General features: G+C 64.4%; 38 protein-coding genes, 1 tRNA gene and 1 pseudogene. 13 read left to right on the top strand and 27 right to left on the bottom strand.

Going from position 1 to position 40743, the window contains the following annotated elements; translation table 11 throughout:
- Positions 1–225: 225 nt before the first annotated feature.
- The 8 genes and pseudogenes from H0274_RS14990 to H0274_RS15680 form a co-directional block, all read right to left on the bottom strand.
- Positions 226–1641, bottom strand: a complete 1416-nt coding sequence (locus H0274_RS14990; RefSeq protein WP_226796398.1) for an efflux transporter outer membrane subunit — start codon at positions 1639–1641, stop codon at positions 226–228.
- Positions 1642–1645: 4 nt separating this feature from the next.
- Positions 1646–2737 (bottom strand): ABC transporter permease, encoded by a 1092-nt coding sequence (locus tag H0274_RS14995; protein WP_226796399.1) that lies wholly within the window; start codon positions 2735–2737, stop codon positions 1646–1648.
- Positions 2737–3897, bottom strand: a complete 1161-nt coding sequence (locus tag H0274_RS15000; RefSeq protein WP_226796400.1) for an ABC transporter permease — start codon at positions 3895–3897, stop codon at positions 2737–2739. The genes H0274_RS14995 and H0274_RS15000 overlap by 1 nt, the downstream gene beginning before the upstream one ends.
- Positions 3894–5678, bottom strand: coding sequence for an ATP-binding cassette domain-containing protein (locus tag H0274_RS15005; RefSeq protein WP_226796401.1), 1785 nt, complete (start codon positions 5676–5678; stop codon positions 3894–3896). Before H0274_RS15005 ends, H0274_RS15000 begins: the two co-directional genes overlap by 4 nt.
- A 23-nt stretch (positions 5679–5701) precedes the next feature.
- Positions 5702–6691, bottom strand: a complete 990-nt coding sequence (locus H0274_RS15010) for an HlyD family efflux transporter periplasmic adaptor subunit (RefSeq protein ID WP_226796402.1) — start codon at positions 6689–6691, stop codon at positions 5702–5704.
- 218 nt (positions 6692–6909) lie between these two features.
- Positions 6910–6996: transfer RNA gene (locus H0274_RS15015), tRNA-Leu, on the bottom strand.
- Between the two features lie 109 nt (positions 6997–7105).
- The gene (locus tag H0274_RS15020; protein WP_226796455.1) at positions 7106–7633 is read right to left on the bottom strand and encodes a thioredoxin; all 528 of its coding nucleotides are present in this window, start codon (positions 7631–7633) and stop codon (positions 7106–7108) included.
- Between the two features lie 435 nt (positions 7634–8068).
- Positions 8069–8182: pseudogene (locus H0274_RS15680) on the bottom strand (MJ0042-type zinc finger domain-containing protein); the annotation flags it as partial.
- Positions 8183–8285: 103 nt separating this feature from the next.
- Here H0274_RS15680 and ftsE point away from each other — a divergent pair.
- From ftsE to H0274_RS15050, 5 genes are read left to right on the top strand one after another with little or no spacing between them, the layout of a single operon-like run.
- Positions 8286–9026 carry a cell division ATP-binding protein FtsE gene (gene ftsE, locus H0274_RS15030; RefSeq protein ID WP_226796403.1) on the top strand — a complete coding sequence of 247 codons (741 nt, stop codon included), beginning with the start codon at positions 8286–8288 and terminating at the stop codon, positions 9024–9026.
- 11 nt (positions 9027–9037) lie between these two features.
- Positions 9038–9919, top strand: coding sequence for a cell division FtsX domain-containing protein (locus H0274_RS15035; protein WP_264295684.1), 882 nt, complete (start codon positions 9038–9040; stop codon positions 9917–9919).
- 10 nt (positions 9920–9929) lie between these two features.
- Positions 9930–10460: a YdcF family protein gene (locus H0274_RS15040; protein WP_226796405.1), complete on the top strand. Its 531-nt coding sequence runs from the start codon at positions 9930–9932 to the stop codon at positions 10458–10460.
- Between the two features lie 5 nt (positions 10461–10465).
- Positions 10466–11149, top strand: a complete 684-nt coding sequence (locus H0274_RS15045; protein ID WP_226796449.1) for a lysophospholipid acyltransferase family protein — start codon at positions 10466–10468, stop codon at positions 11147–11149.
- On the top strand, positions 11146–12402 hold the full coding sequence (locus tag H0274_RS15050; RefSeq protein ID WP_226796406.1) for an NRAMP family divalent metal transporter: 1257 nt from the start codon (positions 11146–11148) through the stop codon (positions 12400–12402). Before H0274_RS15045 ends, H0274_RS15050 begins: the two co-directional genes overlap by 4 nt.
- Before the next feature lie 16 nt (positions 12403–12418).
- Here H0274_RS15050 and H0274_RS15055 read toward each other — a convergent pair whose 3' ends face one another.
- Together H0274_RS15055 and H0274_RS15060 are read right to left on the bottom strand one after the other, a co-directional pair.
- Positions 12419–13345, bottom strand: a complete 927-nt coding sequence (locus tag H0274_RS15055) for a prephenate/arogenate dehydrogenase family protein (protein WP_226796407.1) — start codon at positions 13343–13345, stop codon at positions 12419–12421.
- Entirely contained in the window at positions 13342–14487 is a 1146-nt protein-coding gene (locus tag H0274_RS15060; RefSeq protein ID WP_226796451.1) for a pyridoxal phosphate-dependent aminotransferase, read from the bottom strand. Before H0274_RS15060 ends, H0274_RS15055 begins: the two co-directional genes overlap by 4 nt.
- A gap of 57 nt (positions 14488–14544) precedes the next feature.
- Here H0274_RS15060 and metX point away from each other — a divergent pair, with 57 nt between their 5' ends.
- Together metX and metW are read left to right on the top strand one after the other, a co-directional pair.
- Positions 14545–15648, top strand: coding sequence for a homoserine O-acetyltransferase MetX (gene metX / locus H0274_RS15065; protein WP_226796408.1), 1104 nt, complete (start codon positions 14545–14547; stop codon positions 15646–15648).
- Entirely contained in the window at positions 15645–16235 is a 591-nt protein-coding gene (gene metW / locus H0274_RS15070; RefSeq protein ID WP_226796409.1) for a methionine biosynthesis protein MetW, read from the top strand. The genes metX and metW overlap by 4 nt, the downstream gene beginning before the upstream one ends.
- 49 nt (positions 16236–16284) lie before the next feature.
- Here the strand turns inward: metW and fdhD are convergent, their stop codons facing one another.
- The 12 genes from fdhD to H0274_RS15130 all read right to left on the bottom strand — a co-directional run bounded on the left by fdhD (position 16285) and on the right by H0274_RS15130 (position 27604).
- Positions 16285–17046 carry a formate dehydrogenase accessory sulfurtransferase FdhD gene (fdhD, locus tag H0274_RS15075; RefSeq protein ID WP_226796410.1) on the bottom strand — a complete coding sequence of 254 codons (762 nt, stop codon included), beginning with the start codon at positions 17044–17046 and terminating at the stop codon, positions 16285–16287.
- Positions 17047–17184: 138 nt separating this feature from the next.
- On the bottom strand, positions 17185–17412 hold the full coding sequence (locus H0274_RS15080; RefSeq protein WP_226796411.1) for a formate dehydrogenase subunit delta: 228 nt from the start codon (positions 17410–17412) through the stop codon (positions 17185–17187).
- Positions 17409–20255 carry a formate dehydrogenase subunit alpha gene (fdhF, locus tag H0274_RS15085; RefSeq protein WP_226796412.1) on the bottom strand — a complete coding sequence of 949 codons (2847 nt, stop codon included), beginning with the start codon at positions 20253–20255 and terminating at the stop codon, positions 17409–17411. Before fdhF ends, H0274_RS15080 begins: the two co-directional genes overlap by 4 nt.
- Complete coding sequence (mobA, locus tag H0274_RS15090) at positions 20245–20775, bottom strand: molybdenum cofactor guanylyltransferase (protein ID WP_319018303.1); 531 nt, start codon at positions 20773–20775, stop codon at positions 20245–20247. The genes fdhF and mobA overlap by 11 nt, the downstream gene beginning before the upstream one ends.
- 153 nt (positions 20776–20928) lie before the next feature.
- The gene (locus H0274_RS15095) at positions 20929–22446 is read right to left on the bottom strand and encodes an NADH-ubiquinone oxidoreductase-F iron-sulfur binding region domain-containing protein (protein ID WP_226796414.1); all 1518 of its coding nucleotides are present in this window, start codon (positions 22444–22446) and stop codon (positions 20929–20931) included.
- Positions 22443–22868, bottom strand: a complete 426-nt coding sequence (locus H0274_RS15100; RefSeq protein ID WP_226796416.1) for an NAD(P)H-dependent oxidoreductase subunit E — start codon at positions 22866–22868, stop codon at positions 22443–22445. Before H0274_RS15100 ends, H0274_RS15095 begins: the two co-directional genes overlap by 4 nt.
- Positions 22865–23704, bottom strand: coding sequence for an S-formylglutathione hydrolase (fghA, locus tag H0274_RS15105; RefSeq protein ID WP_226796420.1), 840 nt, complete (start codon positions 23702–23704; stop codon positions 22865–22867). The genes H0274_RS15100 and fghA overlap by 4 nt, the downstream gene beginning before the upstream one ends.
- The gene (locus H0274_RS15110) at positions 23701–24084 is read right to left on the bottom strand and encodes a VOC family protein (RefSeq protein WP_226796422.1); all 384 of its coding nucleotides are present in this window, start codon (positions 24082–24084) and stop codon (positions 23701–23703) included. Before H0274_RS15110 ends, fghA begins: the two co-directional genes overlap by 4 nt.
- Positions 24085–24117: 33 nt before the next feature.
- A complete protein-coding gene (locus H0274_RS15115) occupies positions 24118–24498 on the bottom strand; it encodes a VOC family protein (RefSeq protein ID WP_226796424.1) in 381 nt (126 codons plus the stop codon).
- Positions 24499–24539: 41 nt separating this feature from the next.
- Positions 24540–25652 (bottom strand): S-(hydroxymethyl)glutathione dehydrogenase/class III alcohol dehydrogenase, encoded by a 1113-nt coding sequence (locus H0274_RS15120; RefSeq protein WP_226796426.1) that lies wholly within the window; start codon positions 25650–25652, stop codon positions 24540–24542.
- A 121-nt stretch (positions 25653–25773) separates the two neighbouring features.
- Positions 25774–27138, bottom strand: a complete 1365-nt coding sequence (locus tag H0274_RS15125) for an MFS transporter (RefSeq protein WP_226796428.1) — start codon at positions 27136–27138, stop codon at positions 25774–25776.
- A 28-nt stretch (positions 27139–27166) separates the two neighbouring features.
- Complete coding sequence (locus tag H0274_RS15130; protein WP_226796430.1) at positions 27167–27604, bottom strand: MarR family winged helix-turn-helix transcriptional regulator; 438 nt, start codon at positions 27602–27604, stop codon at positions 27167–27169.
- Between the two features lie 92 nt (positions 27605–27696).
- On the opposite strand from H0274_RS15130, the gene H0274_RS15135 reads away from it, so the two are divergent.
- The 3 genes from H0274_RS15135 (at position 27697) to H0274_RS15145 (ending at position 31331) form a co-directional block, all read left to right on the top strand.
- The gene (locus tag H0274_RS15135; RefSeq protein WP_226796432.1) at positions 27697–29166 is read left to right on the top strand and encodes a carotenoid oxygenase family protein; all 1470 of its coding nucleotides are present in this window, start codon (positions 27697–27699) and stop codon (positions 29164–29166) included.
- A gap of 26 nt (positions 29167–29192) precedes the next feature.
- On the top strand, positions 29193–30446 hold the full coding sequence (locus H0274_RS15140; RefSeq protein ID WP_226796434.1) for a serine hydrolase domain-containing protein: 1254 nt from the start codon (positions 29193–29195) through the stop codon (positions 30444–30446).
- A gap of 90 nt (positions 30447–30536) precedes the next feature.
- Positions 30537–31331, top strand: a complete 795-nt coding sequence (locus tag H0274_RS15145; RefSeq protein WP_226796435.1) for an HAD-IIA family hydrolase — start codon at positions 30537–30539, stop codon at positions 31329–31331.
- Positions 31332–31346: 15 nt separating this feature from the next.
- Here the strand turns inward: H0274_RS15145 and H0274_RS15150 are convergent, their stop codons facing one another.
- Positions 31347–31820, bottom strand: a complete 474-nt coding sequence (locus tag H0274_RS15150) for a hypothetical protein (protein ID WP_226796437.1) — start codon at positions 31818–31820, stop codon at positions 31347–31349.
- Positions 31817–33478, bottom strand: a complete 1662-nt coding sequence (locus tag H0274_RS15155) for a GMC family oxidoreductase (RefSeq protein ID WP_226796439.1) — start codon at positions 33476–33478, stop codon at positions 31817–31819. The genes H0274_RS15150 and H0274_RS15155 overlap by 4 nt, the downstream gene beginning before the upstream one ends.
- A 110-nt stretch (positions 33479–33588) precedes the next feature.
- On the opposite strand from H0274_RS15155, the gene H0274_RS15160 reads away from it, so the two are divergent.
- Entirely contained in the window at positions 33589–34050 is a 462-nt protein-coding gene (locus H0274_RS15160; protein ID WP_413463489.1) for a DUF3237 domain-containing protein, read from the top strand.
- Positions 34051–34251: 201 nt separating this feature from the next.
- Positions 34252–35523: a hypothetical protein gene (locus H0274_RS15165; protein ID WP_226796441.1), complete on the top strand. Its 1272-nt coding sequence runs from the start codon at positions 34252–34254 to the stop codon at positions 35521–35523.
- Between the two features lie 230 nt (positions 35524–35753).
- Here H0274_RS15165 and H0274_RS15170 read toward each other — a convergent pair whose 3' ends face one another.
- From H0274_RS15170 to H0274_RS15180, 3 genes are all read right to left on the bottom strand, one after another.
- Complete coding sequence (locus tag H0274_RS15170; protein WP_226796442.1) at positions 35754–37937, bottom strand: transglycosylase domain-containing protein; 2184 nt, start codon at positions 37935–37937, stop codon at positions 35754–35756.
- 106 nt (positions 37938–38043) lie between these two features.
- Positions 38044–38442 (bottom strand): peptide-methionine (R)-S-oxide reductase MsrB, encoded by a 399-nt coding sequence (msrB, locus tag H0274_RS15175; RefSeq protein ID WP_226796445.1) that lies wholly within the window; start codon positions 38440–38442, stop codon positions 38044–38046.
- A gap of 256 nt (positions 38443–38698) precedes the next feature.
- Positions 38699–39370 carry a glutathione S-transferase family protein gene (locus tag H0274_RS15180; protein ID WP_226796447.1) on the bottom strand — a complete coding sequence of 224 codons (672 nt, stop codon included), beginning with the start codon at positions 39368–39370 and terminating at the stop codon, positions 38699–38701.
- A gap of 123 nt (positions 39371–39493) precedes the next feature.
- On the opposite strand from H0274_RS15180, the gene ligD reads away from it, so the two are divergent.
- Positions 39494–40372, top strand: coding sequence for a non-homologous end-joining DNA ligase (gene ligD, locus H0274_RS15185; protein ID WP_319018301.1), 879 nt, complete (start codon positions 39494–39496; stop codon positions 40370–40372).
- Positions 40373–40743: the final 371 nt, after the last annotated feature.

Genomic DNA, 40743 nt, shown 5'->3' on the forward strand with positions numbered 1-40743 from the left:
GGGATCGCTGGGCATCCCCTGCTGGATGAAGATGTAGAGGGTTTCACGCGGAGACGCGGAGGCGCGGAGGCGCGGAGAGGGTGCGGCTGGGCCCGTTCCCTCCGCGCCTCCGCGTCTCCGCGTGAGTATTCTGGGTTCGCGCAAAGAGCGCAAAGGCCGCTGAGGGTGTAGCGCCTACCTCTATACCTCGTCATTCCCGCCCTTCGCGCAACCGATAGCCGCCCGTTACTTCCCCTCACCTTCCCCCTGCCAAGCCCCGCCCAGCGCCTTGTAGAGCGCAATCGCCGCGCCTGCCTTGCCGGCACGGGCCTGGGCCTCTTGCCGTTGGGACTGGGCAAGGCGCAGCCGGGCCTGTTCCAGTTGCAGGCGGTTCGTTTCCCCCTTCCCGAACAGCAGGCGGGCAAGGGTGAAAGCCTGATCTTCCCGCTGGAGAGAGGTGGCGGCATTGCTGCCGGACCGGGCGGAGGCGGCGAAGCGGTTGGCGGCGCCTTCGCTTTCGGCCAGGGCCTTGGCGATGGCCGCCTCATAGGCTGCCGCTGCCCCATCCGCCTTGGCATCCGCCGCGCGGATCTGCGCGCGCACGCGGCCGAAATTGAACAGGGGCCAGCGGAAGAAGCCGCCCGCGAGATAGCGCAGGCTCTCCCCGGTCAGCAGATCGTCGGGCGATTGGGCCTGCAACCCGATGCTGCCCTGCAGGGTGAAACGCGGATAGAGATCGGCCTTGGCCACGCCGATCCCGGCGGTCGCGGCGGCCAGTTCCATTTCGGCGCGGCGAATATCGGGCCGGCGCTCCAACAGGTCGGAACGGATGCCGCTGGCGACAGTATCGGGCGCGGTGGGAACGGGGCCGCTGCTGGCCAGCAGGCCGGGAACGAGCTGTTCGGGCGGCGTGCCCACAAGTGCGGCCAGACGATAGGCCGACGCGGCGACATCGGCTTCCGCCTGTGCCAGCGCCGCCGAGGACACTTCGCGCTGAGCCGTGGCCTGTTCCGCCTCCAGCCGCGATCCCTCGCCCGCGCGGGCGCGCATATCGGCCAGCTCGGCCAGTTTGGCGGCGGCATCCTGCTCGGTCCGGGCGGCGGCCAGCTGTTCCTGCGCGAGGCGGAAATCGACATAGGTGCGCGCCACTTCCGCCGTCAGCGAAACCACCGCATCGCGCCGGGCCCATTCGGCGGCCTGTTCCATCGCGCGGGCCCGCTCCACCTCGCGGCTGGCACGGCCCCATGTATCCATTTCCCAGTTGGCATCGAAGCCGCTGTCGATCAGGGGGAATTCCGGATCGAAACCGGGAATCTGGCTCGCCGGGAACTGGCCGTTCTCACTGATGCGGTTCAGCGATGTGTCGCGCGTCATCGTCACCAGCGGCATCCGCCCGCCCTGCGCCGCTTCCCTCATGGCGCGCGCCTCGGCAATGCGGGCCTTGGCCTGGCGGATGTCCGGGCTGGAGGCGAGCGCGCGCTCCACCAGCGCGGTCAGCTGCGCATCGCCGAACTGCCGCCACCAATCGGCGCTGACAGGCGCGGTGGAGGCAGGCTCCAGCCAGTCGGCCGCCATCGCGCTTTGCGGCCGCTGATAATCGGGGCCCACTTTGCAGGCCGCCAGCGCAAGGAGGGGGAGCGGGAGAAGAAGGCGGAAACGCATCGGATTACTCCATTCGCGACCGGAACAGCCAGGCGGCGGCCGTGAGAGTGACAAGCGCGATGATCATCAGCGGCCAGAGCTGTTGCAGCACGTCGGCAGCGGGCATGCCCTTCAGGAACAGGCCCTGCACGATGATCAGGAAATAGCGCGCGGGATTGATGTAGGTAACGGTCTGCAGCCATTCCGGCATATTGGCGATGGGGCTGGCATAGCCGGAAAGCAGCATCAGCGGCGTGGTGGCCACGAAGCTGCCGAGGAAGCTCTGCTGCTGGGTCATCGCCAGAGAGGAGACGAACAGCCCCACCCCGATCAGCGCCATGAGATAGGTCGCCAGCGAGATGAAGAACAGCAGGTATGACCCGGTGAAGGGCACGCCGAACACCAGCTGCGCGACGACGAGGAACAGCGTGCCGTTGCCGAAGCCCACCAGGAAGGGCGGCACCATCTTGCCGATCAGGATTTCATGGACGCGTAAGGGGCTGACCAGCAGCTGATCGAATGTGCCCAGTTCCCGTTCCCGCGCCACGGTCTGACTGGTGATGGCCAGGCCGGCAATAGCCACGATGATCACGATCAGCGCAGGCAGGGTAAACCAGATGAAATCGAGCGAGGGGTTGAACCAGTGGGTCACCTGCGGCCCGCCTTCCATCTGCGGGATCGCCTCCACATCCATCTGGGCGGTGATGCCCGAGACATAGCCCGCCACGATCTGCGCCGCATTGGAACGGCGGCCATCCAGCACCAGCCCGACCCGGCCCGGCCTGCCCTTGTCCAGCGCGCGGTCGAAACCCTCCTCGATCACCAGCGCGGCGATCACTTTCTGGTTGTCGATCGCGTGGCGCAGATCCTGCGAGGAGCGCAGATAGACGATGTTGCGAAAATTGGGGCTGCCCGCGATGCGCTGGACCAGTTCCGCGGCATGGGTGCCGCCCGAACGATCCAGCACCGCGACATCCACATTCTTCACATCCAGCGTGGTGGCGAAAGTGAAGATGAACAATTGCAGCAGCGGCGGCACCACCAGCACGATGCGCGCCTTCGGGTCGCGCAGCATCGACCAGATTTCCTTCACGATGCTGGCCTTGAGGCGTTGCATCAGTCGAGACTCCTGCGCGTTACCCAGAAGGAGAGGAAGAAGAACAGGAAGCCGAAGCCCAGCATGATCGCGATATTGGGCAGGAAATGGCCCCAGATGTCGCCAGTGAGGAACAGCGTCTGCAACGAGGGGATCAGATAGCGCGCGGGCACGGCATAGGTGATCGCCTGAATCCACACCGGCATGGAGGAAATCTCGTAAACGAAGCCGGAGAGCAGGAAGGTGGGCAGGAAGGACGAAAGCAGCGCCATCTGGCTGGCGACGAACTGGTTCTTCGTGGCCGAGGAAATGAACAGCCCCAGCCCCAGTGCGGGCATCAGGAAGGCCGAGGCGATCACGTAAAGCGCCAGCAGCGATCCACGGAAAGGCAGGCCGAAAATCGCGACGCCGATCACCGTGCACAAGCTCATCGAGGCGAGCGCGAGAAGATAATAGGGCAGGATCTTGCTGGCGACGAATTCGGCCATGCTCAGCGGCGTGGCCAGCAGCGCCTCCATCGTGCCGCGTTCCCATTCGCGCGCCACCACCAGCGCGGTCAGCAGCGTGCCGATCATGGTCATCACCACCGCGATCGATCCCGGCACCAGGAAATTGCGGCTCTTGAGCGCGGGGTTGTACCAGAAGCGGGGAGACAGTTCGATCTGCGGCGCCTTGTCCAGCATGCCGGGCATGCCTTCATTCGCGGCCCAGGATTGAAACACGCCTTGCGCATGGCTGGCCACGAAAGTGGCGGTGTTGGGCTGCGATCCGTCGGTCACGATCTGGATTTCGGGTAGGCGGCCGTCATGCAGATCCTTGCCGAAATCCTGCGGGATCACGATGATTGCGCTGATCTGGCTGCTGACCATGAGATGCCGCGCCTCCGCCCGGTTACGCATGGGCAAGGTGTGGAAATAGGGCGAGGCGGCATAGGCGCCGGAAAGGGCGAGCGCGGGCGCGCTGGAATCCTCCACCACCACCGCCACTCTCGTGCCCTGCGTGTCGAGCGACACCGCATAGCCGAACAGGAACAGCAGCAGCAGCGGCATGGCCAGCGCGATGAGGAAAGTGGACGGATCGCGCACGATCTGGGCGAATTCCTTGGCCATCATCGCCCGCAACCGGCGGGAGCTGAAGCGGATCGGGCCGGAGGCGGGGGGAGGTTCAGGGGCTTCGTTCATGCCGCAAGGTTCCCGTTCGTTTCGCGGTCAAGATCGCTGGCCTCGATCAGGGCGATGAAGGCATCCTCCATCGTCGGGTCCGCCGCACCTGTTATCGCGCCGGCCTGCGCCTTCAGCGCATCGGGCGTGCCGGTGGCGATCTGTTCGCCGCGATAGATCAGCGAAACGTCATCGCAATATTCGGCCTCATCCATGAAATGGGTAGTGACCAGCACGGTCACGCCCTTTTCCACCAGCCCGTTGATATGCGTCCAGAACATGCGCCTTGTGACGGGATCGACGCCCGAAGTCGGCTCGTCGAGGAACAGCACCGGCGGCTGGTGCATCACCGCGCAGGCCAGCGCGAGGCGCTGCTTGAAGCCCAGCGGCAGGGCGCCGGAATTCATGTCGAGCTTGTCGCCAAGGTCGAAAATCTCGATCATCGCCTCCTTGGCCCGGCGGGCATCGGCCCGGCCGAGATTATAGGCCCCGGCAAAGAAATCGAGATTCTGCGCCACGCTCAGCTCGCCATAGAGCGAGAATTTCTGCGCCATATAGCCCAGCGATGCGCGCGCTTCCGCCGCCGAACGGCGCAGATCGTTTCCGGCCACCGCGCCATAACCTTCGCTGGGTGTCAGCAAGCCGCACAGCATCTTGAAAGTGGTGGACTTGCCCGCGCCATTGGGGCCCAGCAGCCCGTAGATCTGCCCCTGCGGAATGGCGAAATCCATGTCGCGCGCGGCAGTGAAGGCGCCGAAATTCCTGGTCAGGCCCTTGGCTTCGATCGCGGGGCGTTCATCGCGCGGGATGGTGCGGTAATTCTCCGCAAGGGCGCTGGTGCCCCGCGGGCCGCCGCCGAGAATCTCGATGAAGCCATCCTCGAAACGCGGCACGCCGGGGGCAACCTGTGTGCCATCCCCTGCGGCGAAGGATTCGGCCGTGGGCACATCGCAACCATCGCGCAGCAGCAGGCGGACCGAGCGGCCCTGGATCGTACCGTCCATGATGTCCGGCCGGTCGAGCGTCCGGGTCAGGAAGCGGCGACGGCGCGGCTCGAAACCGCTCACCTGGATGACGCGCTCTTCCGCCCGCCCGGTCAGGTCTCCCGGCGGGCCTTCGAACAGCAGGCTGCCTTCATTGAGCAGATAGACCCGGTCGCATTTCTCCGCCTCGTCGAGATAGGCGGTGGACCATAAAATGCCGATGCCCTGCGCGGTGAGGTGCTGGACCATGGCCCATAATTCGCGGCGCGAAATGGGATCGACGCCCACGCCCGGCTCGTCGAGCAGCATCAGGCGCGGGGTGCGCACCAATGTGCAGGCAAGGCCCAGCTTCTGCTTCATGCCCCCGGAAAGATTGCCCGCCAGCCGGTCCTGAAAACGGGCAAGGTCGGTAAACTCCAGCAGCCGCGCGAAGGTTTCCTCATGCTCTTCCCTAGGCAGGGCGCGCAGCTCTGCATAGAGGTCGAGATTTTCGCGGACCGTCAGATCTTCATAAAGGCCGAAGCGCTGGGGCATGTAGCCCAGCTGGTCGAGCATCATTGCAGGCCGCTGGCCCAGAATGGCGACTTCCCCCTGATCGGGGCGGAGCAGCCCGGCCAGCAGGCGGATCAGCGTGGTCTTGCCTGCCCCGTCCGGCCCGACAAGGCCGGTGATGGTGCCTGCCTCCACCGTCATGGAAACGCCCGCCAGCGCAGGCGCGGCGGCACCCTTGAAGCTTTTGACAAGGCCGGTGGCGCGGGCAATCACCTCGCGCGGCTGGCCAGTATCGGGGCCAGTATCGGGGGGCGCGGCTTGCGGCATGGCGGGGCCCTTTCTGCGGCCGCCTACTTGCCCGGAACCACTATCGTTACCGGCTGGCCCTGCCGCAGCCTGTCATCCGGGTCCGAAACCGTGATGCGCATGCGATAGACAAGATCGGTGCGCAGATCCTCTGTCTGCACGGTCTTGGGCGTGAATTCGGCGCGCGGAGAAATGAAGCCGATCGTGCCGTGATAGGTCTTGTCGTTCCCGTCCGCCTTCACCTGCACCTTCATGCCGGGCGCCACGCGCGACAGATCGGTTTCCGCCACATAGGCACGCACGCGCAGGGGCCGGTCGATCGAAAGGGTCAGCACGGTCTGCCCCGGCTGGACGATGGCACCGGGTTCCTGCGCGCGGGTGACGACAGTGGCGGCAGTGGCGGCGCGCAGGGCCGTGTCGCCCCGGTCCACCATCAGGCTGCCGCGCGCGGCCATCGCGCTCTTGAGCTGGGCCCTGGCCGCGTCGATCTGTTCGCTGCGCGCGCCCTGATCCAGTTTGGAAAGCATCTGCTGGGCTTCGGTGAGCTGGGCCTGCGCCTGATCGCGCTGGGCCACGGTGGCCTGCCACACGTCGCGGCTGATCGCGCCGGGTTCCACCAGCCCCTGGCGCCGGTCCACATCCTGCTGGGCCTTGCGCAGGGCCACCCGCGCGGCTTCCACCCGGGCGCGGGCCTGCCCCACATCCTGCGAGCGGCTTCCGTTCATCAGCTCGGCCAGCTGGGCGCGGGCCTGCGCGATCATCGCATCCGATTCCGCGATGCGGCTGTCGAGCGGGGCGGGATCGATCAGGGCGAGAAGCTGGCCCGGCTCGACCTTGTCCCCTTCATCCACATCCACTGCCGCGATTCGCCCGCCCACGCGGAAGGCCATGTCCACTTCGCGAATATCGACATTGCCGTAGAGCGTCAGCTCTCCGTCATTGCCCCGGCCGATCAGCCCGAAGCCATTGGTGGCAACAGCAGCGATCAGCACGATGGCAGCGCCGGCAAGTGCGAGGATACGCTTCCCGTTCATTCTGTCCCCCCAGTGAGGATGGCGTTTATCGAATTGCGAATCTGGCTATGCAGCAGCGCAAAACCTTCAGGCGCTGCCTGCATTTTCTAATCCCTTCGCAACAACAACTCAATCAGATGCCCCAGCAGATGCCCTGATGGCCACATGCGGAAACCGGGCATGACTCTAACCCCGTCGGCATGATGCCGGGGGCTGGAGCCATCTGATCTCTAGGGAGATGGTGCGGTCGAGAAGACTCGAACTTCCACGGGCTTTCGCCCACAACGACCTCAACGTTGCGCGTCTACCAGTTCCGCCACGACCGCAAAATCGACAAGAGCCGGAAGGGCCCTCGCGGGGTAGGAGCGGGCCCTTAGCAAAGCAGTTTCACCCCTGCAAGCGCGCTGGCGACCTATTTTTCGCGCGGAGCGTAACTTAGCTGGGCTTCCAGCCGATTTCCGCGAATTTGGCGGCCTTGGGCACATCCGTCACCGCTTCATTGATCGTCACGCTCTCCCCCGGGGCCAGCGTGCGCTGGGGCGGTGCGATTTCCCAGCTATAGACGATGCGTTCCCGCCCGTCGCGCAGCACGATCAGAATCGGCGGCAGGTTACGCGTGACCTTGCCGACATTGGTGACCGTGCCGCTGGCGCCGAAATATTCGATGCCATTGGGCAACTGGCGCCGGTCCTGCTTGCTGGCGGGGAAATCCAGCACCAGGTCGCTCTGCCCCACGCCGAAGGTCGGGCGGCTGACCGGAACCCAATCCGGCAGGCCCCAATAGCTGACCGCAAATACCGAACCGAGCGCGAACACTGCGAAAATGGCCGCCGCATAGGTCCACAGCCGCAAGGTGTTGCGGCGGCGGCGGAAGGGCGGCTCGGGATCGAAGCGCGAATAGCGATCCTCGCCATAGACATCCGCCTCGCTGAAGGGCGGCGGGGGGGGCATATGATCGCCCATGATCGCCTGCGGCGGCTCGGGAGCCTCGACCGGAGCGGGAGAGGACGAGGGAGAAGGAGATGGCCGCGGGGATGGCTCGGCCGGGAAAGGGACGCCCAGCCCGACGAAGCCGGGCCGCGCATCGGGTTCCGGCTCATGTTCCGGCGCGGGAGGTGGTGGAGGTGGTGGAGGTGCGGCGCGCGGTGAAGGCGCCGGGCGCGCCGGCTGCTGCGGGGCAGCTTGCCGGAAGGGCGCAGCTTGTCGCAGCGGGGCGGCTTGCCGAAGCGGGGCTTGGGGTTCCACCGAAGGTTCCGCCCGTGTCGCAACCGGTTCCGGGGCGACGGGAGGCGGCGCTGCCTGCACGCGGGAATCTGCCTCAGGCGCTTGCGGCGCAGGAGGATCCTGGAACCAGCTATGGCGACATTTGGCGCACCGCACGGTACGGCCTTCAATGCCGATCGCGCTATCGGGAACCACGTAACGCGTCGCACATGCAGGGCAGGCGATGATCATTGTGGCACCAGCATTAGGCACATGCGCGAATCGCCACAAGAGTCGCTGTTTGTGCATCAAGGCCGCGTGTGCCTTTTTTCCACATCGATCACCGGCTATAGCCACCCCACATGGACGAAATTAACCCTGCCACGCCTTTGGATGCGGATTTGCCCGGGGCATGACGATGCCTGAGGGGGATATCGTCCAGTTCGACAATGTCGGGCTGCGTTATGGCGCCGGCAAGGAAGTGCTGAGCGACATTTCCTTCACGCTTTATCCCGGCAGCTTCTATTTTCTCACCGGGGCAAGCGGCGCGGGCAAGACTTCGCTGCTGAAGCTGCTCTATCTCGCCCAGCGCCCCTCGCGCGGGGCGATCCGCATGTTCGGCACCGATGTCATCACCCTGCCGCGCGCGCGCCTGCCCGCGTTCCGCCGCAGGCTGGGCGTGGTGTTTCAGGACTTCCGGCTGGTGCAGCACCTCTCCGCCTTCGACAATGTCGCCCTGCCGCTGCGCGTTTCCGGCGTGCGGGAGAGCGAGATCATCCGGCCCGTATCGGAAATGCTCGAATGGGTCGGCCTGGCGGACCGCGCCGATGCCCGCCCGGCCACGCTTTCGGGCGGGGAACAGCAGCGCGTGGCCATTGCCCGCGCAGTGATCGCCCGGCCCGACATGCTGGTGGCCGACGAACCGACCGGCAACGTCGATCCGGAACTGGCGCTCAAGCTGCTGCGCCTGTTCGAGGCGCTCAACCGGCTGGGCACTACCGTGGTGGTGGCCACTCACGATCTGCATCTGCTGAAGAATGTGCGCGAATCGCTGATCATGCGGCTCGACAAGGGCAGGCTCAGCGATCCCACAGGCGCGCTGCGTTATCCGCCCCGGCGGCCCTTCTCTCGCATGGAGGAGGAAAGGCAGTGAGCTGGCTGCGGATGGAACGCAAGGCGCAGCTGGTGCCGCAGGCACGGCTGGCGGGGCCGATGCCTTGGGTAATTGCGATCATGGTGGCGCTGACCACCATCGCGGCGGCAGGCGGCCTGGCGCTCAACAATCTGGCGCAGGCGGCGCGGGCCGAGCTTTCGGGCGGGCTGACGGTGCAGATCGTGGAGGCCGAGCCTGCCGAGCGGGAAAGGCAGGCCGAACTGGCCCTGTCGCTGCTTGCCAATGTGACAGGGGTGGAAACGGCCCAGCGCGTGGCGGACAGCGAATTGCGCGAACTGGTGGAGCCCTGGCTGGGAGAGGATATCGGGACGGCGCAGGATGTGGTGCCCGTGCCCGCCCTGATCGACGTGCGCCTTTCCGGCCCGGTCACCCCCGAGAAACTGCGCGACATCCGCGCCCTGCTGAAGGCCCGCGTTCCGGCCGCGCAGGTGGATGCCCAGTCCAGCTGGCTGGCCCCGGTATTCTCGGCCATATCCTCGCTCAAATGGCTCGCGGCCGGGCTGGTGATATTGCTGGGCGCCACCAGCGCAGCGGCGGTGTGGCTGGCCGCCCGCAGCGCGCTGGGAACGAATCGCGCCACAATCGAGATCGTGCACCTGCTGGGCGGCAGCGACGGGCAGATCGCCCGGATCTTCCAGCGCTCCGTGGGGATCGATGCCCTGCTGGGCGGCGTGGCCGGCGCGCTGCTGGGCGCCGGGGCGGTGCTGCTGCTGGGGCGGCAATTCGCGGCTTTGGGCTCGGGCATGGTCGCCGGTGGAGGACTTGGCTGGGCCGACTGGCTGGCGATTGCGGGAATCCCCTTTGCCGGGGTATTGATCGCCATGTTCACCGCGCGGCTTACCGTGCTCGCGGCGCTCAGGAAGATGCTGTGAGGATGGGGACGTGATTCGCCGCGCGCTTGGCGCTTTCTTCGTGATCTGGGCCCTCGGGTTCTTCTGGTTCGCCGTGTTCCTTCCCGGACCGGCGGGGGAGGAGAAGACCGACGCCATTGTCGTGCCTACCGGGGGCGAGGGCCGGATACCGCGCGGGCTGGACCTGTTGCGGCGCGGAAAGGCGCAGCAATTGCTGGTCAGCGGCGTGGACGGCAATGTGAAGCCGCGCGAATTCGCCGCAGAATACAAGGTGGATGGCAAGCTGATGGAATGCTGCATCACGCTGGGCTTCGCGGCGCTGGATACGCGGGGCAATGCTGCTGAAACGGCGACCTGGGTGGGCGAACGCAATGTTTCCTCCCTCCGCCTCGTCACCACGGACTGGCACATGCGCCGCGCCGCGCTGGAGCTTTCATCCGAAATGCCCGGCGATGTGGAGATCGTGGAAGATGCGGTTCCTTCCCGGCCTTCGCTGCGCATCCTGTTCCTTGAATATCACAAGCTGATCGCGGCCTTCCTGGCGCGGCTCCTGCCCTGGTGAGCGCAATGGGCAACGTGGTGCGCAGCCTTGCCTTCTATGCCGTGTTCTATGGCGTCACGGTGCTGTTCCTGCTGGCGGCCATGGCGGCTCTGCCGCTGGGCCCGGAACGCTTCCGCAAGGTGCCCGACGCGTGGAGCGCGTTCCACCGCTGGTGCGTGGAGCATATCCTGTGCATCCGCGTGGTGGAGGAAGGGCAGCGGCCCGAAGGCCCGGCCTTCTATGCCTTCAAGCACGAGAGCTTTTTCGAGGCGATCGACATTGCCCGCTCGCTGCATCGCCCCGCCCCCTTCGCCAAGGAAGAGCTGTTCCGCATTCCGCTGTGGGGCAAGGCCGCGCGCGCCTATGGCGCGGTGCCGGTGGCCCGCGAGCAGGGGGCAAAGGCGCTGCGTTTCATGCTCAGCGAGGCGAAGGCCCTTGCTGCAACCGGCCGCCCGCTGGCGATCTTCCCTGAAGGCACCCGCGTTCCCCATGGCAAACCTGCCCCCCTGCGCGCGGGCTTCGCCGGGCTTTACAAGGTGCTCGGCCTGCCGGTGGTGCCGGTGGCCGTGAACAGCGGGCCGCTCTACCACCGCCTGTGGAAGCGCAAGGGCACCATCGTCCTGCGCTTCGGCGAAGCCATCCCGCCCGATCTTCCCCGCAAGGAACTGGAAGAACGCGTGGGCGCAGCGATCAACGCGCTCAATCCGTGAAGCCGCAGGAAGACGATCCTTCGTTGCTGGAAGTGCTGGGGCCGGGGCTGGTCACCGGCGCGGCCGATGACGATCCCAGCGGCATCGGCACTTACAGCCAGGTCGGCGCGCAATTCGGCTATGGCATGGCCTGGACGATGTTCTTCGGCTTCCCGCTGCTCGCCGCGATCCAGGCGATCTGCGCGCGGATCGGCGCCACGACCGGGCGGGGTATCGCCCAGAATCTGCGCCACAATTATCCTTTGCCGCTGTTGCAGGGCGCCGTGCTGCTGTTGCTGCTGGCCAATGTGATCAATCTGGGGGCGGATCTGGGGGCGATGGGCGCCGCGCTGGCGCTGATCGTGCCCGGGCCGGTGCTGGCCTATACTGCGGCCTTCGGCGTGCTGAGCGTGCTGCTGGAAGTGCTGCTGAGCTACGATCGCTACGCCCGCATACTCAAATGGACCACGCTCTCGCTCTTCGCCTATGTCGGCGTGGTCTTCGTGGTCGATGTCCCGCTGGACCAGGCGATACGCGGCATGCTGATTCCGCAATTCCAGTTCGACAAGGTCCATGCGATGGCCCTCGTCGCAGTATTGGGCACCACTATCAGCCCCTATCTGTTCTTCTGGCAGGCCGGGCAGGAAGTGGAGGAACAGCGCCGCCGCCACATCAAGCCGCTGCATGTCGCGCCCAGCCAGGCGGGGCGGGAGCTTCGCCGCCTGAGCACCGATACGCTGATCGGCATGGGCTTTTCACAGGTCGTGGCGCTGTTCATCATCATCGCCACAGCGGCCACCCTGCATGCCAATGGCGTGCACGATATCGAAAGCGCGGCGCAGGCGGCAGAGGCATTGCGGCCTATCGCGGGCGAGCTGACCTTCGCCCTGTTCGCCATCGGCATCATCGGCACGGGCCTGCTTGCAGTGCCGATCCTTGCCGGCAGCGCCGCCTATGCGCTGAGCGAGGCCTTCGGCTGGGTGGAAGGGCTGGACCGCAAGCCGCGCGAGGCCAAGGCATTCTATGCCACCATCGCCACGGCGACACTGGGCGGCGTGGCGCTGAACCTGCTGTCGATCGATCCGATGCGCGCGCTTTATCTGGCGGCGGTCGTGAACGGATTGCTCGCCCCGCCGCTGATGGCGGTAACGATGCTGATCGCCTGCAATCGCAAGGTGATGGGGCCATTGGCCGTGCGCGGCTGGCTGGCCGTGGCCGGGTGGATTTCCACGGCCGCCATGACACTGGTGGCGGGCGTGTTCCTGTTCACCTGAGAGAGGCCTTCCTGCCTTAACTCTTGTGGTCCGTGCGCCCGAAATCGGGCCGCGCATCGTCCTGCCCCAAGGCAACGATGGAGCGGCGAATGGCGCGAGTGCGGGTGAACAGCTCGAACAGGGCATCGCCGTCGCCCTCGCGGATGGCCTTCTCCATGATCGAAAGGTCACCCGTGAAGCGCCGCAGCATCACCAGCACCGCGTCGCGATTGTTCAGGAACACGTCGCGCCACATGGTCGGGTCCGAAGCGGCGATACGGGTAAAGTCGCGAAAGCCGCCGGCCGAATATTTGATCACTTCGCTGCGCGTAACGTCTTCCAGATCGGAAGCCGTGCCCACGATCGTATAGGCGATCAGATGCGGAATATGGCTCGTCACCGCCAGCACCAGATCGTGGTGCTGCGGGTCCATGGTTTCCACCATGGCGCCCAGTGCTTCCCAGAAGGAAAACAGCCGCGCCACCGATACGGCGTCCGCCCCCTCGGGCGGGGTGATGATGCACCAGCGCTGCTGGAACAAGGTGGCAAAGCCGGCATCCGGGCCGCTCTGCTCCGTACCCGCAACCGGATGGGCGGGAACCACCGGATTGGCCGGAAAGATCTCGCCCAAGGCCATGGCAATAGTCTGCTTGGAAGAGCCGACATCGCTGATCACCGCGCCTTGCGGAATGAACGGCGCCAGATCGCGCGCGACATCGGCAATCGCGCCCACCGGCACGCAGAAGATCACCAGATCTGCATCGCGCACGGCCTCCTCAGCCGTGTCGCACACCACATCGGCCAGCCCGCGTTCCCGCGCGCGTTCGCGCACTGCCGGGTCCGCGTCAAAGCCAGTAGTATGCGTGCCGGGAATATGCTCGCCCACGGCAAGGCCGATGGAGCCGCCGATCAGCCCCAGCCCGATGATCGCGACCGTGCCGAAAGGGGCAGGTGCCGGGCTCATCGCGCGGCTTCCGCCAGTTCGCGCAGGATGGCGGCGATCTCGGTCATCTGCTCGGTCGTGCCGATAGTGATGCGCAGGCCCTGCGGCAGGCCCTGCCCCGGCAGCCAGCGCGTGGCATAGCCGCGCTCGGCCAGCCCATCATGCGCCATCTGGGCAGTCAGCTTGCCTTCGAACAGGGTCAGCACGAAGTTCGCCTTGCTCGGCAGGGGACGCAGCCCGTGATTGCCGAGGGATTCCAGCACGGACACGAAGCGAGCGCGCTCGGCCAGATTGTGCTGGCGCGAATGTTCGACAAAGTCCTGATCCGCCAGCCCGGCGATGGCCGCCGCCTGAGCCACACCGGAAAGGTTGAATGGCCCGCGAATGCGGTTGAGCATGGAAACGATCTCGGCAGAGCCCGTGCCCCATCCGATCCGGTCCCCGGCAAGGCCGTAGATCTTGGAGAAGGTGCGCGTGACCAGCACGTTGGGGGCCGAAGCCGCCAGCGCCAGCCCGCCGTCGTCATCTTCCGGCGTCAGATATTCGGCATAGGCCTGATCAATCACGAACAGCACATCGGCCGGAAGCGCGGCATGCAGCCGGGCAATCTCGCCCTTGGGCAGATAACTGCCGGTGGGATTATTGGGATTGGCGAGGAAGACCACGCGGGTCTTCTCGTTCACCAGCGCCAGCAGCGCATCGACATCGGTGCCGTAATCGAGATCGGGCGCCACCACCGGGGTCGCGCCGCAACGGCGCGCGGCAATATCGTAGACCGAAAAGCCGTAGCGCACATAGAGCACTTCGTCCCCCACCCCGGCATAGGCCTGGGCGGCAAGGTGCAGCAGTTCGTCCGATCCGGTGCCGCAGACGATACGTTCGGCCGGAATGCCGTTCAGGGCACCCAGCGCCTCACGCAAGGCAACCGAGTCCGGATCGGGATAACGGTCCGGCAAGGGGGCATGCCTGCGCGCCTCCAGAGCCGCCGGACTGGTGCCCAGCGGGTTCTCGTTGGCTGACAGCTTGATCAGTTCACGCCCATCCGCGCTGCGCGACTTGCCCGGCACATAGGCATGGATCGCGGCGATCCACGGCTTGGGCATGGGGGCTTTTGCGGGCTGCGCTGGGCTGATCTTCTGTTCGGACATAACCCGCGGGCGCATAGCCATGTTCGCGCGCAATTGACAGCCCGCTTGGCGTCCCCCAAGTCGCTTGGCGCAATGGCGACCATTCTTACCTCCACGAGTGCCAAGCTGACCCTGCCTCACGCCCTGCCGCTGGATAGCGGGCAGGCGCTGGAAGGGGTGGAGATCGCCTATGAAACCTATGGCAATCTGTCGGCGGACAAGGACAATGCGATCCTGATCTGCCACGCGCTGACGGGCGACCAATATGTCGCCAATCCCCACCCAATCACCGGCAAGCCAGGCTGGTGGTCGCGCACGGTGGGGCCGGGCAAGCCGATCGATACGGACCGGTTCCACGTGATCTGCGCCAATGTGATCGGCAGCTGCATGGGCTCCACCGGCCCGGCCAGCCTCGCGCCCGATGGCCAGCCCTTCGGCATGCGCTTTCCCGTCATCACCATTCGCGACATGGTGCGCGCGCAGGTCGCGCTGCTCGATGCGCTGGGGATCGAATGCCTCCATGCCGTGGTCGGCGGATCGATGGGCGGGATGCAGGCGCTCAGCTTCGCGGCCAATTTCGGCGAGCGGACGCAGCGCGTGCTGGCCATCGCCACTACCGCGCGCCATTCGGCCCAGAACATCGCCTTCCACGAGGTTGGGCGCCAGGCGATCATGGCCGATCCCAACTGGCAGGGCGGGGCCTATTACGCCACGGGCCGCGCGCCCGATGCTGGCCTCGCCGTGGCGCGGATGGCGGCGCATATCACCTATCTTTCCGAAGCGGGGCTGACCGACAAGTTCGGCCGCCGCCTGCAGGACCGGGATTCCAAGAGCTTCGGCTTCGATGCGGATTTCCAGGTGGAAAGCTATCTGCGCTATCAGGGGATCAGCTTCACCAACCGGTTCGATTCCAATTCCTATCTCTATATCACCCGCGCGATGGATTATTTCGATCTGGCGGAAGAGCATGGCGGCAGGCTGGCCGATGCCTTTGCCCGAACCAGTGCCCGCTTCTGCCTGATCAGCTTCGATACGGACTGGCTCTATCCTACTGCCGAATCGCGCAACATTGTCCATGCGCTCAATGCCGTGGCCGCGCCGGTCAGCTTCGTAGAGCTTTCCGCGCCTTATGGGCATGACAGCTTCCTGCTGGACGTTCCCGCGCAGGACCGCGTGATCAAGGGCTTCCTCGAATGAGTACCCTGCGTCCCGACCTCGAAGTGATCGCCCGCCACATTCCCGCCGGAGCGCGGGTGCTGGATGTCGGTTGCGGCGATGGATCGCTGATGGCCGCCCTGCGTGACGGACGCGGCGTGGATGCGCGCGGGCTGGAACTGAGCCCGGAAAAGGTCGAGCTATGCGTCAGCAAGGGCCTGTCGGTGATTCAGGGCGATGCCAATCGCGACCTTGCCGAATATCCCGATGGCGCATTCGATTACGCGATCCTCAGCCAGACGTTGCAGACGGCCGAGCGGCCGGATCTGATGCTGGAGCATTTGCTGCGCGTCGGGCGGCAGGCTTTCGTCAGCTTCCCCAACTTCGCCTATTGGCGGATGCGCCTTTCGCTGCTGGTGAAGGGGCGCATGCCGGTGACGCCGCATCTGCCGGTCAGCTGGTATGAGACGGAGAATATCCACCATCTCACCATCGCGGATTTCCGCGCGCTGCTGGCGGAAAAGGGCGTGAAGACCGAAGGCTGCTGGTTCTTCGCGCATGATCGGGAAATCGGCTCCACCGGGGCGAACTGGTGGGCGGAACATGCGGTGTTCCAGCTGAGCCGCTAGGCGCGCCGGGCCTCCGTTCAGGCTGAGCAGGCTTTCCGGAAAACCGGCTTCAGTTGACCAACAGCACCGAATCGTCCCGCGCCAGGCACCACAGGCTCAGCCTCGCCGCCCTTGCGCGGTCCACGGCCATGCCGGTGGGCAGGGAGATGGTGACAAGGCGGGTCGCCCCGGCGCGGACAGCCTTCTCCACGATTTCGTAGGAACAGCGCGCGGTAGAAAGGATGAAGCCTTCCGCCGGGCTTTGCCCCGCCTTGGCCAGCGCGCCGATCAGCTTGTCCATCGCATTATGCCGCCCGACATCCTCGCGCGCGTGGAGGATCGTGCCATCCTCTGTAACGAAGGCAGCGGCATGGGCCGCACCGGTCGCCCGGCCGAGCCTCTGGTAATCTCGCAAATCGCCCAGCGCACGAAAGATCGCCTGCGGATCGAGCGCGGCGTGCTGCGGCACTTCAGGCAGAGGCTTTGCCACGGCATCGAGATTTTCGATCCCGCATAGCCCGCAGGAGCTTTCCGCAACCCGCGCGCGGACGCGTTCGGTGAGTTGTTCGATACCAAGGCCGGTGAGGCTGGCGCGGACGATCCAGCCCTTCTCCACCTCCACCACATCGATGTCGGACAGGTCGGAAGGCTTCCTGGCCAGCCCTTCGGTCAGCGCGAAGCCGAGCGCGAAATCCTCAAGGTCCATGGGGCTGGCCATCATCACGGCATAGGCAAGGCCGTTGAATTCCAGCGCCACCGGCACTTCGGGCACCCATTGGCGCGCCACATCGCGGCGTTCGCCGGACCGACTGATTTCGACAGGGGAGGTCATGCAGGCTTCTTAGCCGTCATTGCGGGCAAAGCGGAAGCGGAAGCTGGCCAAAGGCCAACCAATCCAGAGTGTAAGGGATTGGGCCCCGGATTGCCGCGGGAACTTTGGTCCCTCGCAATGACGACAGGTAGCTTAGCGTCAGGCCGCGCTCTGCTGAGCGTCGGCCTTGAGCTTCTCGATCGCCTCACGCGCGATGGGGGTGAGCACGGAAAGGTCGTCCGCGAAAATCCCCGCCTTCATGCGCGGATCCCAGAACTTCCAGATATGCTCGGCAGTGGCCGCCACCGCTTCCTCATGCCCACGGGCCTGAAGATTGGTGGCGATCTGGTCCGCCATGCGGCGGAGCTTTTCCTGGGTGCTGCTCATTCTGCGGGCTCCACATGAGCGATCCGGCGCGAACGCTCGGCCTGGGCGTTATATTCTTCCTGCCATTCGGAGGGGCCGTTGGACGGCGTTACCTGAACCGCGGTCACCTTGTATTCGGGGCAGTTGGTGGCCCAGTCCGAATAGTCGGTGGTCACGACGTTCGCCTGCGTCGCGGGGTGGTGGAAGGTGGTATAGACAACGCCCGGCGCCACGCGATCGGTCACCACCACGCGCAGGGTGGTTTCGCCGGTGCGGCTGGCAAGGCGAGCCCACGAGCCATCGGCAAGGCCACGATTTTCCGCGTCAGTCGGGTGCATTTCCAGCACGTCCTCATGATGCCACACGACATTGGCGGTGCGGCGGGTCTGCGCGCCGACATTGTACTGGCTGAGGATGCGCCCGGTGGTGAGCAGCAGCGGGAAGCGGGGGCCGGTGCGTTCGTCGGTGGGGACATATTCCGTCACCACGAACTTGCCCTTGCCGCGCACGAAGCCGTCCACATGCATGATCGGCGAACCATCCGGGAACTTCTCGTTCACCGGCCACTGCAGCGAACCTTCGCGTTCCAGACGTTCCCACGAAACACCGGTGAAGGTCGGCGTCAGGCGGGCGATTTCGTCGAGGATTTCGCTCGGGTGGGTATAGTTCCAGTCGCAGCCGATGGCATTGGCCAGCATCTGGGTGATTTCCCAGTCGGCATAGCCATTAGCCGGTTCCATCACCTTGCGCACCGGCTGGATGCGGCGTTCGGCATTGGTGAAGGTGCCGTCCTTCTCAAGGAAGGTCGAACCCGGCAGGAACACGGTAGCGTAATTCGCGGTCTCGTTCAGGAACAGGTCGTGGACGATCACCAGATCCATCGCGGCGAGGCCGGCGGCCACGTGATGCGTGTCCGGATCGGACTGGAGAATGTCCTCGCCCTGGATGTAGATCGCACGGAAGGTGCCATCCACGGCCGCGTCGAGCATGTTGGGGATGCGCAGGCCCGGTTCCGGATCGAGGCTGACGCCCCAGTCCTTCTCGAACATCTGGCGGGTCGCGCTGTCGGACAGGTGGCGATAGCCCGAAAGCTCGTGCGGGAACGAGCCCATGTCGCACGAGCCCTGCACGTTGTTCTGGCCACGCAGCGGGTTCACGCCCACGCCGCGGCGGCCGATATTGCCGGTTACCATGGCGAGGTTGGCAATGGCCATCACGGTGGACGAACCCTGGCTGTGCTCGGTCACGCCCAGGCCGTAATAGATCGCGCCATTGCCGCCGGTGGCGTAAAGGCGCGCGGCCTGACGCACGGTTTCGGCCGGAACCTTGGTCACGGCTTCGAGATATTCGGGGCTGTGCTTTTCGTCCGAAACGAAACGCGCCCAGTCCTGATATTCGTCCCAGTCACAGCGTTCGCGGATGAAGGCTTCGTCAGCGAGGCCTTCGGTCACGATCACATGGGCGATGCTGGTCAGCACGGCCACATTGGTGCCAGGCTGCAGCGGCAGGTGATGTTCCGCGTTGATGTGGGGCGAGCGGACGAGGTCGATCCGGCGCGGATCGATCACGATCAGCTTCGCACCCTGACGCAGGCGGCGCTTCATGCGGCTGGCGAACACGGGGTGCCCGTCGGTCGGGTTGGCACCGATCAGCAGGATCACATCGGCATCCATGACGGAATCGAAATCCTGCGTGCCGGCGCTGGTGCCGAAGGCCTGCGACAGGCCGAAGCCCGTGGGCGAGTGGCATACGCGGGCGCAGGTATCGACGTTGTTCGAACCGAAACCGCCACGGATCAGCTTCTGGACGAGGAAGGTTTCCTCATTGGTGCAGCGGCTGGAAGTGATGCCGCCCAGGGCGCGGGCGCCGTAGGTTTCCTTGATCGATTTGATCTTGGCGGCGGTGTAGCTCAGCGCTTCTTCCCAGCTGACTTCCTGCCAGGGCTGGTCGATCGAATCGCGGATCATCGGCTTCAGGATACGATCCTGGTGGTTGGCGTAACCCCAGGCGAAGCGGCCCTTCACGCAGCTATGGCCGCGATTGGCCTTGCCATCCTTCCACGGCACCATGCGGACGAGCTGTTCGCCCTTCATTTCCGCGCGGAAGGTGCAGCCCACGCCGCAATAGGCGCAGGTGGTGACCACGGCGCGTTCCGGCTTGCCATGTTCCACCACGCTCTTTTCCATCAGCGCGCTGGTGGGGCAGGCCTGCACGCAGGCGCCGCAGCTGACGCATTCGGAAGAAAGGAAATCGTCGCCTGACTGGCCGGCGCTGATCTTGGAAGCAAAGCCGCGACCATCGACGGTCAGCGCGAAAGTGCCCTGTGTTTCACCGCAGGCGCGCACGCAGCGGCTGCACACGATGCACTTGTCGGGCGAGAAATCGAAATAGGGGTTCGACGTATCGACGTCCTGCCCCATGTGGTTTTCGCCCTGATAGCCATAGCGCACGTCGCGCAGGCCGACATTGGCGGCCTGATCCTGCAGCTCGCAATCATTGTTGGCCGAGCAGGTGAGGCAGTCCAGCGGGTGATCGGAGATATAGAGCTCCATCACGCCCTTGCGCAGCTTTTCGAGGCGCGGGGTCTGGGTGTGGACCACCATGCCCGGGCCGACCGGCGTGGTGCAACTGGCAGGCGTGCCGCGCGCGCCTTCGATCTCGACGAGGCACAGACGGCAGGAGCCGAACTGGTTGAGGCTGTCGGTCGCGCAGAGTTTGGGGATAGAGCCGCCGCATTCAGCCGCTGCACGCATCACGGTCGTGCCGGCAGGCACGGTGACTTCGCGGCCGTCGATCGTCAGGGTTACCTGCTGGTCGGACTTGACTTCGGGGGTGCCGAAATCGGCTTGGCGTTCATATCCCATTGCGCTTCTCCGCTGCGGCAAGATCCGCAGGTGTATTGATATTAGCAGGCTTTGCGCCGCTTTTCACGTTGATGGCGCCGATTGCCTCGGCAAATTCCCTCATCGAATGCTTACTATCGCTGGCCAGAATGGTTTCCACCGCAGCGGCCGCACTCGCCGGCCAGTGCCCGATGACCGGCTGATCGCCCAGATAACAGGGCGGAGCGGCGAGCAGATCGGGCAGGTCCGCCGGAAGGTCGAAACTATCCACGCTGCAGGTCATCACGCTGTCGAACCCGTTTTCATTCGCATGACGCAACCCGGCGGCAACGCCGCCCAGCGGGCCCATGCCCGGCGCGGGCCAGTCCGGAATGCAGTGCGTTTCGCCGGTTTCAGGGCCGGTTTCGCGCCCCGCAATCACAACGTCGTCGCACCAGGAGCCGAGCGCATCGATCGAGCGGTTGAGCAGCGAACGCCCGCCCAACATGGCGAGCGCCTTGTCACTGCCGAAGCGGCTCGATTGTCCGCCAGCCAAGACCACTCCGAGGATCACTCCAGCCCAACTCCCGAGCGACCCCGCAGAGCCGCCGATTCCGTGCACTTATCGATCGTAAGTTTTACCTACAAACCGCCTTTGGGGCAAACATGCTTTTCCATATCGTGAAAAACGTTCGTTTTTTCAGATATACGAAACTCACTTGCCCCGGAAATCATCCGGCCAGTGCTTGAGAGCGCTCATCACCGGATAGGGAGTGAAGCCACCCAGAGCGCAGAGCGAGCCGAACTTCATCGTCTCGCACAGATCTTCCAGCAGCTTGATCTCGTCATCCTGGCTGCGGCCCTGCTTGGGCATGTTGTGCATCTGCGGCGCCAGCTCAACACCCGCCAGAACACGCCCGCCCGCACGGATGCGGTCGATCAGTTCCACGCCGCGCGTCGAACCGATGCGGCAGGGGGTGCACTTGCCGCAGCTTTCGACAGCGCAGAATTCCATCGCGAAGCGCGCCATCGCACCCATGTCGGCCGTATCGTCGAACACGGTGATGCCGGCATGGCCGATCAGCGCGTCGAGCCCGGTATAGGCTTCGTAATCGAAGGGAACTTCGAACTGGTCGGGGTGGATATAGGCGCCCAGCGGCCCGCCTACCTGCACCGCCTTGACCGGGCGGCCGGAAGCCGTGCCGCCGCCAATGTCATAGACCAGTTCATTCAGCGTGATGCCGAAAGCGGTCTCGTAAAGCCCGCCATGCTTGATGTTGCCGGCCAGCTGGATGGGCATGGTGCCCTTCGAACGGTCGATGCCGAGGCTCTGATAATGCTCGGCGCCGCCTTCGGCCAGGATGTGGTGCACGGCGCACAGGGTCAGCACATTGTTGACCACGGTGGGCTTGCCGAACAGGCCCTGCAATGCAGGCAGCGGCGGCTTGGCGCGCACTTCGCCGCGCTTGCCTTCAAGGCTGTTGAGCAGCGAGGTTTCCTCGCCGCAGACATAGGCCCCGGCGCCCGCGCGGATTTCGCATTCGAACGGCGCGATGATGTGGGCGCACAGGTTCACGGCCTTGCGCAGCTTGTCGATCGCATCGGGATATTCGCTGCGGACGTAGATATAGCCCTTGGTGGCGCCAACGGCTTCACCGGCAATCGCCATGCCCTCGATCAGGGCGAAGGGATCGCCTTCCATCATCATGCGGTCGGCAAAGGTGCCCGAATCACCTTCGTCCGCGTTGCAGACGATGTATTTCTGGTCAGCCACGGCGCCGGCCACGGTCTTCCACTTGATCGCGGCGGGGAAGCCGGCACCGCCACGGCCACGCAGGCCGGAATGGAGCAGTTCGGCGATGATCTGTTCGGACCCGATCTGGCGGGCGCGCTTCAGACCGACCCAGCCATCGTGCTGTTCGTAATCCTCAAGGCTCAACGGACGCGACTTGCCCGCGCGGGCGAAGGTCAGGCGCTGCTGGCTGGCGATGAAGGGATGTTCGGCGATTACGCCAATAGCCTTGTCGCTCGTTCCGTCGAGGATTGCGGCGACATCGTCCAGCGTCGCGGGGCCAAAGCCCTTGCCGCCCACTTCCACCAGCGGTTCGAGCCACTGCATGCCCCAGCTGGAGGTGCGTTCCACCGTAGCGCCGGCCTTGGCGAAGGCGGCTGCCAGTTCATCGGCGCCGCAGGCGCGCGCGAGAGCGTCATCGGAGATACGGATGATAGTCATGCGTTTTCAATCAGCTTGTTGAGCGCCGCACCGTCGAGCCGGGCATGGAGCTTGTCACCCACACGGGCATTGGGGCCGCTGCTGCACAGGCCCAGGCAATAGACATCGGCCAGCTTCACACGCTCGCCAGCGGCCCTGACCGCGCCTTCCATCAGCGCTTCCACGCCGCGTGCCTTGCAGCTTTCCGCACGGCATATCTGCACCACGGGGCGCGAATCGGCCTTCGTGTGGAAGTCATGGTAGAAACTGACCACGCCATGCACGTCGGCACGGCTAAGATTGAGGGCGAGAGCTATGACGCGCTCGGCCTCCTCATCCACGCAGCCGAATTCTTCCTGCACGTCGTGCAGAATCGGCAGCAAGGGGCCTTCACGGCCCTGATGGTCGGCGATGATTTCGGACAGGCGTTGTTCGCGGCTCATGCTTTCAGTCTTTCAGCGTGCCAGGCGACATGTTCGGCCATGAAGGTCGAGATGAAATAATAGGAGTGGTCATACCCCTCCTGCATGCGGATGGCGGCGCGCATATCGGCGTTTCGGCAGACATGGTCAAGCAAGTGAGTCTTGAGCTGCCCTTCAAGGAAGTTGTCCGCCGTGCCCTGGTCCACCAGCAGGTCGGGCAAACTGGCGCCATCTTCGATCAGGGCAACCGCGTCATATTCCCGCCATTTTGCGCGATCCGCGCCGATATAGCCGGTCAGCGCCTTTTCGCCCCAGGGGCAGTTCAGCGGGCTGACGATCGGCGAAAAGGCACTGGTCGAACGGAAGCGGCCGGGATTGCGCAAGGATATAGTCAATGCCCCGTGGCCGCCCATCGAATGGCCGGTGATTCCCTGCCGCTCCATATCGACCGGGAAATTGGCGGCGACGATTCCCGGCAATTCCTGCTCGATATAGGAGCGCATGCGGAAATTCGCGGCCCAGGGTTCCTGCGTGGCATCCACATAAAAGCCCGCGCCCTTGCCGAAATCATAGCCTTCATCGTCGGGCACATCGTCACCGCGCGGCGAAGTGTCGGGCGCGACGAAGATGATGCCATGTTCGGCGCAGGCTGCGCGGAACTCGCCCTTTTCGGTGACATTGGCATGAGTGCAGGTGAGGCCGGAGAGATACCACAGCACCGGCAGCTTCGCGCCCGGTGCATGGGCGGGCACAAAGACCGAGAAGGTCATCGGCGTGCCGGTGACGGCGGAAGCATGGGTATAGACCCCCTGCGTGCCGCCGTGGCTTTTCCAGCTGCTATCGGCTTCGATGGTCATTTCACGTCCCGATAGAGTGCGCAGAGCTTGTTGCCGTCCGGATCGCGCAGATAAGCGAGATAAAGGCGGCCATTGGCGCTGTCGCGCCAACCCGGCGGTTCTTCGATCGCGGTCCCGCCCGCGGCGACGCCAGCCTCGTGCCAGGCGTCGGCCTGGTCGGGCGAATCCATCGCCAGGCCGATCGTCCCGCCATTGGCATGGGTGGCAGCCTCGCCATCGATCGGGCGGGTCACCAGGAAGATCGAGCCCTTGTGGATATAGACAAGGCGGCCCTTGGGATCGACGAAGGCGGGGTTTCCACCACAGGCCGTGAACAGGGCGTCGTAAAACACCTTTGAGCGGGCAATATCGTTACTGCCCACCGACAAATGGCTGAACATGGCGGAAACCCCTCCCTTGCGCGGAGCCGATGCTTAGCGTTCGCCGGTGTTCGGCGTGTAGGCGCAGATCTTGTGGCCGTCCGGATCGCGCAGATAGGCGCCATACATGTTGCCCGGCGAGGCAGCGCGGAAACCCGGCGCGCCCGCATCGGTGCCGCCTGCTGCGAGGCCGGCCGCATGCCAGGCATCGACCTGATCGTAATCGGCGGCCGTGAAGCCGAAGGTGAAGCCGTTCATGCAGGTGGCGCTTTCGCCGTCAGCGGGAGTCGCCACGATGAAGCTGCCATTGGCGCTGGGATAGACGGTGCCATGCGGCAGCGGGTGGCCTTCATAGCCGAGCACGGCCATCGTCGCGTCATAGAACTTGCGCGAAGCGGCGATGTCATTGGTGCCGACGAAGATGTGATTGAACATGTCTCAGATTTCTCTTTCTTGCCGTTGTCGGTTCAGAAGCCTCAGAAGACCACGACGCTGCGGATCGACTTGCCCGCATGCATCAGGTCAAAGGCGGTGTTGATTTCTTCCAGGCCCATGACATGCGTGATCATGGGATCGATCTCGATCTTGCCCTGCATGTACATGTCCACGATCTTGGGAACGTCGGTGCGGCCCTTGGCCCCGCCGAAGGCCGTGCCGCGCCAGTTGCGGCCGGTCACCAGCTGGAACGGGCGGGTGCTGATTTCCTTGCCCGCTTCGGCCACGCCGATGATGATGGAGGTGCCCCAGCCGCGATGGCAGGCTTCCAGCGCGGTGCGCATCACATCGGTATTGCCGGTGGCATCGAAAGTGTAATCCGCACCGCCGTCGGTCATCTCGACGATCTTGGCGACTACATCCTCGCGGCTCATGCCCTTGCTGTTGAGGAATTCGGTCATGCCGAAACGGCGGCCCCATTCCTCGCGGTCGGGATTGATGTCCACGCCGATGATCTTGTTGGCGCCCGCAAGCCGCGCGCCCTGGATCACGTTGAGGCCGATGCCGCCCAGGCCGAAGATCACGACATTATCGCCCACCTGCACCTTGGCGGTGTTCACCACCGCGCCGACGCCCGTGGTCACGCCGCAGCCGATATAGCAGCTGGTCTGGAACGGTGCGTCCTCGCGGATCCTGGCGACCGCGATTTCGGGCAGGACAGTGAAGTTCGAGAAGGTGGAGCAGCCCATATAATGAAAGATGGGCTCGCCCTTGTAGGAAAAGCGGGTGGTGCCATCGGGCATAAGGCCCTTGCCCTGCGTCGCGCGGATCGCGGTGCACAGGTTGGTCTTGCCCGAAAGGCACGACTTACACTGGCGGCATTCCGGGGTGTAGAGCGGGATCACATGGTCCCCCGGCTTCACCGAGGTGACGCCCGGCCCCACTTCGCGCACCACGCCTGCGCCTTCATGGCCCAGGATCGAGGGGAAGATACCCTCGCTGTCGAAACCATCCAGCGTATAGGCATCTGTATGGCAGATGCCGGTGGCCATGATTTCCACCAGAACTTCGCCGGCCTTGGGGCCTTCGAGATCGACTTCAACGATTTCGAGCGGCTGCTTCGGGGCGAAAGCGACTGCGGCGCGGGTCTTCATGCAAGGATCCTCATCGAATTGTCCGGCAAAATGCTTAGCAGCCTAATGGACTCATCTGCGGCATTTTGCCAGCCTTTGAATGCGGCCGGGCGGATCGCCGCCCGGCCGTATGTGCAAGGCCTCAGGCCGCCTTCTGTGCCGCTGCTGCAGCGCCGACCACTTCATCGCCGTCGCGTTCGGGCAGCATCAGGAACAGCACCAGCGACAAGATCGAACCCATCGCCATGATGGCGGAGACCGTCAGCAACTGGTCATTGCCGAGCGCCGTGAACAGCGCACCGGCGATGATCGGGCTGCCAGCCGCACCCAGGCGGCCGATGCCCAGCACGAAGCCGGTGCCCGTAGCGCGGGCATAGGCCGGGAAGCCGCGGGCGAAGGCTGCGTAATATCCGCTGATCGCCGCATTGGTGAAGAAGCCGGTGATGACCGTCGCCCACTGCCAGGCGCTGAGCGTCTCGCGGCCGAGCCCGAAGGAGCCCACGGCGACGGAACCCAGCAGCAGCATCAGCGCGGTCGGCCACCGGATGCCGAGGCGGGCCATCACGAAGCCGAACAGCAGGCTGCCGAAGAAGCCGCCGACATTGGCGAAGGTCAGCACCGTGGCGGCATCCTGCGGAGCGTAGCCCGGAGGATAGTCGGACACGATCTGCACCGCGAACTTCAGGATGTAATAGAAAGTGATGGTGTGGAACATGTAGCCGAAGGCCAGGAGCAGCGTAACCGGGCGCAACTGCGGGTTGGACAGGATGTCCGTAACCTTGGGCTTGGAGACGTGTTCCGCGGCCGGGGGCAGGGCGTCGATCGGTGCCTTGCCGAAGGCGGCCAGCGTCTTGTTGACACCCTTCAGGTTCTGCTTCGAGGCCTGATAGGCCGCGGTTTCGGGCACTACCAGCATCAGGATGGGGATCAGGGCGGCAGTCACGATGGCGCCGAAATCGAACACGCCGCGCCAGCCATAGGCTTCCAGTAGCCATTCGGAGGCAGCAACACCGCCAACCACGGCGCCGAGCGGATAGCCCGCGACATAGGCCGCGATGGCCGCCTTGCGCCACTTGTTGTTGGCGCTTTCGGCCGTGACCGCATTGGTCGCCGCCAGCATGCCGCCGATGCCGATGCCGGTCAGGAAGCGGAATGCCACCATCGGGGTTACCGCATTGGCATGCCCTGCCAGCCACATGCCGATCGCCATCAGTACGAGGCAGGCCAGCATGGTCAGCTTGCGGCCATATTTGTCAGCCGCGCCGCCCAGCAGCACCGAGCCGAAGCCCATGCCGACCAGTTCGGCCGAAAGAACGACGCCCAGCGCCGCGCGCTCGATGCCCCATTCCTTCGAAATGCCTGGCGCTGCGAAAGCGCTCGACAACACGTCGAACCCGTCAAGCGCGTTGAGCAGGACCATCAGCACTACGACGAACCACTGACGGGCGCCCATCGGCGCATCGTTGATCACGGAAATCGGGTTTGTTCCCCCGGACGGAGCTGCCATTAGTCTTGATCCTCTCTTTTGCGCGGCCTCAATCGTGGATTCGCGCCAGCATTTCCACCAGTTTTTCGACTTCTTCGGTAGTGAAGCGGCTTTTCAGCCATTCTTCATGCTCACCGATGGCCTGTTTGGCCCGGGCAAGCGCCTTGGCGCCCTCTTCCGTGAGATACAAGGCCTGCTTGCGCCCGTCCGTTTCCGAACGTTCGCGGCGCACATAATCGCGCGCCTGCAGGCGATTGATGATGGTCATGGTCGTCGCACGGTCCATCCGCAGGCGCTGGCCAAGATCGATCTGGGATACGCCGGGCAGTTCATCCACCAGCCACAGCACGGAAACCTGCTTCTGCGTCAGCCCCAGATCGACGAAGGTTTCCACGAAATGCCGATAGACGGCCCCATGGGCCAGCCGGATGTGGAAACCCACAATATCGTTAAGCCCGCCGACGGCTGCATCGTTGCTATGTGTCAAAGACGCGGCGCCCACTTGCCCAATCCCCATCGCTTGTCCCTTGCCTAATCGTTAGTGGAGCATACAATTAGGTGCAAGGAGAGGATAGACTCATGGCGCATTTCCCGCAGACCCCCAATTTCACCGGCTTCAACACCCCCAGCCGCATCGAGGCCGATATTTTCGACCTTGCCTACGAGGGGGAGATTCCGAAGGAAATCAACGGGGCCTTCTATCGTGTCCAGCCCGATCCGCAGTTCCCGCCCATGCTGGGGGATGACATCGCCTTCAATGGCGACGGGATGATCACCCGCTTCCATATCCATGACGGGCAGTGCGATTTCCGCCAGCGCTGGGCCAAGACTGACAAGTGGAAGGCCGAACGGGAGGCCAATCGCGGGTTGTTCGGCATGTATCGCAATCCCTTGACCGACGATCCTTCCACCAAGGGCATGTATCGTTCCACCGCCAACACCAATGCCTGGATCTTCGCGGGCAAGCTGTGGGCGATGAAGGAAGACAGCCCCTCGCTGATCATGGACCCGGTTTCCATGGAGACCGACGCGTTCCAGACCTGGGACGGCGCGATGAAGAGCCAGACCTTCACGGCCCATCCCAAGATCGACCCGAAGACGGGCAACATGATCGCCATCGGCTATGCCGCGTCCGGCCTGTGCACCGACGATGTTTCCTACATGGAAATCAGCCCCGACGGGAAGCTGATCCGCGAAAAGTGGTTCAAGGTTCCCTATTACTGCATGATGCATGATTTCGGCGTCACCGAGGATTATCTGGTGCTGCATATCGTGCCGTCCATCGGCAGCTGGGAACGGCTGGAGCAGAAGAAGCCGCATTTCGGCTTCGACACCACCATGCCCGTCTATCTCGGCGTGATCCCCCGGCGCGACGATCTGAAGCAGGAAGACATCCGCTGGTTCAAGCGCGACAATTGCTTTGCCAGCCATGTGCTGAATGCCTGGCAGGAAGGGACCAAGGTCCACTTCGTCGTGCCGGAAGCGAAGAACAACATGTTCCCCTTCTTCCCCGACGTTCACGGCGCGCCCTTCAACGGGGCGGAAGCGATGAGCAAGCTCACCCGCTGGACGGTGGACATGGCCAGCAATGGCGAAGAGTTCGACGAGATCGCCCCGCTGACCGAGACGGCCAGCGAATTCCCCCGCATCGACGACCGCTTCACCGGCGTGAAGAACCGCTATGGCTGGGGCCTGGAAATGGACATGAAGCGCCCCTGCGAGCTGAAGGGCGGCAGCGCCGGCGGCTTCCTGATGAACTGCCTGTTCCTGAAGGATCTGGAAACCGGGGCGGAACAGCATTGGTGGTGCGGGCCGGTCAGTTCGCTGCAGGAACCCTGCTTCATCCCGCGCAGCAAGGATGCGCCGGAAGGCGATGGCTGGATCGTGCAGGTGTGCAACCGTCTGGAAGACCACCGCAGCGACCTGCTGATCTTCGATGCGCTCGACATCGAAAAGGGCCCGGTCGCCACGATCAACATCCCGATCAGGCTGCGCTTCGGCCTGCATGGCAATTTCGCGCGGGCAGAGGACATCGGCCTGGCGGCATAAGAGAACGACAACAGGGGAGAGGACCATTGCTGAAGACTATTCTGGCCGGCACCGCGCTGGCGGTGAGTGCGTTCGCGCTTGGCAGCTGCAACCAGTCAGCAGGTTCTCCCCCGGCGTCGGAGGTGCGGGAAGACAAGTCCTTCCCGCTTACTCCGGCAGTGATCGCCATGCGCTGGCAATTGCTCAATCCGGAGGTGAACAGCTTCATCTTCCGCGAATTGGACAAGATTTTCGAAAGCCGCATCGTGCCGCGCGCCGGTTCCCTGTGGGATCTGCCCAAGGGCAATGCCATGGCCATGCCGGCCGATACGTTCGGCGGCGGGAATTACGATTATAACCAGTTCGCGGAACGCACCTTCACCAATGCCATGCTGGTGATCCGCGACGGGAAGATCGTGTTCGAGGATTATCGCAACCGGATGGAGGAGGAGGAGCCGCATATCGCCTTCTCCATGTCCAAAACGATCACCTCGTTGCTCGTGGGCATCGCGCTGGATCAGGGCAAGATCGCCTCGCTCGATGACCTTGCGACCAAATATGTGCCGGAACTGAAGGGGACCGGCTATGACGGCGTGACGATCCGCCAGATCCTGCAGATGCGATCGGGCGTGGATTATCAGGAACGCTATGATTTCGGCGCCAATCCCAGCTTTGCGGGCAAGCTGCACGAACAGGCGATCGTCCTCAACACAATGCGCTTTGCCGATGGCGCGCTGGAAACGAAACGCGCCAACCAGCCGGGCAGCACCTTCAACTATTCCACGCTGGATACGATGGTGCTGGGCTGGATTCTGGAGAAGGCCACGGGCCAGCCGCTGGAATCCTTCACCCAATCCAATCTGTGGGGCCCGCTTGGGGCAGAGGCGGACGGGTTCTGGATGGCCGATGGCCCGCCGGGCACTGGCCGCGCGCTCAACGGCATGGGCTTCAACGCCCGGCTGCGCGATTTCGGGCGGCTTGGCCAGTTGATGCTGAATAACGGGATGCGCGGCGATACGCAGGTGATCCCGGAAGGCTGGCTGAAAGAGGCCACCTCCATGCTGCCCACCGGCGCCCCGGCCGGGCAGGGTTTCCCCGGCTATGGCTACCAGATCTGGCAGATCGACAATGAGCCGGGCGCCTACGCTGCCGTCGGCCTGGCCGGACAATTCATCTATGTCAGCCCCGCCACCAAGACGGTGATCGTCAAGCTCAGCTATTATCCGCCCGCCCCACCGGCAGATGTGGACGCTGAAGTGATCGCCTATTTCAAGGCCATCGCTCACACTCCAGTGAAGTAATACCGACTTGGCGGATGCAGGATTGGTGCGGGCGCACTATCTCTCTTGTCATAATGCGATAATCGACACTGCGAGGAGTGCCGCCTGCCCATGACTGCCGTGACCACCAGTGAACGCAAGCCGATCGAATGCTGGCTGACCGATATGGACGGGGTGCTGGTGCATGAAGGCAATGCCCTGCCCGGCGCGGCGGAATTCATTGCCCGGCTGGTGGAGAAACAGCGGCGCTTCCTGCTGCTGACCAATAATTCGATCTACACTCCGCGCGATCTGGCCGCCCGGCTGGAAAGCTCCGGCCTGAAAGTTCCGGAAAGCGCGATCTTCACTTCGGCCTTGGCGACGGCGGATTTCCTCTCCTCGCAGCAGCCGCGCGGCACGGCCTTCGTGATCGGGGAAGCCGGGCTCACCACCGCCCTGCACGAGATCGGCTATACGCTGACCGACAATAATCCCGATTACGTGGTGGTGGGCGAATTGCGCAGCTACAGCTTCGAGGCGATCACCAAGGCGATCCGGCTGGTGGGCAAGGGCGCACGCTTCATCGCCACTAATCCCGATGTCACGTCCCCCTCGCCCGAAGGGCCGCTGCCGGCCACCGGGGCAGTGACGGCAATGATCACCAAGGCGACGGGCGCCACGCCCTATTTCGTGGGCAAGCCCAACCCGATGATGTTCCGCAGCGCGCTGAACCGGATCGAAGCCCATTCGGAAACCACCGCCATGGTGGGCGACCGGATGGATACGGATATCGTCGCCGGGATCGAGGCCGGTCTGGAAACGATCCTGGTGCTGACCGGCTCCACAAGGAAGGAACAGGTCGCCCGCTTCCCCTATCGCCCCAACCGGGTGCTGCCTTCCATTGCCGAGGCGATAGAGCTGGTCTGAGCGAGAGCCGGCGGGCTACTCCGCGAAAGCGGAGCCCGTTCGCGGCGGGGCGGGCCGGTCGTTCTTCTGCTCCAGCCCTACCGCCAACAGAATCCGGCCCTCGGTGTTTTCAGCAATCGAGCCGAGCACCACGCGCGACTTGCCCTGCCCCTCGTCGCACATCCATGCGGCGATCAAATCCGCAGGCGGACCCTCCCTGTCATAGGCGCGCCGCAGGTAGCAATTGCCGATCCGTTCGATGAAAATATCGGGAGTGATCTTCTCATTGTCGGTCCAGCGCAGATCCTCCGCCAGCAGGGCCTTCATCGCGGCAAAGTCGTTCCTGTCGGCCGCCTGGAGGAAGTCCCCCAGTGCATGATCCGGCGGCGTGTCCTGTTCGGGCGGCGTGTTCTGTTCGGGCGGGGTTTCCTGCGCGGCGAGCGGAGAAAACGCCAGCAGCGCCGCCCCGAGGGCGACGCTGCCATATGCCGTGATGGAACGAAAGCTCACGCGGCCAATGCCGCCTTGGCATCGGCCAGGATCATCTCGCTGCCCTTTTCGGCAACCATGATGGTGGGCGCATTGGTGTTACCCGAGGTGATGCGCGGGAAGACCGAAGCGTCGATCACGCGCAGCCCTTCCACGCCGCGTACGCGCAGCTGCGGGTCCAGCGGGAAACGCTCGTCCGGCCCCATCGCGACCGTGCCGACCGGGTGATAGACGGTGGCGGCAGCCATCTTGGCATAGCCCAGGATCTGCTCGTCCGTTTCGCCGAAGGGGTCGCCCTTCTGGGCCATATAGGGCTCCAGCGCGGGCTGCTGCCAGATCTTGCGGATGATCTTGAGCTGAGTGACCGCCATTTCCTGATCGAAAGGATCGGAGAAATAGTTCGGCACGATCCGGGGCGTCACAGTGCCGTCCGGCGATTTGGCATGAATCGAACCGCGCGATTCCGGCCGCAGCTGACAGGGGTTGGAGGCAAGCCCCGGTTCCTTTTCCAGCTGCAGGCCCTGCGTGGTGGCCAGCACTTCAAGGTCCATCGATGCGGCCATGACGTGGATCTGCATGTCCGGCGTGGCAAGGTCCGGCCGGGTCTTCAGGAAGCAGCAGCCATGGGCCACCGCCATGGAGAGCAGGCCCTTGCGGGTGAGGCCGTATTTCACCACTTCCTTGACGAGATTGAGCCCGGTCGAGCGGTTGTTGATCGAGTGCCAGTCTTCCTTGAGGCGGGCCTGACAGCCGATCATCACATGGTCCTGCAGGTTCTCGCCGACCATCCTGGATTCGTGGATCACTTCCACGCCCAGTTCCTGCAGCAGCGCGCCCTGCCCGATGCCGGAGATTTCCAGCAGCTTGGGGCTTTCCACCGAACCGGCGGCCAGGATCACTTCGCGCGCGGCATAGACGCGGCGGGTTTCATTGCCCTGGCGGAATTCCACGCCGATGGCCTTCTTGCCGTCGAACAGGATGCGCGTGGTCATCGCGCGGGTTTCCACCTGCAGGTTGGAACGGCCCATGGCGGGGTGGAGGAAGGCCACCGCGGTGGAGCAGCGTGTGCCGTTGCGCTGGGTCACCTGGAAGAAGCTGGCCCCTTCCTGATCGCCGTCATTCAGATCGTGCTTGGCCGGAACGCCCGCTTCCACGCAGGCTTCCACCAGCGCCTTGGAAACGGGGTGTTCCTCCGGGAAGTCCGAGACAGTGAGCGGGCCGCCCTTACCGTGGAATTCATCGGCGCCGCGCTGCTGGTCTTCGCTCTTGATGAAATAGGGCAGGCAATCGTCCCAGCTCCAGCCCTGCGCGCCCATCTGGGCCCAGCCGTCATAATCGGCGGCCTGGCCGCGCACATAGAGCAGGCCGTTGATCGAGGATGAGCCGCCCAGCACCTTGCCCTTGGGCCATTTGTGCGGGCGCCCGCCGGTGCCTTCATCCACTTCGGTTTCATAGAGCCAGTTAACCTTCGGATCGTTCAGCGTCTTGCCGAAGCCGATGGGGATGTGGATCATCATGTTGGACATGAACTGGCTGGGTTCGCGCAACGGGCGATCGTCTCCCCCGGCTTCCAGCAGCACTACCTTGAATTCGCCGCTTTCCGTCAGCCGGTTGGCCAGGACGCAGCCGGCGCTACCGGCCCCTACGATGACATAGTCCGCATGAAGGTCGCCCGCCATTATTATTCTCCTCTCAGATTTCCGTCGCGCCGTAGCGTGATTCGCTTGCGATGGAAGCTAGGATTCTTCAAGCGCGGAGCAACGCAAAAATGCAGTTGGAGGAGATGGCAGTGATCAAGCCCGAGCTTGAGTTTGTCTACGAGGCAAGTGGCGATCTGGAGGCCCCCCGGCAGATCGGCAAGACCTATGACGGCGCGCGCCGGATCATCCCGATTCTGTCGGGTGGTTATGTGAAGGGCCCGCGCATTTCCGGGCGGCTGATGGGCAATTCGGCGGACTGGCAGCTGACCCGCCCCGACGGAGTGACCGTGGCCGATGCGATCTATGCGATCGAGACGGATGACGGCGCGCTGATCCAGATCCGCAACAAGGGCCTGCGCCATGGGCCGCCCGAAGTGATGGCGCGGCTGGCGGCCGGGGAGGAAGTCGATCCGGCGGAATATTATTTCCGCACCGTGCCGGAATTCATCGCGCCCGACGGGCCTTATGAATGGCTCAACAAATCGATCTTCATCTGCTCGGGCGCGCGTTATGCCACGGGCATCAAGCTGTGGGTCTGGCGCGTGCTCTGAAGGTGCGCGGCAGCCGGGCCGCAGCCGAGCGGGAAGGCGGACACGGCTTGCCCGCGCGCGGCTGCACGGCTAGGGCGAAAATGACAAAGTCCGAACTTCGGCCAGACATCAGATTGTGTGGATCGATCTGCCTGCGGGTGAGTTGAAGGCAGGGTCTGGGTGAGTTCTAGTCAGCTAGAAACAGAACAGGGAGATACTGAAATGGTCCGTCCTTCGCTGGCCTTGCGCCTTTCTACCGCGGCTGCCGCGATCGGCCTTGCCGCCGCCGCGCTGGCCGGCCCGGTCGCTGCTGCCGATCCGGTTGCCGCCGCCGATACGCCGCCGCCCGGCGTGCCTGCGGACCTTACCGCGCTGCCGCCGACCCCCACCGATTATACGCCGGGCAAGACGCCTTGGGGCGACTGGGATTTCCGCGGCACCTGGCCGATCGAGAACCTGCCTTCCACCCGCATCCTGTTCCAGCGCATGAAGGGCTATGGCGACCGTATCTGGCTGACGCCCGAGGAACATGCGAAGCGCGTGGCCAATGCCCAGCGTTCCGACGAATCCTATTCCGCCGAAGGGCAGGGGCTGAATGTCAGCGGCACGGAAGGCCTGCTCGACTGGGTGAAGAACTCCACCTATTCCTGGCGCACTTCCATGCTGGTCAGCCCGCAGGACGGCCAGTTGCCGCCGCTCACCCCCAAGGCGGAAAAGCTCTACAAGGAAGGCCGTTCGGGCTGGGTTCCGGGCCAGGATTACGACTGGGTGGACGATTTCGACAGCTGGGACCGCTGCGTCTCGCGCGGGTTCCCCGCCTCCATGTTCCCCTTCCGCTACAATAACGGCATCCGCGTGTTCCAGTCGCCGGGCTATGTCGTGATCATGCTCGAAATGCTGGGCAACCGCGTGGTCCCCATCGTGACCAAGGAACAGGCCAAGTCGATGCACTGGCCGAGCGACGTGGAAGCCTGGATGGGCAATTCGGTCGGCTATTGGGAAGGCAAGACGCTGGTGATCGAGACGACCAATATCGTCTCGGGCGACAGCGCCACGCGTGACGTTTCCAAGCGCGCCGCATCGCCGCTCAACATGGCGACCCAGCACGTGCCGCCCTTCAACACCATTCCGATGAGCAAGCAGGCCAAGACGGTCGAGAAGCTGACCATGACCGGCCCGAACGCGATCCTTTACGAGATCACCTATTCGGACCCCGAGGTTTACACCAAGCCCTGGACCGCCCAGCTCGAATGGGCGCGGGACGACAAGTACCAGTTCTTCGAATATGCCTGCCACGAAGGCAATGTGCAGCTGCGCAACTATATCTCCGCCTCGCGCGCGCATCGTGCGGACATCGCGGCTGGCAAGGAAAAGCCCGAAACGGCCGAGGAAGATTCGCGCTCGCGCTTCGCCAACCAGTTCGACTTCGACCCGGTGGCACCGGGCGCGCCGTCCTTCGGCCCGCCGCCTTCGGCTCCTTCGCGCGGCGAGTGATCGGGCTTTGACCTGACGAAAAGAACCCCCGTTTCGGCAGCGAGACGGGGGTTTTCTTTTGGGTGATGGGGTAGTGCCATCCACTTTCGTCATGCTGAACTCGTTTCAGCAGCCATCCCTCCTCACGCATTGCCGCTCGATCAGGAGAAATGGGCCCTGAACCAAGTTCAGGGTGACGAGCGAGGGCAATATGTTTCCCTCGCTCGGGAGGGAGGGCTGGACTAAGGGCCCTAAGGCGCCTGCTGCGCCCCGCCGCCCGGCCCGGAAGGCCGCCCCGTGCCTGAAGGCTGGCCGCGCCCGCCGGTCGCCCGTTCGAGGAAGTCCTGGCTGGCCGCTGGCGGTCCCGGACTGGCGGGAATCAGCCCCGCCCCGCGCTGCGCCTGCGGATCGCCACCCTCGGGCGGGAACGGCATGCCGCGGGGTTCCTGCGGGCCGGAAGGCTCGATCAGATTGCCCTTCTCATCGACGTAATAATAATCGCCCGGATCGCCGAACATGAATTCGTCATCCGGTTCGAGCTGCCATTCGGGCAGTTTCAGGTCGGTATCGAAATTCTCCACCGGGCGATCCTTCACCGCCACCTTCATGAAGGAGGAGAAGGCCCGCGCCGGGGCCGCACCGCCCGAAAGGCCGCCCACGGCCTTGGCATCGTCGCGCCCCATCCACACGCCGGTGGTCACACCGCTGGAAAAGCCCAGGAACCAGCCATCCTTGTTGGAACTGGTCGTGCCGGTCTTGCCCGCCACCGGCCGCCCGATCTGCGCCGCGCGGCCCGTGCCCACGCTTACCGCCGATTGCAGCAGGTCGGTAATCCCGGCGGCCACGTAATCGGGCACCAATTGCGTGCTGCGGGTTTCCTGATGCTGATAGAGCACCTGCCCGTCCACGCTGGTGACCTTGGAAATGCCATAGGGCTCGACCGAACGGCCCCGCGCGGAAACCGCGGCAAAGGCGCGCGTCATGTCGATCAGGCGCACATCGGACGTGCCCAGCACCATGGAGGGATTGGTGTTGATCGGCGTGGTAATGCCGAAACGCCGCGCCATGGCGGCCACGGTGCCGAAGCCCACTTCATTGCCCAGCTGCGCGGCCACCGTATTCTTGGAATAGGCAAAGGCGCTGCGCACGTCGATCTCGCCCGCAAAGGTGCCGCCCGAATTGCGCGGGCTCCACCCGTCGATCGTCACCGGCTCGTCCACCACCCGGTCATCGGGCGTATAACCGGCCTCCAGCGCGGCAAGATAGACGAACAGCTTCCAGGCAGAGCCCGGCTGGCGCACGGCATTGGTGGCGCGGTTGTAATTGGTGGCGACGTAATCCGTGCCGCCCACCAGCGCCAGCACGGCACCGTCACGGTCCATACTGACCAGAGCGCCCTGCGCGCCTTTGGGCGTATTGGCCCTGATCGCATCGGTCGCGGCCTTCTGCATGCCCACATCCAGCGTGGTCCATACTTCCAGCGGCTCGCTGGTTTCAGGCAGCAGCAGGTCGAGCTGCGGCAGCACCCAATCGGTGAAATAGCGCACCGAATTCTGGGCCTGCTGCGGGGCGAGCTTCACGGCCGAAACATCGACATCCGCCTCGTCCGCGGAAATCGCGCCATATTTCTTCATCTGCGCGATCACCACATTGGCGCGGCCAACAGCGGCCTGCACATCGGCGGTGGGGGAATAGCGGCTGGGCGCCTTCACCAGCCCGGCGATGATCGCGGCCTCTCCCAGAGAGAGATCGCGCGCCGAATGGCTGAAGAAATTGCGGCTGGCGGAATCGATGCCATAGGCCCCGCCCCCGAAATAGACCTTGTTGAGATAGAGCTCGAGGATCTGCTCCTTCGAGAATTTCCATTCCAGCGCCATGGCCAGCACTGCCTCGCGCGCCTTGCGGTCCACCGTGCGGTTGGAATTGAGGAAGACGTTGCGGGCCAGCTGCTGGGTGATGGTGGAAGTAGCACGCGCCCGCTCGTCATCGCGCCAGGATACCCACAGTGCGCGGGCAAGGCCCAGCGGATCGATCCCGAAATGCGAATAGAAGCGCCGGTCTTCCACAGAGACCATGGCGTCCTTCATCACCTGCGGGATTTCTTCCGAACCCAGCCATTCGCCATAGCTCGGCCCCATGGAAACGATTTCGGACCCGTCGCGGGCGCGCAGCACGATGGTCTGTCCGGCCTTGATGTCCTTCAGCTGCGAAAAGCTCGGCAGATTGCTGGCCGCGAAATAGACCGCCGTGCCCAGCACAATCGCGCCCAGCAAGGCCAGCGCGCCGCCCCAGACGAGCAGCCGCTTCAGCCACCGGCGCCAGCCACCGGGAGACTTGCCGCCGCCCCTGCCTGAACTACCTGAGCCGCCCGACCCGCCATTCCTCGACCTGTTGCGAGGCGCTGCCTTTGAACCCACGCTGCGGTTGCCTGCCATGCGGCCTGTCAGTCCTTATTTCATTCTGCCCATGCGCGGGCGGCCCGATGCACTGGGCCCGATGCATAGGGTATTCGGAACGGGGCGTGAACGGCCAATATGCCGCTTATTCCTTCGGCTGGAAATCGAGGCTCGCCGAATTGATGCAATAACGCAGGCCGTCCGGGCCCGGCCCATCGGGGAACACATGGCCAAGATGCCCTTCGCAGCGGGCGCAGCGCACTTCGGTGCGGACCATGCCGTGCGATGCGTCGCGCAATTCCTCCACCGCATCCCCTTCCATCGGGGCAGTGAAGCTGGGCCAGCCCGATCCGCTGTCATATTTCGTCTCGCTGGCGAACAGCGGCAAGCCGCATCCGGCACAGCGATAAAGCCCGGCGGCCTTGTTCTTCTCATATTTGCCGGTGAAGGCCCGCTCCGTCCCGGCACGGCGCAGGATGGAATAAGCCTCCGGGCTGAGGCGCGCGCGCCATTCCTCGTCGGAAAGGTTCATCTTGTCGGGCATGTTTATCTCCTCAATCGCCGGCGGCGGCATCCGCCGCCTTGGCTATCCTCGCCCCCTCAAGACAGGCTTGAGGGGCTGCGGACGGCCGTTCGGCCTTGCGGCCAGCAAAATGCGGACCGGGGCCACCGATACTTCCAGTCAGACAGGATATATCGGTTCGCGGCCAGCGGACCGCAAGCGCGAACGCGCGTGGCGCCTTATGGCGCGGAAAGCCTAAGGGGCCGGATGGCCCCGCCGGCGCTTGAGGCCAGGCAAATTACGCATTCACATCCGCATAATGGGCGGGCGGCTGGATCACATCCATCCGTTCCGACAGCAGCGGGCGGAAGCTCGGGCGGCTCTTGAAGACGGAATACCAGCCGCGCGTCTGTTCATGGCCCGACCAGTCGATCCCGCCCAGATAATCCGCCACGGAAATCTGCGCGGCGGCGGCCAGATCGGCCAGGCTCATCTGCGAACCGGCCAGCCAGGGGCGGTTGTCGATCAGCCAGTCCATGTAATCGAGATGGTCATTCGCCAGCTTCATGGCCGAACGCAGCAATTGCGAATCCGGCGGCGCGCGCAGGAACAGGCGCTTCTTCATCCGCTCGTTGAGGAAGGGCAGAGTCACATCGGCAAAGAAGTTTTCATCGAACAGGGCCACCAGCCGCCGGATTTCCGCGCGGTTCTGGGCCGTGCCGACAATCATCGGCGCCTTGTCCACCGTCTCTTCGAAATATTCGCAGATCGCCCGGCTATCCACCAGGGTGATCCCCTTTTCCCTGTTGTGCAGCACGGGCGTGCGCCCGGCGGGGTTCAGCGCATAGAATTCGTCGCGCCCGTCCCACGGGTTCTCGCGCTCAAGCTCATAGGCGATGCCTTTTTCGCTGAGCAGCAGCCGGACCTTGCGGGAGAAGGGGCAAAGGGGAAATTGATAGAGCTGCCACATGGCCCCATCCTTGCCGCAACCGCGAACCTGCGTCCACTGGCAAGCCCCATATGGCTGGGGAATGCGGCTGGGGATTTGGCCATTCGGGCCATGGCATGTAAACTGCCGGCGAAGGAGTCGAGCATGGCCCGCGCTGCGAACCATGACATCGAAATCACCAGCCGCGAACGCGTGGTCTTTCCCCACGATGGCCTGACCAAGGGCGATCTGGCCGATTATTATCGCCTGATCGCGCCCGCCATGCTGCCTTTCCTGGCAGGCCGCCCGGTCAGCCTGGTGCGCTGCCCGCAGGGGATCGCCCATTGCTTCTTCCAGAAGCACCACACACCCAGCTTCGGCCCCCATGTGCTGAGCGTGGAGATCGAGGAGAAGGACGGCGACATAGAGCCCTATCTGCGCATCGAAAGCGCGGCGGGCATTCTGGAATGCGTGCAGATGGGCGCGGTGGAGTTCCATCTGTGGGGCAGCCGCGCGCCCGATGTGGAACGGCCCGACCGGATGGTGTTCGACCTCGATCCGGCAAGCACCCTCGCCTTTGCCGATCTGGCCAGCGCGGCCCGCGAGATTGGCGAGCGGCTGGAGGGGCGCGGCCTTGCCAGCTTTCCCATGCTGACCGGCGGCAAGGGCCTGCATCTGGTGGTGCCCCTCACCCCCCGCCATTCCCCCCGCCATTCATGGGACGATCACCGCGCCTTTGCGGAAAGCTTCGCCAGGGAACTGGCCGAAGAACAGCCCGAACGCTTCACCGCGACGATGAGCAAGCAGAAGCGCAAGGGGAAGATTTTCATCGACTGGCTGCGCAACACCCGCGGCGCCACCGCCATCGCCCCCTATTCCGCCCGCGCCCGCGATGGCGCCACACTGGCCGCTCCGGTCAGTTGGGAGGAACTGGCGGGGATGGAGGAGCTGAAGCGCTATACGCTGGCCGATGCCGCCGAATTGCTGAAGCGCGCCAAGGCGCTGAAAGGCTGGGGCGAGGTGGAGCAATACCTGCCGGGGTAGGAGTTTAGCGCTCGCAGAGGCGCTGAGGCCCGGAGATGGAGCTGCGCTTCCTCCCCACCCCTTCGTCATTCCCGCCCTTCGACGCCGCCTGCGGCGTCGCTCAGGATAAACTGCCGCAAAGCGGCAGGCGGGAATCCAGCAGCAACCGTCGGAACTGGGTTCCCGTTTTCACGGGAATGACGAGGTATAGAGGCAGGCGCTACACCCTCAGCGGCCTTTGCGCTCTTTGCGCGAACCCAATAAAACTCACGCGGAGACGCGGAGGCGCGGAGGGAACGGGCCCAGCCGCACCCTCTCCGCGCCTCCGCGCCTCCGCGTCTCCGCGTGAAACCCTCTACATCTTCATCCAGCAGGGGATGCCCAGCGATCCC

This window comes from Fulverythrobacter ferritrahens (genome assembly GCF_020539485.1).
Lineage (GTDB): Bacteria > Pseudomonadota > Alphaproteobacteria > Sphingomonadales > Sphingomonadaceae > Andeanibacterium > Andeanibacterium ferritrahens.

What these genes read in the sequence shown, in the direction of transcription:
- H0274_RS14990 (WP_226796398.1), bottom strand. Translation starts at nt 1,641, where the DNA reads ATGCGTTTCCGCCTTCTTCTCCCGCTCCCCCTCCTTGCGCTGGCGGCC.
- H0274_RS14995 (WP_226796399.1), bottom strand. Translation starts at nt 2,737, where the DNA reads ATGCAACGCCTCAAGGCCAGCATCGTGAAGGAAATCTGGTCGATGCTG.
- H0274_RS15000 (WP_226796400.1), bottom strand. Translation starts at nt 3,897, where the DNA reads ATGAACGAAGCCCCTGAACCTCCCCCCGCCTCCGGCCCGATCCGCTTC.
- H0274_RS15005 (WP_226796401.1), bottom strand. Translation starts at nt 5,678, where the DNA reads ATGCCGCAAGCCGCGCCCCCCGATACTGGCCCCGATACTGGCCAGCCG.
- H0274_RS15010 (WP_226796402.1), bottom strand. Translation starts at nt 6,691, where the DNA reads ATGAACGGGAAGCGTATCCTCGCACTTGCCGGCGCTGCCATCGTGCTG.
- H0274_RS15020 (WP_226796455.1), bottom strand. Translation starts at nt 7,633, where the DNA reads ATGGGCGATCATATGCCCCCCCCGCCGCCCTTCAGCGAGGCGGATGTC.
- ftsE (WP_226796403.1), top strand. Translation starts at nt 8,286, where the DNA reads ATGACGATGCCTGAGGGGGATATCGTCCAGTTCGACAATGTCGGGCTG.
- H0274_RS15035 (WP_264295684.1), top strand. Translation starts at nt 9,038, where the DNA reads ATGGAACGCAAGGCGCAGCTGGTGCCGCAGGCACGGCTGGCGGGGCCG.
- H0274_RS15045 (WP_226796449.1), top strand. Translation starts at nt 10,466, where the DNA reads ATGGGCAACGTGGTGCGCAGCCTTGCCTTCTATGCCGTGTTCTATGGC.
- H0274_RS15055 (WP_226796407.1), bottom strand. Translation starts at nt 13,345, where the DNA reads ATGAGCCCGGCACCTGCCCCTTTCGGCACGGTCGCGATCATCGGGCTG.
- H0274_RS15060 (WP_226796451.1), bottom strand. Translation starts at nt 14,487, where the DNA reads ATGCGCCCGCGGGTTATGTCCGAACAGAAGATCAGCCCAGCGCAGCCC.
- metX (WP_226796408.1), top strand. Translation starts at nt 14,545, where the DNA reads ATGGCGACCATTCTTACCTCCACGAGTGCCAAGCTGACCCTGCCTCAC.
- metW (WP_226796409.1), top strand. Translation starts at nt 15,645, where the DNA reads ATGAGTACCCTGCGTCCCGACCTCGAAGTGATCGCCCGCCACATTCCC.
- fdhD (WP_226796410.1), bottom strand. Translation starts at nt 17,046, where the DNA reads ATGACCTCCCCTGTCGAAATCAGTCGGTCCGGCGAACGCCGCGATGTG.
- H0274_RS15080 (WP_226796411.1), bottom strand. Translation starts at nt 17,412, where the DNA reads ATGAGCAGCACCCAGGAAAAGCTCCGCCGCATGGCGGACCAGATCGCC.
- fdhF (WP_226796412.1), bottom strand. Translation starts at nt 20,255, where the DNA reads ATGGGATATGAACGCCAAGCCGATTTCGGCACCCCCGAAGTCAAGTCC.
- H0274_RS15095 (WP_226796414.1), bottom strand. Translation starts at nt 22,446, where the DNA reads ATGACTATCATCCGTATCTCCGATGACGCTCTCGCGCGCGCCTGCGGC.
- H0274_RS15100 (WP_226796416.1), bottom strand. Translation starts at nt 22,868, where the DNA reads ATGAGCCGCGAACAACGCCTGTCCGAAATCATCGCCGACCATCAGGGC.
- fghA (WP_226796420.1), bottom strand. Translation starts at nt 23,704, where the DNA reads ATGACCATCGAAGCCGATAGCAGCTGGAAAAGCCACGGCGGCACGCAG.
- H0274_RS15110 (WP_226796422.1), bottom strand. Translation starts at nt 24,084, where the DNA reads ATGTTCAGCCATTTGTCGGTGGGCAGTAACGATATTGCCCGCTCAAAG.
- H0274_RS15115 (WP_226796424.1), bottom strand. Translation starts at nt 24,498, where the DNA reads ATGTTCAATCACATCTTCGTCGGCACCAATGACATCGCCGCTTCGCGC.
- H0274_RS15120 (WP_226796426.1), bottom strand. Translation starts at nt 25,652, where the DNA reads ATGAAGACCCGCGCCGCAGTCGCTTTCGCCCCGAAGCAGCCGCTCGAA.
- H0274_RS15125 (WP_226796428.1), bottom strand. Translation starts at nt 27,138, where the DNA reads ATGGCAGCTCCGTCCGGGGGAACAAACCCGATTTCCGTGATCAACGAT.
- H0274_RS15135 (WP_226796432.1), top strand. Translation starts at nt 27,697, where the DNA reads ATGGCGCATTTCCCGCAGACCCCCAATTTCACCGGCTTCAACACCCCC.
- H0274_RS15145 (WP_226796435.1), top strand. Translation starts at nt 30,537, where the DNA reads ATGACTGCCGTGACCACCAGTGAACGCAAGCCGATCGAATGCTGGCTG.
- H0274_RS15155 (WP_226796439.1), bottom strand. Translation starts at nt 33,478, where the DNA reads ATGGCGGGCGACCTTCATGCGGACTATGTCATCGTAGGGGCCGGTAGC.
- H0274_RS15165 (WP_226796441.1), top strand. Translation starts at nt 34,252, where the DNA reads ATGGTCCGTCCTTCGCTGGCCTTGCGCCTTTCTACCGCGGCTGCCGCG.
- H0274_RS15170 (WP_226796442.1), bottom strand. Translation starts at nt 37,937, where the DNA reads ATGGCAGGCAACCGCAGCGTGGGTTCAAAGGCAGCGCCTCGCAACAGG.
- msrB (WP_226796445.1), bottom strand. Translation starts at nt 38,442, where the DNA reads ATGCCCGACAAGATGAACCTTTCCGACGAGGAATGGCGCGCGCGCCTC.
- H0274_RS15180 (WP_226796447.1), bottom strand. Translation starts at nt 39,370, where the DNA reads ATGTGGCAGCTCTATCAATTTCCCCTTTGCCCCTTCTCCCGCAAGGTC.
- ligD (WP_319018301.1), top strand. Translation starts at nt 39,494, where the DNA reads ATGGCCCGCGCTGCGAACCATGACATCGAAATCACCAGCCGCGAACGC.